Annotated in this window: 44 protein-coding genes, 1 tRNA gene, 3 rRNA genes and 4 pseudogenes (1 of these 52 running past the window's edge); 31 read left to right on the plus strand and 21 right to left on the minus strand. The window is 54.4% G+C overall.

The annotated features are described in order from the left end of the window. Both ACP4QI_RS21985 and ACP4QI_RS21990 read left to right on the plus strand, forming a co-directional pair. Positions 1–451, plus strand: partial view of an AzlC family ABC transporter permease gene (locus ACP4QI_RS21985; protein ID WP_426495949.1) — the 3' portion only. 209 nt of this gene lie to the left of the window's left edge; the window shows 451 of its 660 coding nt (coding positions 210–660); the start codon falls outside the window, past its left edge; it ends in the stop codon at positions 449–451. Further along, complete coding sequence (locus tag ACP4QI_RS21990; protein ID WP_103825275.1) at positions 451–774, plus strand: AzlD domain-containing protein; 324 nt, start codon at positions 451–453, stop codon at positions 772–774. Before ACP4QI_RS21985 ends, ACP4QI_RS21990 begins: the two co-directional genes overlap by 1 nt. Before the next feature lie 41 nt (positions 775–815). On the opposite strand, the gene ACP4QI_RS21995 is transcribed toward ACP4QI_RS21990, so the two are convergent. Together ACP4QI_RS21995 and fdhD are read right to left on the minus strand one after the other, a co-directional pair. After that, positions 816–1,028, minus strand: coding sequence for a YdgH/BhsA/McbA family protein (locus tag ACP4QI_RS21995; protein WP_103177552.1), 213 nt, complete (start codon positions 1,026–1,028; stop codon positions 816–818). Positions 1,029–1,142: 114 nt separating this feature from the next. Beyond that, entirely contained in the window at positions 1,143–1,973 is an 831-nt protein-coding gene (fdhD, locus tag ACP4QI_RS22000; protein ID WP_156264959.1) for a formate dehydrogenase accessory sulfurtransferase FdhD, read from the minus strand. Between the two features lie 438 nt (positions 1,974–2,411). Here fdhD and fdnG point away from each other — a divergent pair, with 438 nt between their 5' ends. The 19 genes and pseudogenes from fdnG (at position 2,412) to ACP4QI_RS22095 (ending at position 27,484) form a co-directional block, all read left to right on the plus strand. Then, complete coding sequence (gene fdnG / locus ACP4QI_RS22005) at positions 2,412–5,462, plus strand: formate dehydrogenase-N subunit alpha (RefSeq protein ID WP_142490036.1); 3,051 nt, start codon at positions 2,412–2,414, stop codon at positions 5,460–5,462. A gap of 12 nt (positions 5,463–5,474) precedes the next feature. Then, on the plus strand, positions 5,475–6,377 hold the full coding sequence (gene fdxH / locus ACP4QI_RS22010) for a formate dehydrogenase subunit beta (protein ID WP_156264961.1): 903 nt from the start codon (positions 5,475–5,477) through the stop codon (positions 6,375–6,377). Beyond that, positions 6,374–7,009 (plus strand): formate dehydrogenase cytochrome b556 subunit, encoded by a 636-nt coding sequence (gene fdoI, locus ACP4QI_RS22015; RefSeq protein WP_015569914.1) that lies wholly within the window; start codon positions 6,374–6,376, stop codon positions 7,007–7,009. The genes fdxH and fdoI overlap by 4 nt, the downstream gene beginning before the upstream one ends. Next, a complete protein-coding gene (gene fdhE / locus ACP4QI_RS22020) occupies positions 7,006–7,935 on the plus strand; it encodes a formate dehydrogenase accessory protein FdhE (RefSeq protein WP_142487602.1) in 930 nt (309 codons plus the stop codon). The genes fdoI and fdhE overlap by 4 nt, the downstream gene beginning before the upstream one ends. Positions 7,936–8,136: 201 nt before the next feature. Continuing rightward, positions 8,137–9,822, plus strand: a complete 1,686-nt coding sequence (locus ACP4QI_RS22025; protein ID WP_426495948.1) for a ShlB/FhaC/HecB family hemolysin secretion/activation protein — start codon at positions 8,137–8,139, stop codon at positions 9,820–9,822. Between the two features lie 2 nt (positions 9,823–9,824). Continuing rightward, positions 9,825–10,337, plus strand: a complete 513-nt coding sequence (locus tag ACP4QI_RS22030; protein ID WP_285129261.1) for a toxin-activating lysine-acyltransferase — start codon at positions 9,825–9,827, stop codon at positions 10,335–10,337. 19 nt (positions 10,338–10,356) lie between these two features. Next, entirely contained in the window at positions 10,357–18,483 is an 8,127-nt protein-coding gene (locus ACP4QI_RS22035; protein ID WP_426495947.1) for a hemagglutinin repeat-containing protein, read from the plus strand. Next, positions 18,480–18,923 carry a hypothetical protein gene (locus tag ACP4QI_RS22040; RefSeq protein WP_285129390.1) on the plus strand — a complete coding sequence of 148 codons (444 nt, stop codon included), beginning with the start codon at positions 18,480–18,482 and terminating at the stop codon, positions 18,921–18,923. Before ACP4QI_RS22035 ends, ACP4QI_RS22040 begins: the two co-directional genes overlap by 4 nt. Before the next feature lie 29 nt (positions 18,924–18,952). Beyond that, positions 18,953–19,612: pseudogene (locus ACP4QI_RS22045) on the plus strand (VENN motif pre-toxin domain-containing protein); the annotation flags it as partial. 443 nt (positions 19,613–20,055) lie between these two features. Further along, a pseudogene (locus tag ACP4QI_RS22050) lies at positions 20,056–20,643 on the plus strand (polymorphic toxin type 25 domain-containing protein); the annotation flags it as partial. Next, the gene (locus tag ACP4QI_RS22055) at positions 20,630–21,094 is read left to right on the plus strand and encodes a hypothetical protein (protein WP_426495946.1); all 465 of its coding nucleotides are present in this window, start codon (positions 20,630–20,632) and stop codon (positions 21,092–21,094) included. The pseudogene ACP4QI_RS22050 and the gene ACP4QI_RS22055, both read left to right, overlap by 14 nt. A 185-nt stretch (positions 21,095–21,279) precedes the next feature. Continuing rightward, positions 21,280–22,293: pseudogene (locus tag ACP4QI_RS22060) on the plus strand (VENN motif pre-toxin domain-containing protein); the annotation flags it as partial. Next, positions 22,290–22,523: a hypothetical protein gene (locus tag ACP4QI_RS22065; protein WP_285124797.1), complete on the plus strand. Its 234-nt coding sequence runs from the start codon at positions 22,290–22,292 to the stop codon at positions 22,521–22,523. The pseudogene ACP4QI_RS22060 and the gene ACP4QI_RS22065, both read left to right, overlap by 4 nt. A gap of 60 nt (positions 22,524–22,583) precedes the next feature. Continuing rightward, positions 22,584–23,042: a hypothetical protein gene (locus ACP4QI_RS22070; RefSeq protein ID WP_426495944.1), complete on the plus strand. Its 459-nt coding sequence runs from the start codon at positions 22,584–22,586 to the stop codon at positions 23,040–23,042. A gap of 40 nt (positions 23,043–23,082) precedes the next feature. Then, complete coding sequence (locus tag ACP4QI_RS22075) at positions 23,083–24,555, plus strand: VENN motif pre-toxin domain-containing protein (RefSeq protein ID WP_426495943.1); 1,473 nt, start codon at positions 23,083–23,085, stop codon at positions 24,553–24,555. Then, a complete protein-coding gene (locus ACP4QI_RS22080; protein ID WP_285112466.1) occupies positions 24,552–24,809 on the plus strand; it encodes a hypothetical protein in 258 nt (85 codons plus the stop codon). The genes ACP4QI_RS22075 and ACP4QI_RS22080 overlap by 4 nt, the downstream gene beginning before the upstream one ends. Positions 24,810–24,934: 125 nt before the next feature. Beyond that, positions 24,935–25,381, plus strand: coding sequence for a DUF2569 domain-containing protein (locus tag ACP4QI_RS22085; protein WP_426495942.1), 447 nt, complete (start codon positions 24,935–24,937; stop codon positions 25,379–25,381). 448 nt (positions 25,382–25,829) lie between these two features. Continuing rightward, positions 25,830–26,756, plus strand: a complete 927-nt coding sequence (locus ACP4QI_RS22090) for an alpha/beta hydrolase (RefSeq protein WP_426495941.1) — start codon at positions 25,830–25,832, stop codon at positions 26,754–26,756. Between the two features lie 167 nt (positions 26,757–26,923). Beyond that, positions 26,924–27,484, plus strand: coding sequence for an Ail/Lom family outer membrane beta-barrel protein (locus ACP4QI_RS22095; protein WP_156264969.1), 561 nt, complete (start codon positions 26,924–26,926; stop codon positions 27,482–27,484). 66 nt (positions 27,485–27,550) lie between these two features. Here the strand turns inward: ACP4QI_RS22095 and fabY are convergent, their stop codons facing one another. The 5 genes from fabY to typA all read right to left on the minus strand — a co-directional run bounded on the left by fabY (position 27,551) and on the right by typA (position 32,398). Further along, positions 27,551–28,492, minus strand: a complete 942-nt coding sequence (gene fabY / locus ACP4QI_RS22100) for a fatty acid biosynthesis protein FabY (RefSeq protein WP_185902396.1) — start codon at positions 28,490–28,492, stop codon at positions 27,551–27,553. A 44-nt stretch (positions 28,493–28,536) separates the two neighbouring features. Then, positions 28,537–28,974 carry a D-aminoacyl-tRNA deacylase gene (dtd, locus tag ACP4QI_RS22105; protein WP_142487608.1) on the minus strand — a complete coding sequence of 146 codons (438 nt, stop codon included), beginning with the start codon at positions 28,972–28,974 and terminating at the stop codon, positions 28,537–28,539. After that, positions 28,971–29,852 (minus strand): virulence factor BrkB family protein, encoded by an 882-nt coding sequence (locus ACP4QI_RS22110; RefSeq protein WP_231313401.1) that lies wholly within the window; start codon positions 29,850–29,852, stop codon positions 28,971–28,973. The genes dtd and ACP4QI_RS22110 overlap by 4 nt, the downstream gene beginning before the upstream one ends. Next, positions 29,846–30,445, minus strand: coding sequence for a glucose-1-phosphatase (gene yihX / locus ACP4QI_RS22115; RefSeq protein WP_142487610.1), 600 nt, complete (start codon positions 30,443–30,445; stop codon positions 29,846–29,848). The genes ACP4QI_RS22110 and yihX overlap by 7 nt, the downstream gene beginning before the upstream one ends. Positions 30,446–30,574: 129 nt before the next feature. Further along, positions 30,575–32,398, minus strand: coding sequence for a ribosome-dependent GTPase TypA (gene typA / locus ACP4QI_RS22120; RefSeq protein WP_142487611.1), 1,824 nt, complete (start codon positions 32,396–32,398; stop codon positions 30,575–30,577). A 389-nt stretch (positions 32,399–32,787) separates the two neighbouring features. On the opposite strand from typA, the gene glnA reads away from it, so the two are divergent. From glnA to ACP4QI_RS22140, 4 genes are all read left to right on the plus strand, one after another. Then, positions 32,788–34,197 (plus strand): glutamate--ammonia ligase, encoded by a 1,410-nt coding sequence (glnA, locus tag ACP4QI_RS22125; protein ID WP_142487612.1) that lies wholly within the window; start codon positions 32,788–32,790, stop codon positions 34,195–34,197. A 187-nt stretch (positions 34,198–34,384) separates the two neighbouring features. Further along, positions 34,385–35,434 carry a nitrogen regulation protein NR(II) gene (gene glnL / locus ACP4QI_RS22130; RefSeq protein ID WP_142487613.1) on the plus strand — a complete coding sequence of 350 codons (1,050 nt, stop codon included), beginning with the start codon at positions 34,385–34,387 and terminating at the stop codon, positions 35,432–35,434. A gap of 11 nt (positions 35,435–35,445) precedes the next feature. After that, the gene (glnG, locus tag ACP4QI_RS22135; RefSeq protein ID WP_142487614.1) at positions 35,446–36,858 is read left to right on the plus strand and encodes a nitrogen regulation protein NR(I); all 1,413 of its coding nucleotides are present in this window, start codon (positions 35,446–35,448) and stop codon (positions 36,856–36,858) included. A gap of 112 nt (positions 36,859–36,970) precedes the next feature. After that, positions 36,971–37,093, plus strand: a complete 123-nt coding sequence (locus tag ACP4QI_RS22140) for a YshB family small membrane protein (RefSeq protein ID WP_285112470.1) — start codon at positions 36,971–36,973, stop codon at positions 37,091–37,093. 54 nt (positions 37,094–37,147) lie between these two features. Here ACP4QI_RS22140 and hemN read toward each other — a convergent pair whose 3' ends face one another. From hemN to ACP4QI_RS22155, 3 genes and pseudogenes are all read right to left on the minus strand, one after another. Further along, positions 37,148–38,521, minus strand: coding sequence for an oxygen-independent coproporphyrinogen III oxidase (gene hemN / locus ACP4QI_RS22145; RefSeq protein WP_142487616.1), 1,374 nt, complete (start codon positions 38,519–38,521; stop codon positions 37,148–37,150). Positions 38,522–38,709: 188 nt separating this feature from the next. Continuing rightward, the gene (gene yihI / locus ACP4QI_RS22150) at positions 38,710–39,225 is read right to left on the minus strand and encodes a Der GTPase-activating protein YihI (RefSeq protein ID WP_142487617.1); all 516 of its coding nucleotides are present in this window, start codon (positions 39,223–39,225) and stop codon (positions 38,710–38,712) included. A 192-nt stretch (positions 39,226–39,417) separates the two neighbouring features. Next, positions 39,418–39,525, minus strand: a pseudogene (locus ACP4QI_RS22155) (hypothetical protein); the annotation flags it as partial. 281 nt (positions 39,526–39,806) lie between these two features. Here ACP4QI_RS22155 and yihA point away from each other — a divergent pair. Beyond that, the gene (gene yihA / locus ACP4QI_RS22160; protein WP_142487618.1) at positions 39,807–40,433 is read left to right on the plus strand and encodes a ribosome biogenesis GTP-binding protein YihA/YsxC; all 627 of its coding nucleotides are present in this window, start codon (positions 39,807–39,809) and stop codon (positions 40,431–40,433) included. Positions 40,434–40,530: 97 nt separating this feature from the next. Here the strand turns inward: yihA and ACP4QI_RS22165 are convergent, their stop codons facing one another. Beyond that, the gene (locus tag ACP4QI_RS22165; RefSeq protein WP_071892919.1) at positions 40,531–40,578 is read right to left on the minus strand and encodes a spot 42 RNA, inhibition of DNA synthesis; all 48 of its coding nucleotides are present in this window, start codon (positions 40,576–40,578) and stop codon (positions 40,531–40,533) included. A 165-nt stretch (positions 40,579–40,743) separates the two neighbouring features. Continuing rightward, complete coding sequence (polA, locus tag ACP4QI_RS22170) at positions 40,744–43,536, minus strand: DNA polymerase I (protein WP_426495940.1); 2,793 nt, start codon at positions 43,534–43,536, stop codon at positions 40,744–40,746. Between the two features lie 436 nt (positions 43,537–43,972). On the opposite strand from polA, the gene ACP4QI_RS22175 reads away from it, so the two are divergent. After that, positions 43,973–44,881, plus strand: a complete 909-nt coding sequence (locus tag ACP4QI_RS22175; RefSeq protein WP_142487620.1) for an acyltransferase — start codon at positions 43,973–43,975, stop codon at positions 44,879–44,881. A 15-nt stretch (positions 44,882–44,896) separates the two neighbouring features. Here the strand turns inward: ACP4QI_RS22175 and dsbA are convergent, their stop codons facing one another. From dsbA to ACP4QI_RS22190, 3 genes are all read right to left on the minus strand, one after another. Then, positions 44,897–45,520, minus strand: coding sequence for a thiol:disulfide interchange protein DsbA (dsbA, locus tag ACP4QI_RS22180; RefSeq protein ID WP_142487621.1), 624 nt, complete (start codon positions 45,518–45,520; stop codon positions 44,897–44,899). Positions 45,521–45,547: 27 nt separating this feature from the next. Beyond that, the gene (locus tag ACP4QI_RS22185; protein ID WP_142487622.1) at positions 45,548–46,534 is read right to left on the minus strand and encodes a serine/threonine protein kinase; all 987 of its coding nucleotides are present in this window, start codon (positions 46,532–46,534) and stop codon (positions 45,548–45,550) included. A 75-nt stretch (positions 46,535–46,609) separates the two neighbouring features. Next, positions 46,610–46,879, minus strand: coding sequence for a YihD family protein (locus ACP4QI_RS22190; protein ID WP_142487623.1), 270 nt, complete (start codon positions 46,877–46,879; stop codon positions 46,610–46,612). A 125-nt stretch (positions 46,880–47,004) separates the two neighbouring features. Between ACP4QI_RS22190 and mobA the strand changes: the two genes are divergently transcribed. Both mobA and mobB read left to right on the plus strand, forming a co-directional pair. Next, positions 47,005–47,532, plus strand: coding sequence for a molybdenum cofactor guanylyltransferase MobA (mobA, locus tag ACP4QI_RS22195; RefSeq protein WP_445730300.1), 528 nt, complete (start codon positions 47,005–47,007; stop codon positions 47,530–47,532). Beyond that, complete coding sequence (gene mobB / locus ACP4QI_RS22200) at positions 47,529–48,035, plus strand: molybdopterin-guanine dinucleotide biosynthesis protein MobB (RefSeq protein ID WP_426495938.1); 507 nt, start codon at positions 47,529–47,531, stop codon at positions 48,033–48,035. Before mobA ends, mobB begins: the two co-directional genes overlap by 4 nt. An 86-nt stretch (positions 48,036–48,121) precedes the next feature. Here the strand turns inward: mobB and rrf are convergent. The 4 genes from rrf to ACP4QI_RS22220 form a co-directional block, all read right to left on the minus strand. Beyond that, positions 48,122–48,237, minus strand: a 5S ribosomal RNA gene (rrf, locus tag ACP4QI_RS22205). Between the two features lie 92 nt (positions 48,238–48,329). Next, positions 48,330–51,236, minus strand: a 23S ribosomal RNA gene (locus ACP4QI_RS22210). A gap of 211 nt (positions 51,237–51,447) precedes the next feature. Next, positions 51,448–51,522, minus strand: a tRNA-Glu gene (locus tag ACP4QI_RS22215). An 87-nt stretch (positions 51,523–51,609) separates the two neighbouring features. Then, positions 51,610–53,151 (minus strand): 16S ribosomal RNA (locus ACP4QI_RS22220). The 16S, 23S and 5S rRNA genes sit together here with 1 tRNA gene alongside, the layout of an rRNA operon. A 458-nt stretch (positions 53,152–53,609) precedes the next feature. Between ACP4QI_RS22220 and ACP4QI_RS22225 the strand changes: the two genes are divergently transcribed. After that, entirely contained in the window at positions 53,610–54,302 is a 693-nt protein-coding gene (locus ACP4QI_RS22225; protein ID WP_142487626.1) for a FadR/GntR family transcriptional regulator, read from the plus strand. 21 nt (positions 54,303–54,323) lie between these two features. Next, complete coding sequence (mdtD, locus tag ACP4QI_RS22230; RefSeq protein WP_426495986.1) at positions 54,324–55,751, plus strand: multidrug transporter subunit MdtD; 1,428 nt, start codon at positions 54,324–54,326, stop codon at positions 55,749–55,751. Here mdtD and rbsR read toward each other — a convergent pair. Both rbsR and rbsK read right to left on the minus strand, forming a co-directional pair. Beyond that, entirely contained in the window at positions 55,717–56,709 is a 993-nt protein-coding gene (rbsR, locus tag ACP4QI_RS22235) for a ribose operon transcriptional repressor RbsR (protein WP_142487628.1), read from the minus strand. The genes mdtD and rbsR overlap by 35 nt on opposite strands. Before the next feature lie 3 nt (positions 56,710–56,712). Continuing rightward, positions 56,713–57,642, minus strand: coding sequence for a ribokinase (gene rbsK, locus ACP4QI_RS22240; protein ID WP_426495988.1), 930 nt, complete (start codon positions 57,640–57,642; stop codon positions 56,713–56,715). Positions 57,643–57,671: the final 29 nt, after the last annotated feature.

Consider the following 57,671-nt stretch of genomic DNA (forward strand, 5'->3'; position numbering starts at 1 on the left):
CCTTGCCGCCGCGGCGGCCGGACTGCTGGTCAATGCCCGCCATGTCCCTTTTGGCGTAACGGTGCGTGAGCTGGTGGGCAAACGCGGCGCCAGCTTCCTGGGCTGCCACATTATGAATGACGAAAGCGTGGTGTTTGGCCTGTCGCAAAAAACGCCGGAGCAGCGCAAAGCCGCCTACTGGCTCTGCGGCCTGGGGGTGGCCATTATCTGGCCGCTGGGCACCCTGCTGGGGGCGATGGTCGGCAAACTGCTGCCCGACCCGGAAACCATCGGGCTGGATGCGGTATTCCCGGCCATTTTACTGGCGTTAGTCGTGCCCGCCTTTAAGAACCGCACCACGCTTATCCGCGCCTGTAGCGGTGCCGCCCTGTCGCTGGCCGCGGTGCCCTTTGCGCCGGTGGGGCTGCCGGTATTGCTCTCTCTGCTGGGCCTCGCGGCGAGGAAGAAATAATGGAAAACATGACCGTCTTTATTCTCGGCATCGCCCTGCTGTCGGCGGGCACCTACCTGATGCGTCTCGGCGGGGCGAAGCTGGGCAGCCGGTTAGCGCTGTCTGAACGCTCCCAGGCGCTGCTGTCGGATGCGGCAACGGTGCTGCTGTTTTCAGTGGCGCTGGCGACCACCTTCTATGAAGGGGAGCATTTTGCCGGGATGGCGCGGGTGTTGGGCGTGGCCTTTGCGGTATTCCTTGCCTGGCGCAAGGTGCCGTTGATTTTCGTGATTGTCGCGGCGGCAGTGGTGACGGCGTTATTACGCCTGGCGGGCATAAACTAAAAAAGCGCCCCGGGGGCGCTCTTTCGACAGATACTTCGCTTTTATTTGTTCAGCTCAGCGGTCATGTGCACACGGTTACCGGAGAACGCCTGAGTAATGGTGTAAGAGGACGCGCCAGCCTGCTCGGCCTGAGCCGCGATTTTAGCTTCTGCGCCATCAATGGTGCTGGCGGATGCGGTAACGGACTGCGCAGCGAAAGAACCGAAAGAAGTAGCCAGAGCGATTACTGCGACAAAAGTTTTGATGCTTTTCATGATAGTGACCCTTGCGATAAGTTGTTGGTGTAAGGCGTTGTGCCTTGATGTGATAAATAATAAGCCTCATCACCGACAACTGATAGCGGAAGGATTTGCTAAAACAATTCAAATTTATTGAACAATATTCAAACGCTGCGGATGAGTATAAACCGTGGCCCTTCCCGGCTTGCAGAACCCCACCAGCGTCAGGTTGCAGCGCTCGGCCACCTCAACCGCCAGCGTGGTGGCCGCGGAGACCGCAAACAGGATCTCAACCCCGCACATCGCCGCCTTTTGCACCATCTCGTAGCTGGCCCGGCTGGAGACCAGCGCGGCACCCTGCTGCCAGGCGGCACTCTCTCCCGCCCGTCGGCCCAGCAGTTTATCCAGCGCCACATGGCGTCCGACATCTTCATGCCCACCGGCTATTTCGCCCGACGGCAGTACCCAGGCGGCGGCGTGCGTGCAGCCACTCAGATTACCTACCGGCTGTACCGAGTGAAGGTTGTTCAAGGCGATATCGAGGTTCGCCAGCGTAAAGGTCTGGCTAAAGGGCAGCGGGGCGATAGGTTTGCCGATGTCGTTCAGCTGCTCCACGCCACAGACGCCGCAGCCGGTACGCCCGGCCAGGGCGCGACGGCGCTCCTTCAGGGCCATAAAACGCCGGCTGGAGAGTTCAATCTGCACCTCCATTCCGTTGCAGGCCTGAACCACATCCATCCCGTAGATCTCCTGCGGGTGGTCGATTATCCCCTCAGAGAGCGAAAAGCCGATGGCAAAGAGCGTCAGATCTTTTGGCGAAGCCATCATCACCACGTGCGAGATACCGTTGTAGACCAGCGCCACGGGCACCTCTTGCGCAATCCAGTCCGGGATGGGTTGGTTGAGCTGAGGGGGTCTGCGCACCTCGCACGCCACTACGCCGACGGGCTGGGAGGAGGTATCTCGGTTTTGTTTTGACACGACATCGTTCCTGGCAACTTCGAAAATAAGTATGCTATTGCAGCATAAATGGCGGCGATGCGCCCCAGAGATGGATCAATTTTTCATTAGGACGCCTTTTCTCCTGTCTTACTCCCACGGGAGGAGGAGTCTCGCCAGGTTGATACAGCCTTGTAACACATAAAGTTAATAACGTGATCTAATTCACATTTTTAAATTAGCACGCTTAGATTTTATTCACGATGTTTTAACTCCATTCAAACAAGCCTACCGACAATGTGGTATTCTGCGCCCTATCCCTCAAGGAATTGTGGGAATACAAAATTCCAACCCTTTGCGGTTGTTTTGTAACCGTAAAGTAAAACTCTAAATACCCGAATAATGCGCGTTGCAGGCAAGCAGCAAAACGCTCCTGCGGCTCGACCTATAAAGGTAGCAATGTCGAAACAAGGAGTGACCATGCAGGTCAGCAGAAGGCAGTTCTTTAAGATCTGCGCTGGCGGTATGGCAGGCACCACGGCGGCGGCACTGGGCTTTGCGCCCGGCGTAGCGCTGGCGGAAACACGGCAGTACAAACTGCTGCGCACCCGCGAAACCCGTAACACCTGTACGTACTGCTCTGTCGGTTGTGGGCTGTTGATGTATAGCCTCGGTGACGGTGCAAAAAACGCCAAAGCATCTATTTTCCATATCGAAGGGGACCCGGATCATCCGGTCAACCGTGGCGCGCTCTGCCCGAAAGGGGCTGGTCTGGTGGACTTTATCCACTCAGAAAGCCGTCTGAAATTCCCCGAGTATCGCGCGCCTGGCTCCGACAAGTGGCAGCAAATTGGCTGGGATGAAGCGTTCGATCGCATCGCTAAGCTGATGAAAGAAGACCGCGATGCTAACTTCATGGCGCAGAACGCCGAAGGTACCACCGTTAACCGCTGGCTCTCCACCGGGATGCTGTGTGCCTCTGCCTCCAGTAACGAAACCGGCTATTTAACCCAGAAATTCACGCGCGCACTCGGCATGCTCGCGGTCGACAACCAGGCGCGTGTCTGACACGGACCAACGGTAGCAAGTCTTGCTCCAACATTTGGTCGCGGTGCGATGACCAACCACTGGGTCGACATCAAGAACGCCAACCTTATCGTGGTGATGGGCGGTAACGCCGCTGAAGCGCACCCTGTCGGGTTCCGCTGGGCGATGGAAGCCAAAATCCACAACGGTGCGAAACTGATTGTGATCGATCCCCGCTTTACGCGTACGGCGTCAGTGGCGGATTTCTACACCCCTATTCGTTCAGGTACTGACATCACTTTCCTGTCAGGCGTACTGCTGTACCTGATGACTAACGAAAAATATAACCGCGAATACACCGAAGCCTACACCAACGCCAGCCTGATCGTGCGTGAGGATTACCACTTCGAAGATGGCCTGTTCAGCGGTTACGACGCCGAAAAACGCAAGTACGACAAAACCAGCTGGAACTACGAGCTGGATGAGAAAGGCTTCGCGAAACGCGATATCACGCTGCAACACCCGCGCTGCGTCTGGAACCTGCTGAAAGAGCACGTTTCCCGCTATACGCCGGACGTGGTTGAAAACATCTGTGGGACGCCGAAAGCGGACTTCCTGAAGGTGTGCGAGATGATCGCTGAAACCAGCGTTCATGATAAAACCGCCTCGTTCCTGTATGCCCTCGGCTGGACCCAGCACTCCATCGGCGCGCAGAACATCCGTACCATGGCGATGGTGCAGCTGCTGCTCGGCAACATGGGGATGGCTGGCGGCGGCGTCAACGCCCTGCGCGGTCACTCCAATATCCAGGGTCTGACCGACCTCGGCCTGCTGTCGCAGAGCCTGACGGGTTATATGAACCTGCCAAGCGAAAAACAGACCGACCTGCAAACCTATCTGACGGCCAGCACGCCAAAACCGCTGCTCGAAGGCCAGGTGAACTACTGGGGCAACTATCCGAAGTTCTTCGTCTCAATGATGAAGGCCTTCTATGGTGATAAAGCGACGGCTGAAAACAGCTGGGGCTTTGACTGGCTGCCGAAGTGGGACAAAGGCTACGACGTTCTGCAGTACTTCGAGATGATGAACCAGGGTCAGGTCAACGGCTATCTGTGCCAGGGCTTTAACCCGGTGGCGTCGTTCCCGAACAAGAACAAGGTTGTGGCGTCTCTGTCGAAACTAAAGTTCCTGGTCACCATTGACCCCCTCAATACCGAGACGGCGACCTTCTGGCAGAACCACGGTGAATCGAACGACGTCGATCCGTCGAAGATTCAGACCGAAGTGTTCCGTCTGCCGTCCACCTGTTTCGCGGAAGAGAACGGCTCCATCGTCAACTCCGGCCGCTGGCTGCAGTGGCACTGGAAAGGCGCGGATGCCCCGGGCATCGCCATGAACGACGGCGAGATCCTGGCCGGTATCTTCTTACGCCTGCGTAAGATGTACGCGGCAGAAGGCGGCGCGAACCCGGAACCGGTGCTGAACATGACCTGGAACTACTCGACGCCGGAGAACCCTTCCCCGGAAGAGGTGGCGATGGAGAGCAACGGTAAAGCGCTGGCGGATGTTATCGACCCGGCTACCGGTGCGGTTCTGGCGAAGAAAGGCGATCAGCTCAGCACCTTTGCGCACCTGCGTGATGACGGCACCACCTCCAGCGGCTGCTGGATCTTTGCCGGGAGCTGGACGCCGAAAGGCAACCAGATGGCCAACCGCGATAACGCCGACCCGTCGGGCCTCGGCAATACGCTGGGCTGGGCATGGTCATGGCCGTTGAACCGCCGCATCCTCTATAACCGTGCCTCCGCAGACCCGCAGGGCAACCCGTGGGATCCGAAGCGTCAGCTGCTGAAATGGGACGGCGCGAAATGGGGCGGCGTGGATATTCCGGACTACAGCACCGCGCCTCCGGGCAGCGATGTCGGGCCATTTATCATGCAGCCTGAAGGGATGGGACGTCTGTTCGCGATCGATAAGATGGCGGAAGGTCCGTTCCCGGAACACTACGAGCCGTTTGAGACGCCGCTGGGCACCAACCCGCTGCACCCGAACGTGGTCTCTAACCCGGCAGCCCGTATCTTTAAGGGCGATTTCGACGCGCTGGGTAAAAAAGACAAGTTCCCGTATGTGGGTACCACTTACCGTCTGACCGAGCACTTCCACTACTGGACCAAGCACGCGCGGCTTAACGCCATCGCGCAGCCGGAACAGTTTGTGGAGATCGGCGAGAAGCTGGCGAACAAGCTCGGCATCGCCCAGGGCGATACCGTCAAGGTCTCCTCCAACCGCGGCTACATCAAAGCCAAGGCGGTGGTGACCAAGCGTATTCGCACCCTGAACGTGCACGGGCAAGAGGTGGATACCATCGGCATCCCGATTCACTGGGGCTACGAGGGCGTGGCGAAGAAAGGGTTTATTGCAAACACCCTGACGCCGTTCGTCGGTGATGCGAACACGCAGACGCCGGAGTTTAAGGCCTTCCTCGTGAACGTGGAAAAGGTGTAACGGAGACGACTTATGGCTTATCAATCGCAAGACATTATTCGTCGTTCCGCGACTAACAGTTTCACCCCCGCGCCTCAGGCGCGGGACCACCAGCAGGAAGTGGCGAAGCTTATTGACGTGACCACCTGTATCGGCTGTAAAGCCTGTCAGGTGGCCTGTTCAGAGTGGAACGACCTCCGTGACGAAGTGGGACATAACGTCGGGGTGTACGATAACCCTGCCGATCTGACCGCCAAGTCCTGGACGGTGATGCGTTTCTCTGAAGTGGAGCAGAACGACAAACTGGAGTGGCTGATCCGCAAAGACGGCTGTATGCACTGTGCGGATCCGGGCTGCCTGAAGGCCTGCCCGGCGGAAGGGGCGATCATTCAGTATGCCAACGGCATCGTCGACTTCCAGTCCGAGCAGTGCATTGGCTGCGGCTACTGCATCGCCGGCTGCCCGTTCGACGTGCCGCGCCTGAACCCGGAAGACAACCGCGTCTATAAATGTACGCTGTGCGTCGACCGTGTGAATGTCGGCCAGGAGCCGGCCTGCGTGAAGACCTGTCCAACCGGCGCTATCCACTTTGGCTCCAAAGAGGATATGAAAACGCTGGCGGGCGAGCGCGTATCCGAGCTGAAAACCCGCGGTTACGACAACGCAGGCCTGTACGATCCGGCCGGTGTTGGCGGTACCCACGTGATGTACGTCCTGCATCACGCCGACAAGCCGAACCTGTATCACGGCCTGCCGGAGAACCCGGAGATCAGCGCCACGGTGAAATTCTGGAAAGGCATCTGGAAACCGCTGGCAGCGGTCGGTTTTGCTGCCACCTTCGCAGCGAGCATCTTCCACTACGTCGGCGTTGGTCCGAACCGTGCGGAAGAGGAAGACGACAACCTGCATGAAGAGAAAGACGAGGTGCGCAAATGAGAAAACGTGACACCATCGTGCGCTACACGGCGCCGGAACGCATCAACCACTGGGTCACCGCCTTCTGCTTCATGCTGGCGGCGATAAGCGGGCTGGGGTTCTTCTTCCCCTCCTTCAACTGGCTGATGCAGATCCTCGGTACGCCGCAGCTGGCGCGCATCCTGCACCCGTTTGTGGGAGTGGTGATGTTCGCCTCGTTCATCATCATGTTTTTCCGCTACTGGCACCATAACCTAATCAATCGGGATGATATCTTTTGGGCGAAGAATATTCGTAAGATCGTCGTCAACGAGGAAGTGGGTGATACCGGACGCTATAACTTCGGCCAGAAATGCGTATTCTGGGCGGCGATTATCTTCCTGGTCCTGTTGCTGGTGAGCGGCGTGATCATCTGGCGTCCGTACTTTGCGCCTGCTTTCTCAATCCCGGTGATCCGATTTGCGTTAATGCTGCATTCATTTGCCGCAGTGGCGTTAATTGTGGTTATCATGGTGCATATCTACGCCGCCCTCTGGGTGAAAGGCACCATTACCGCGATGGTGGAAGGCTGGGTCACTAAGACGTGGGCGAAGAAACATCACCCGCGCTGGTACCGTGAAGTCCGCCAGAAACAGGAAAAGTCATCTGAATGAGTATTCGCATAATCCCGCAAGATGAGCTGGGTTCGAGCGAGAAACGCACGGCGGAAGTGATTCCGCCGCTACTGTTCCCCAGACTGAAAAACCTCTACAACCGCCGCGCTGAACGCCTGCGTGAACTGGCAGAGAACAACCCGCTTGGCGATTATTTGCGCTTTGCCGGGTTGATCGCCCATGCCCAGGAAGTGGTGCTGTACGACCATCCGCTGCAAATGGACCTGACCGCGCGCATCAAAGAGGCCAACGTTCAGGGCAAGCCGCCGCTGGATATCCACGTGCTGCCGCGCGATAAGCACTGGCATAAACTGCTGCACTCGCTGATTGCCGAGCTGAAGCCCGAGATGAGCGGCCCTGCGCTGGCGGTGATCGAGAATCTCGAGAAAGCCTCTGAGCAGGAACTGGAGCAGATGGCGAGCGCGCTCTTTGCCTCTGATTTTGCCTCAGTCAGCAGCGATAAAGCGCCGTTTATCTGGGCCGCCCTGTCGCTCTACTGGGCACAAATGGCCAGCCTGATCCCAGGTAAAGCCCGTGCCGAATACGGTGAAGCACGTCAGTTCTGCCCGGTATGCGGTTCGATGCCGGTCTCCAGCATGGTGCAAATCGGTACCACTCAGGGGCTGCGCTACCTGCACTGCAACCTGTGTGAAACCGAGTGGCACGTGGTGCGCATCAAGTGCAGCAACTGCGAGCAGACCCGCGATCTGCACTACTGGTCGCTGGAGAACGAGCAGTCCGCGGTGAAAGCCGAAAGCTGCGGCGACTGTGGCACCTACCTGAAGATTTTGTACCAGGAAAAAGACCCGAAAGTGGAGGCCGTCGCTGACGATCTTGCTACCCTGATTCTGGACGCCAAAATGGAGCAGGAGGGCTTTGCCCGCAGCTCTATTAACCCGTTCCTGTTCCCGGGTGAAGGGGAGTAATCTCCTGTGATAGTGCCGGGCGGCGCACGCTTGCCCGGCCTACAATAAACGCCTGCGCGAGCAAGCTTCCAGCGTTTCCATTATTCCCCCCTTATCCCTGCATTTTAGGATTCTGTTTACCCCCTCCGGGTAGATAATCCCCCTTTCCTTCGTCACTATTGCCCACCTAAAACATTACTATTTGTAAGGTATAGTATCGAAATGGAACTTCGACGCCTGGCGACGAGCATACCGATTTTCCTCACCAGCGCTTTATTCTGCCTTACAACGGTCGCTGGCGCTGCCCCAGGCGATGGGCAATTTATCCTTCACCAGCAGCGTCAGCAGGCGCTGGAAGCGCAACTGAACCCACCGACGCCGGATGTCCGGCTCTCCTCTCCCAATAAGGACAACGCAAGCGCAGCGTTTCCTGACGAATCTCCCTGCTTCGTTATTCATGACGTCACACTGACCGGCCAGGAAGCCTTGCCATCCTGGTTGCCGTTGCAGCGCCTCGCCGATCGTGCGGTCGACAGATGTCTGGGCGCACAGGGCATTAATCAGCTCATGAGTTCGCTTCAGAACCGGTTGATTTCTCACGGATGGACGACCGCTCGCGTGCTGGCCCCTGGACAGGATATTAAAAGTGGCCATTTGAAGCTGGCCGTTATACCGGGAACAATTCGCCACGTCACTTTTACCGATGACAGTAGTCGCTGGCTCTGGCTCTATAGCGCTTTCCCGGCACATGACGGCAATTTGCTGGATCTGCGGGACATTGAGCAAGGGCTGGAAAATCTCCAGCGCCTGCCCACCGTGCAGGTGGAGATGGACATTGTTCCCGCCGGGCAACCCGGCGAGAGCGATATAGTTATTTCCCGCCAGCAGAGCAAATTCTGGCGGCTTGGACTGTCGTTGGATGATGCAGGTTCGACGTCAACCGGGCGCTATCAGGGAGGGTTCACCCTCTCACTGGATAACCCACTGGCGTTGAGCGATCTGTTCTGGTTTTCCGTTAACCACGATCTACAAACCGGGCCGGAAAAAGGCAACCAGAACCTTAGCGCCCACTGGTCTGTTCCGGTGGGCTGGTGGGCCTTTTCTCTTACCGGCAGCGATTACCACTATCACCAGACGGTGGCCGGGCTGAGCGATGATTACCGTTATAGCGGTAAGAGCCAGAGCCTGGTGGCGCAACTCAGCCGGGTTCTGCACCGCAACAGCGCGCAAAAAACCTCATTCACCTGGGACGTCGAAAGTCGCACGACGCGTAACTACATCAGTGACACCGAAATTGAAGTTCAGCGCCGACACGTCTCCTCGTGGAAAGCCGGACTTGAGCATCGTCACTATATTGGCCCGGCGACGCTGGATGCCGGAATAAGCTATCAACGCGGCACTCGCTGGTTTGGCGCCCAGCCAGCGCCAGAAGAGACGTTCGATGAAGCCACCGCGCTAAGCCGCATTCTGCGTACCGATGCACACCTGAGCCTGCCGTTTGAGCTGGTCAATCAGCGTTTCCGCTACGACATTGCATGGCAGCGGCAGACCAGTAATACGCCGCTCACCACGCAGGATCAGTTCTCCATCGGCGGTCGCTGGACAGTGCGCGGTTTTGATGGGGAACGCACGCTAAACGCCGATCGCGGCTGGCTGGTGCGTAACGATCTCTCCTGGCAGATCCCTCTTCCGGGCACCGAGTTCTATCTGGCCGCCGATTACGGCGAAGTGGCAGGCAAAGGAACGGAATACCTGACCGGAAACCATCTGGCAGGGGGTGCCGCCGGGCTGCGCGGCACGCTGTGGAAAGTAAGCTTCGACATGTTTGCCGGCGTGCCGCTCTCTCGTCCCGAAGGTTTTAAAACCAGCCCCGCCACCTTCGGCTTTAACCTGAATATGGCGCTGTGACGATGCGCTATGGCGATTTTACGGTCCACTGCCCGCTGGTGCTGGGCAATACCCTTAATGAAGCGGAAGCCTTTGGCGCATCGGTCTGGCTTTGGATGCACTCTTTTAACCACCGGGAGGCTCCGCTGCACGTACTACCCGTTGTTCTTCTGCCCGTCATCAAACGCCAGCAGTACGTGCTGGTGGAAAAGGAAGGTCGCCCGATCTTTTTTCTGAGCTGGGCATGGATGAACGAAGAGGCTGAACGTCGCTACCTCAACGACGCGACGGTTGTCCTGCCGGAAGCCGACTGGTGCAACGGCGATCGGTTGTGGTTTCGCGACTTTATCGCCCCCTTTGGCCACACGGAAGCCCTGTTCCGCCTGTTACGTGAGGAAATTTTCCCCCATCAGATTGGCCGCTCGCTCTGGCATCGCGGCGGTGAAAAGGGGCGTCGTATCAGAACCTTTTATGGCAAACGGGTGACGCGCGACACGCTGCTGGACTGGAAAAAGACGCATCCGCTGCATGGATAAAACATAAAAGGATTTTCACATGAACAAACTTCTGTACCGTATCGTCTTTAACAAAGCGCGCGGCATGCTGATGGTGGTATCGGAGCTTGCCCGTGGCTGTTCCGGCAGCGCGCCCTCTTCCGGGATTTCGCATAATCACCAGCGCCTTATCTGTCGCATCGGGGCGATCAGCCTCAGTCTGTGGCTGGCAAGCGGTGCGATAACGGTACAGGCGGCCGGGATTGTGGCGGATCAATCAGCGCCGAATAAACAGCAGGCGACCATCATCAGCACCGCCAACGGTACACCGCAGGTGAATATCCAGACGCCATCCGCAGGGGGTGTTTCCCGCAATACTTATAGTCGGTTTGACGTCGGCCAGAACGGGGTCATCCTTAACAACTCTCATAAAAATACCGCCACCCAGCTTGGCGGAATGGTCGCCGCCAACCCGTGGCTGGCCAAAGGCGAGGCGAAAATTATCCTCAACGAGGTTAACGCTCGCGATCCAAGCCAGCTTAACGGCTTTATCGAAGTGGCCGGTCAAAAAGCGGACGTGGTCATCGCCAGCCCGTCGGGCATTACCTGCAATGGCTGCGGGTTTATCAATGCCGGACGCGCCACGCTCACCACCGGTACCGCGCACATGCAAAACGGAAAGATAACCGGCTATCAGGTTGAGCAAGGTGAAATTCACATTAACGGTAACGGGCTGGATTCAACCGGCCAGAACCACACCGATATTATTGGTCGTGCGGTGAAGGTAAACGCCGCCATTCATGCTCAGGATTTACGCGTGACAACCGGGCGTAACCGCGTCGATGTCGCTCATGAACAGATCGCCGCGCTCGTGGATAACGGCGCGGCAAAACCCAGCCTGGCGCTGGATGTCTCTCAAGTGGGCGGTATGTACGCGGGGAAAATTCGCCTTCGCGGGACGGAAAAAGGCGTCGGCGTGCGTAATGCGGGCAACATCGGCGCAGAAGCCGGAATGGTTACTCTCTCCGCCGATGGACAAATCCAGAACAGCGGCGCCGTCTGGTCTTCAGCAGACGTTGCCATTGCTGGCACCGCCGAGGTGCAGAACAGCGGATCTATCGCGGCACAGCATAATGTCAGCCTGACAGGCAAAACCATTACCAGTACCGGTACGCTGGCCGCAGGCGTTCAGCCAGACGGCAAACTGGGCAACCGCGGGGAGCTGACGCTCAGCGCCAGCGGCAAGCTAGAACTGCATGGACAGAATCTGGCCGGCGGTAACCTGAACGCCTCCGGCCAGGGGCTGGAGGCTTCCGGCAGCCTGACGCAGGCGAAAAACATAACCCTCAACGCCGGGCAAGGCGACCTAAGTACCGCCAGCGCACAGATTGTGGCGGATGACACGCTTAGCGCCATAACATCCGGCACCCTCGACAACCGCAGCGGCGTGCTGGCGGCCGGGAAACTCACGCTTACGGCGAAAACGATAAAGAACCAGAAAGGTCAGATCAGCCAGAGCGGGACAGAGGCGCTGGCACTCAACCAACAGGGCGAAATCGATAACCGCGACGGCATGATTGCCGCCAATGCTGCGATAACCGTGAATACCGCCTCGCTGGATAACCGTAAAGGCCGCATTCTGGCGGCTGAGACGGGCAGTCTTTCAGTGCAGACAACAGGCGGGGTGGATAACCACGAGGGTGTGCTGGCTGCCGCGCAAAACGTCAGCGTAACGACAGACACGTTGCGCAATGATAACGGGCTTATCAGTGCCGAAAACGGCCACATTGTACTGACCAGTAAAAAGCAGGTAACGAACGTCGGCGGACAAATCGCTGCCCGCAGCACGCTGGCCCTCGCCAGCGGCGCACTGGATAACGACAGTGGCGGGCTGGTGCAGAGCGGCGGCGATCTCACGCTGAACAGTGAACATATCAGCAACCGTGACAGCGGGGACGCGGGCGGGATCGTCAGTCAGGGAAATATGTCGATCACCACAAACGACCTGCAAAACAATACCGGTGTCGTGCTGGCAGGAAAACGGGCGACGGTGGACGCCGCCCGCTTCAGCAATATCGCTGGCACGCTGGTCGCGCTGGAGGCGCTGAAGCTCGCAACACAAAGCGATACGGATAATCGCCAGGGGATTATTCAGGGCAAAGGCATATCTCTTAATACGCACGGGCATCTGCTGGATAACCAGCAGGGCACGCTCTACAGCCTGGCGGCGATGCAGCTGGCAACGGGTGAGCTGAACAACCAGAACGGCACACTCGGCGCGAAGGGCGATATTACGTTGAAGGCAACTTCGCTGGACAACCGTACCGGCGGGCGCGTGGTAAGCGATCAGGCGATTGCGTTGGAGCTCGAGCGTGTGGATAACCAGCAGGGTGAGATACAGTCGCTCGGCAACCTGATGGTCAACGCCGTATCCGGGTTTATTGACAACACCCTGGGGCTGATGCGCAGCGGTGCTACGGTGACGCTTCACGCCGCTTCCCTGGTTAACCGCAACACCCAGGCAGCGGAGAAAGGTATTGAGGGGCTGGAGATAAACATCGTCAGCCAGCAGTTGGATAACACCCAGGGAACGTTGCTTTCTGCCGATACGCTGGATATTGCTAATGCCGGAACCCTGGATAATACCCAGGGCGAACTGTCTGCCGCAGGGGAACTGTCGCTGAGCGGTGCGGCTCTGCGCCTCATCAACACGCGTGGCGTGACGTTAGCCGGTGAGAAGGCCACCATTGACGCTGAGGGGCTGACGGGAGACGGGCGATTGCTTTCGCTCGGAGAGATGACCATCAACACGCGTCAGGCCTTTGACAACCTGGGGGATGTCATCGCCAATGGTAATCTCACCTTTACCACGTCAGGCAGCGTGACCAACAGCGGCAACCTGCTGGCGGGTGAGAAGCTTAACTTCAGTGCCGCCAGCCTGCTGAATACCACGGCCGGTGAGATTGCCGCTGGCGCGACCTGGCTTGCGGTCACCGCTGCTCTCAACAATTACGGCCTTATCGACGGTAGCCAGACGTGGCTTAAAGCAGACACGCTGACCAACGCCGGAACGGGCCACATCTATGGCGACCATCTTTCACTTCAGGCGACCACGCTAAACAACCTCGCGCAAGGTGAAAAAGCAGCAACCATCGCCGGTCGTCAGCGCGTGGACATCGGCGCGGACACGATCAACAACCGCGACCACGCGCTTATCTACAGCGATGGCGCGCTGGCTATTGGCGGTCAGGTGAATGAAAACGGCTTTGCCACTGGGCAGGCGCACACGTTGAACAACCACAGCGCGACCATTGAATCTGCTGGCGATATGATCCTGTCTGTCAGCCAGCTCAATAACATCAACGATCGTTTCAGCACCGAGGTGCAGTGGGTCTCCACCGAGCAGATGCTTGAGTACCAGCATAAGGGATCGCCTGACCGCTGGGACGCCAGTACTGAAGGCGTGTTTGTCGACCGCAACTCTGCCGACAAGCTGTTGAACCTCAACACGCCGGATGATACCGGGGCAAACAATGACAACTTTTACGAGTACAGCTATACCCGCACCATTGAAGAGGAAGTGATTGCAGAGAGCGACCCAGGCAAAATCCTCTCGGGCGGGCAGATGGTTATCAGCGCGAACCACGTCCTGAACGACAAAAGCCAGATTGTTGCGGGGGGAACGCTCGGTATCTTCGCCGATACGGTAGATAACGTGATGCCAGAAGGCAGCCGGTGGATCACCGATGCAGGTTCCGTGACCCACTACAGCCGTAAGTCCAAAAAAGGCGGCGACTCGCAGGGCAAAAGCACCTCAGACTATGTGCCACCCACGGTGATCCAGTCGATTACCCTCTCACCCGGCAGAATGGACGGCAACAGCCAGACCAAAGGCAGCGGCATGACCCTCTCCCCCGCCACCGCACGCGGAACAGATGCCACGCTCAATGAAACTGGCGGCCTGTCCGTCGGTGTGGACGCGGCCTCGCCGGAATCACCTGCCAGCGACAGGTCAGGAAAATGGAGTGAAATCTCTGCCAGCGGCGCAGGGAATGGCGTGATCCGCGCGATCGTTCCCGATACACGTCTGCCGGACAGCAGCCTGTTCAACACGCTACCGGCACCGGATGCCCATTATCTGATCGAAACCGATCCGCGATTCACAAACAATAAAAAGTGGCTGGGTAGCGACTACATGCAGGACGCATTCGCGCTGAATCATGACAACATGCACAAGCGTCTGGGTGACGGCTACTATGAGCAGCGACTGGTTCGTGAGCAGATCATTGCCCTGACCGGTGGCCGTTACCTGGGCGATCATCGTGATGACGAAGCGCAATTCAGGGCGCTGATGGAGGCAGGCATTGCCTTCGGCAAAGCGCATCAGCTTATCCCTGGCGTGGCGCTCACCGCCGAACAGATGAGCCTGCTGACGGAAGATATGGTGTGGCTGGTGAATACCCGCGTGCAGCTTGCAGATGGAAGCTGGCAGACGGTGATGGTGCCGCAGGTGTATGTTCGCGTACAGCCGGGCGACGTTGACGGTTCTGGCGCGCTGATGGGCGGCCAGAACATGGTGATGAATCTGAACCGCGATCTGGTGAACAGCGGTACGCTTCATGGCCGGGAGGTGGTGCAGCTTAGCGCAGACATGCTCACCAACCGCGCCGGCACGATTCAGGGAGCGGACGTCAGCCTGCTGGCCCGTACGGATATCAACAATATCGGCGGTACGATTTCTGGCCACAATTCAGTGCTGGCGACTGCCGGACGTGATATCAACCTCACCACCACAACCCGCAGCGCAGAAAGCACGGCTGGTAAAAACAGCTTTGAGCGCACCACCCTTGAGCGCGTGGCGGGTATCTACGTGCAGGGCGATGACGGCAAGCTGGTGCTAAACGCGGGGCAGGATCTCAACCTGACCGCCGCGCAGGTCGTTAACAGCGGCAGCGACGGCCAGACGATACTTTACGCCGGACGCGATCTGAACCTTGCTTCCGTGACCACCTCAGCCAGCGATAACCTGACGTGGGATAAAGATAACTGGCTGAAGCAGGCCACCCTGCAGCAGGCGGGCAGCGAGGTGGCGGGCGAAGGCTCGCTCCTGATGATGGCCGGACGCGACGTTAACGCCGAAGCCGCCTCCGTCGAGGCGGGCAAAAGCCTCGGCGTCAGCGCAGGCCGCGACATTTCTATTGTGGCTGCCACCGATCGCAGCGAATTCGAGTCGCACCATAAATCCACCAGCAGTAGCAGCGCATTCTCTAAAAAAACCGTTACCACCCACGATGTGGTGAACAGCGAGACAGCGCAGGGCTCCCTGTTCAGCGGCGACAGCGTAACCATACAGGCAGGCCGTGACCTGCTCGTTCAGGGCAGCGATGTTGTCGGGGATAACGATCTACGCCTCTCGGCGCAGAACAACCTGACCATCACCACGGCGGAAGAGCGCAGCCAGGAGAGCCATCAGCGGCAGGAGAAAAGGTCCGGCTTCTCCGGCACGGGTGGCATCGGCTTTAGCTACGGCAGCAACACCCTGAAGGTAACCGATCGGGCGCAGGAGGTGTTTCACCGGGGCAGTACAGTCGGCTCGGTTAATGGCGACGTCACGCTGACTGCCGGTAATGCGCTTCAGGTGAACGGCTCCGATCTGGTGGCCGGACACGACATGACGCTGGCAGGTAAAGACGTGCGTATCGTCGCCGCCACACAGAGCAGCAGCCAGACCCATACGGTCGAGCAGAAATCCTCAGGCCTGACGCTGGCGCTGTCCGGCAGTGCGGGCAGCGCGCTCGACAGCGCCGTACGTACAACGACACGCGCCAGCGAAGCCGACAGCGGTCGTCTGGCGGCCCTCCAGGCGGTGAAAGCGGGGCTTTATGGCGTGCAGACGTCACAGGCGTTACGCCTGGACCAGGCCACCGGCGACCAGAAGGGCAACGATAACACCGTGGGCATCAGCCTTTCTTACGGCGCTCAGTCGTCAAAAACGACCCAGACCCGGGAGCAGACGCACGCCAGCGGAAGCAGCCTGACCGCCGGGAACAACCTCACCGTGGTAGCCTCCGACGGCGATGTGCTGGTACAGGGCAGCAGCCTTGCGGCAGAGAACGACATGCTGATTCAGGCCAGCCGCGACCTGAACCTTATCTCCGCACAAAATACCTCCCGGCTCGACGGTAAAAATGAGAGCCACGGCAGCAGTGCGGGGGTCGGTATTGGCTATGGCTCCGGCGGTGCGGGCATTAATTTCTCCGCCGGCCTCAATGCGGGTAAAGGTAAAGAGAAAGGCAACACCACCACTTACACCGAAACCACGCTGAACGCCGGGAATAACCTCGTGATTGCAAGCGGGCGCGACACCACTCTGAGCGGTGCGCAGGCCAGCGGGGAACACATTGTGGCGGATGTTGGCCGCAACCTCACGCTGCAAAGCCAGCAGGACACCGACAGCTATAACAGCACTCAGAAGGACATCAGCGCAGGCGGCAACTTCAGTCTCGGGACGATGACCGGCTCGGGTGGCATCAGTGCCAGCCGCGATAAAATGGACAGCGATTACCAGTCAGTCCAGGAGCAGACCGGCCTGTTCGCCGGTGACGGCGGCTTTGATATCCGCGCTGGCGGTCACACCCAGCTGGATGGCGCGGTGATTGCCTCCACCGCGGCCGCAGAATACAACCGCCTCGACACCGGGACCCTGGGCTGGCGGGATATCCGCAACCACGCGGAGTATTCGGTTGAGCATCAGAGTGCGGGCTTCAGTTCGGGCGGGGCCAGCATCGACGGCCAGTTCACCGGCAATATGGCCAGCAACCTGCTGGCCGGCATGAACAGCCATGACAGCGCCGAAGGCACCACCCGCTCCGCCATCGCGCAGGGCGATATCATCATCCGCGACCCGGCCAGCCAGACGCAGGACACCGCCCGCCTCTCCCGCGACACGGCCAATGCCAGTGATACCGTCGACGTTATCTTCGACAAGGAGCGCGAGCAGCGCAGGCTCGACGAGGCGCAGCTTATCAGCGATATCGGCGGTCAGATGTCGGACATAGCCCGCACCGAAGGCCAGATTGCGCAGCAGAACGCCATGAAGGACCCCGCCGCCCTGCGGGCCGCCGAAGAGCAGCTCAGGGCCGGAGGCAACGCCAGCCCCACCGCGCAGGAGATTGCGGACCAGGCGGGCCGGACGGCGATGGCGCAGTACGGCACCGGCAGCGATATCCAGCGGGCCATTCAGGCCGCCACCGCTGCCGTGAAGGGCGCGGCCGGGGGCGACCTCAGCGCCGCGCTGGCCGGGGCGGCTGCGCCGTACGTGGCGGAGGTAATAGGGCACCGTTCCGGGCTGGAAGACGGCATGGAAAAAGCCGCCGCCCACGCGGTGGCGAATGCCGCCCTCGCCGCCCTGCAGGGGCAGAATGCCCTGGCGGGTGCAACGGGTGCCGTGGCCGGGGAGCTGGCGGGCTCGATTGCGAAGGAGATGTACGGGAAGGAGGTGGCTGAGCTGAGTGAAAGCCAGAAGCAGACCATCAGCAGCCTGGCGACCATCGCGGCGGGGATTGCCGCGGGCCTGGCGGGTGACGGTACGGCTGCGGCGCTGGCCGGGGCGCAGAGCGGGAAGACGGTGGTTGAGAATAATTCGCTAAGCCTGCCAACTGGAATGATGAATTACGGACAGGCAGTTACCTCCTGGAATCAGTATGCGGTGGACAATAATCTGACACAGGAACAAACTCAAGAAGGGTTAAATAGAATTGCTACTGGTGAAGGGGCTTCCTGGGGAACAGAGTATAAAGTTAAGCCATATGTAAAAGGTGAAGTGGCCGGAGGCGCAGGGGCTGGTTATTACTTTGATACGAGTATAGACCCATATCAGATCTCAGCTAATCATGGAGAAACATTAGCTGTCGGTGGACGCATCTCTGGGCAGATAGGGGTTCAGTTTGGACCATATTTCCCTGGGACTATTGGTTCCGAAAGAAATAGTTCCATAGGCTTAGGACTTGGGGTCATTTCTAGCGAAGTCTCTTATGGAAAAGATGGTTTTGGTTTTAGTCTCGGAGTGGGACCTGCGTGGGGGTGGAGTGGCATCTCAACCAATGTTGCCGGTGAAAAAGTGGACATCAATGGTTCTTCTGGAACTGAATTCTATCATCATGACTTCGGCAAGGATAAAGCAAAATGAACCCCGACATCATCACGATCACGCTATCAATGGCAATCTTTTTTATGTCATTCTATCACTATGCTAGAAGCACCAAGATACCCCTTAACTCTCCGGTAGGTATGAACGAGTATTTTAGTGGAATATTTTTCCTTAGAAAAAGTTCCTTTAGTTTGTTTTTGGGTCGAGTAGCATTACTTATTGGATTCCCGCTGTCCTATGCTCTTAAGTTTATCCGTGATGGTGAAGGAGTCGTTTACTTTCCATTAATTGTGACAACTTGGTTTATCGCGTTATATTTTTATAAATATGCTGGCTGTTTTAAGGGGGTAGCTAAGGGGCAAAAAGGATTTTTTAGCATACTCCTAAAAGGAAAAACCGGTGGGCTGGCTGGCACTTTATTATGGTTGCTCCGCACTTTATATATTGCATCAGTGATATATGTATTCTTGAATAGATAAGATTATCATTATTTAGAAATATTGTTGCTGAGAATAACCTGATGTGCGGAAGTGAAGATGTGCAGGCGGCATGGATACGTCAGCATGGGATAGATATGGCGAACTGTGCGGGTAACCCTGGCGGAGTCCCATGTCAGAAAGCGATGAATGAGCGTGATGCGGTGGGACTGGCTCTGGCTACAGGCAGTGTTGCTCTCCTGCCCGGTGGCGCTCAGGCTATGTGGGGGCTTGGTGCTGGCGCTAATGCGGGGATTAACTACTGGGCGGATGGAGCAATTGATCCAGCTAATGCGGCTATTGCAGGTTGGGTAAATGTTCTCAGTATGGGCAATGGTCTGGTGGGTACTGTTGGCTGGAATGCTGCAGGTGGGGCGCTGGGTAACTGGATTGACAATAAAGATCCTCTGTCTGGTGCGCTAATTAATGGCGCGGGTTCTTTAGCGGGTTACGGTATTGGTCAGGGCCTTAAATGGGGCGTTAACACAGGCGCGAACTGGTGGAAGGGTGGCTGGGATCCGAAATTTAATCCTAATCTAAGACAGTTTACTGAAGTGAGAGGGGACTATGGTCTTTCAAAAGAAATGGTACCAAGCAAACTACCTAGCAGTTTTGGTGATATTAGCTCTTCTTTCTCATCCGAGTATGGCGGAAAAAAACTTGATCCATTCATTGAGGATAGGTTGAAATGAAACTCCTCAATAAAAAAATCCCCGGTCTACTCATTATCTTTATTATCTGCATGCTAGGGATTGTTATTAGTTTCCTGTCCATTGCCCTGGCTATAGATGTTTTAATATGGTTACTGACAGGATCGTTCGATCTAACAAAACCAGATATATTAAAAATCATTAAGATTGGTTTCATAATTGGCGGCTTCACTGGTTTTGTGTTTGTCATAGCAAGGATATTGAGATTGAAAGGATTTTAGATAGTTTTGAAATTTAGGCTTTGTGGCTGGGATTGTTGCAGAAAACAACCGCCTCCACACCGGGACCCTGGGCTGGCGGGATATCCGCAACCACGCGGAGTATTCGGTTCAGCATCAGAGCGCAGGCTTCAGTTCGGGCGGGGCCAGCATCGACGGCCAGTTCACCGGCAATATGGCCAGCAACCTGCTGGCCGGCATTTGGCCGGGGCGCAGAGCGGGAAGGGAATGGTTGAGAATAATGCCCTCAGTGATGGCTGGAACAATATACTGCCATCAGGAACACAAGATTACGGACAGGCCGTAGCCTCGTGGAATCATTATGCCCAGGACAATAATTTGACACCGGAACAGGTTCAAGAAGGAATGAATCGTATAGCTATTGGCGAAGGGCCCTCTTGGGGGACTGAATATAAAGTTAAACCTAATGGAAAGGTTGAAGTTTCAGGTGGCGTGGGGCTTGCTCTGAAAGGAGGCGCTGAGGTTAATAATGAATACTTCTCTATTTCTACAGGATACACCAAAGAGATTGGGGTTAAGGCTGGAGCTTCTGTCGGCATTGATTTTGGCCCATATTTTCCAGGGTTGTTTGGCGACATAAACCGTGATTATTCAACTAGTATCGGTTTTGGGCCCGGCTCTGTAGGAATGTCTGGCGGAAAAGATGGTATTGGTTTTTCCTTCTCTGTTGGACCAAGCATTGGTTTTACAGGCTCTACTACTGGTTCTCATGATGAAAAAATAGATCTGAACGGTGACTCAACTAAGGAAATATATCGCCATGATTTCAAATGATATTATTATTAATATATCATCCCTCATGTTGCTAATGTTTTTGTTATTGTGGGGGGGATGTTTTTTTATTTTTGTTTATAGATATCTTGGCGGTCCTAAGGTAGGGAAGGACTCCTTACTTTATTTTAATTACATGTTTTTTAAACGTGATATTTTATCAAGTTGTGCATTGACTTTTCTTGTTCTTGGATATGTGGCGGCGGCAATAGCTGAATATCGAAGGGGGTTTGATAGTTTATTATTGATAGCTAATTTGTCCGGAGGAATGTCATTTTTTCTCTTTGCTCTCTATGGGAAATATTTTTACCAAGGGGGAATTGATGATGAAAAACCATTTTTCTTTATTAGGATTTTTTTGACAAAATTAGACTTATCCTTTGGTTCGATTTTTCTTTGGCTATCAAGACTGGCATATGTAACATGGTTAATTATATTCATTAGCAATAAATAGCGGTTGAGAATAATTCGCTGGCGCATGTGCTGGCAGCTACAGAGGCCAGCAAGCCGGGAACAGTTGAGTCATGGACAAAAGAGCAGCAGGAGCAAATCAGGGAAGCGTGCAGTGGTGGGACGCCGGTGAACGGCTCCGATCTGTTGGCCGGTCATGACATGACGCTGGCAGGTAAAGACGTGCGTATCGTCGCCGCCACCGCTGCCGTGAGAGGCGCGGCCGGGGGCGACCTCAGCGCCGCGCTGGCCGGGGCGGCTGCGCCGTACGTGGCGGAGGTAATAGGGCACCGTTCCGGGCTGGAAGACGGCATGGAAAAAGCCGCGGCCCACGCGGTGGCGAATGCCGCCCTCGCCGCCATGCAGGGGCAGAATGCCCTGGCGGGCGCGGCGGGTGCCGTGGCCGGGGAGCTGGCAGGCTCCATTGCGAAGGAGATGTACGGGAAGGAGGTGGCGGACCTGAGTGAAAGCCAGAAGCAGACCATCAGCAGCCTGGCGACCATCGCTGCGGCGCTGGCCGGGGCGCAGAGCGGGAAGACGGTGGTTGAGAATAACTCGCTGGCACATGTACTGGCGGCTGCGGAGGCGAACAAACCGGGAACCATTGAAAAGTGGCAGGAAGAACAACAGGCAGCAATTAAAGGAGCCTGTAGCGGGGATACGCCGATTTCATGTCAGATGGCTGTGGCCGCAATAGGTACGCTTATGTCGGGAGGAGTGCTTCCTGAAGCTATGGTAATTTCTGGGGCTATCAGTGCTGGCGCAGTGAGTGGGGTCGACTTGGCAATGAAAGGTTCAATTGATCCGAAAAATGTTATCGCAGCGTATTGGATTGGTACGCTGACAAGAAATACTGGTTTAGAAACGACAATAGCCATAAATGCCGCAGGAGGAGCGACAACAAGTTATCTTGATGGCAAAAATCCATGGATAGGCGGGCTAGTTAGTGGTCTCACTGGCGGAGCAGCCTATGGAATAGGAAATAAAGTTGTTGAACCTGCAATGGATGAAGTTTTTAACCCTATTTGGAAAAATTTAGGATGGGATGATATTGGGAGGGGTATATCTAAGCCCGTTCAACCAAACCTTTGGCCTTCAGTTGCTGGAGCAACTAGTGGAACTTCAGGTGGTGAATATATTTCCAATAAGGTAAATGACAAGATAGATGAAGTAGAAAGTAATAGTAAAGGAAAAAATAAATGAAATTCATTTTTATTTTTGTATATTATTTTCTTGCTATGTTTGTGACTGTAGCCTTGACGTTAATGATCGTAGGTACAGCTATTGACGTTTTCTTTTGGCTGCTTTATAAATTACCTTTCAGTTTGTCTATGAAAGAAGTTATTAGTTATCTAAAAATAGCCTCCATTGCAGGTGGTGTGTGCGGAGTCGGTGGTACATATTACTACACAAGAACAATGAAACGGTATTGATTCGCAGGGAAATATAACGAAACCCAGTTTAGCAACTGAGTTGTTGTTGAGAATAACCTGATGGGAGGCAATGACCGGAATACGGCTGGTAAATGGATAACTGGTGGCTGGGATCCGAAATTTGATTCGGACTGGTTAAAGTACTCTGAAGTGAAAGGAGAATTTGGACTTTCTAAGGAAATGTTACCGAGTAAGATTCCGGGTGCAATGGGTAATACCAGTGGCAGTTTCACATCTGAATTTGGAAGCTCTATTATCCAGCAAAAAATGGATGGTATGGACGGTAAAAAAATTAAGAGTTTTCTTTTTTTAATTGTATTGATGGTTATATGCATATTTGGATTATTATTCGCTGGTACAATCTTCTATCTTTTATTAGAAATATTTTTATATTTCTATATTAATGTTCCAATATCTTTTGACCCTTTTCAGTTTAAGAAAATTTTAAGAATGAGTATATGGGGGGATTTAGGCTTAGGGTTCGGTTTATTACGTATTTTCAAGGTGAAAGGATTTTAGTTCACTCTCAACAGCTCTCGTCCAGTTGGTTAGGTCCGTTGTGAAGAATAATACGCTGAGCAAGGAAGATGAAAAACGTCTGGGTGACGGCTACGATGAGCAGCGGCTGGTTCGTGAGCAAATCATTACCCTGACCGGTGGCGATCATCGGGATGACGAAACGCAATTCAGGGCGCTGGTGGAGGCAGGCATTACCTTCGGAAAAACTCATCAGCTTGTCGGCGTTATCTTCGACAAAGCGCGCGAGCAGCGCAGGCTCGACGAGGCGCAGCTTATCAGCGATACCGGCAGCCAGATGTCGGACATTGCCCGCACCGAAGGCCAGATTGCGCAGCAGAACGCCATGAAGGACCCCGCCGCCCTGCGTGCCGCCGAAGAGCAGCTCAGGGCCGGAGGCAACGCCAGCCCGACGCCGCAGGAGATTGCGGACCAGGCGGGCCGGACGGCAATGGCGCAGTACGGCACCGGCAGCGACATCCAGCGGGCCATTCAGGCCGCCACCGCTGCCGTGAAGGGTGCGGCTGGCGGAGATATAGCGGGTGCGCTGGCCGGAGCGGCTGCGCCGTACGTGGCGGAGGTAATAGGGCACCGTTCCGGGCTGGAAGACGGCATGGAAAAAGCCGCCGCCCACGCGGTGGCGAATGCCGCCCTCGCCGCCCTGCAGGGGCAGAATGCCCTGGCGGGTGCAACGGGTGCCGTGGCCGGGGAGCTGGCGGGCTCGATTGCGAAGGAGATGTACGGGAAGGAGGTGGCTGAGCTGAGTGAAAGCCAGAAGCAGACCATCAGCAGCCTGGCGACCATCGCGGCGGGGATTGCCGGGGGCCTGGCGGGTGACGGTACGGCTGCGGCGCTGGCCGGGGCGCAGAGCGGGAAAGGGGTGGTTGAGAATAACTCGCTGGCGCATGTGCTGGCAGCGATAGAGGCCAAAAAGCCGGGAACGGTTGATTCCTGGACAAAAGAGCAGCAGGAGCAAATCAGGGAAGCATGCAGTGGTGGAACGCCGGTATCGTGTGAAACAGCGGTAGCTGCAATGGGAAGTGCAATGGCGTGGCCGCTATTGTCAGGAGCCGCAGCTACGACCAGCCTGATTGGCGCCAGTGCCAATGCAGGCGTGGGCATGCTGATTAATCATGAAATAAATCCGAATGACGTCATTCTGGGTTACTGGACTGGCGCATTGACAGCCGGAACAGGCTTGGGGGGCACTATGGCAGTAAATGCAGGCAGCGGAGCGACGTCCAGTTACCTGAAAGGAGATGATCCGTTAATTGGTGGAGCAATGAGCGGTATGGCTTCCGGGCTGGGTTATGGTGCTGGTAAGGTGCTTCAGGGGCAACTCGATAAGTTTATTAACCCAAACTGGAAAAACTGGGGATGGGTTGATGTTGGCATGGGCATATCGAAGCCAATGTCATTAGATCCTTTACCTGGTATTGCTGGTAATACTGCTAGCTCAATAACAACAGAATACACTAATGATCAGGCGGGAAAAAAATTAGGAGATGGGAAATGAACATCCCCACATCAAAATGGATTATGATTTTAATTTATTTAATCATTACTCTCCCTGCAAGTGTTTTTATGGCGGTTGCCGTAACGCAAATATTAGCATTAATATTTTCTTTTATTGTATACGGGTCCCCTATAGATATTACATCCATTGATTTTATCAAAATACTAAAAGGAAGTGTTGGTGGTGGAGTAATTGGAGCGGTAGGATGTTGGTGGATTTACTACCAACGTTACAGAAAAAGTAAAAACAGATGACATAGCAATCCCCATCCATGTGGTGGGGGTACAAAACCAAACATTATCGCCACACCATGAATGAACGAGGGAATAAAAATGGAATGTATAAAATGTAAAATCACAGAAGCAAAAAAACGTCTGGATTGCGTGATGCTTGTGAGAAAGAGGAATTAAGAAAAATTAATGGGCTACTGTATCTTCCTGCTCCGGGACTCATCTTGGGTGTTATTGGTAGTGCTATTGGACTTTACAGTTTCACCATGACTGCATTCAATCATTTTAATGAAACTGGTTTTTTATCTTATTACGCTATGGGAGCATTTTCGTTTCTGATATATGGATTCATTATTTCCCTTTGCGCAGCATGGTTGTTTTTTAGACACAAAAAAGGAACTCGAAAAATAATGATCATTTATTATGCAACAGGATTAATTATTGCTCTCTACTTTACTGTATTACCTGCTATTATTTTTAACGTGCAGCTGAATTCAGATGACATAAGATTATTAGTAAGTGGAATACTTGGTGTTGTTATATGGATGCTTTATTTTATTTTTTCCAAAAGAATTAATATAGTTTTTTGTCGATAACTATATCTAACTTAATGACTTTATTGTTGAGAATAACCTGATGGGAGGTAACGAGGAGACACAGGTCGCATGGATACGCCAGCATGATATTGATATGGCAACCGGCCGGGGGCGACCTCAGCGCCGCGCTGGCCGGGGCGGGTGCGCCGTACGTGGCGGAGGTTATCGGGCACCGTTCCGGGCTGGAAGACGGCATGAAAAAAGCCGCGGCCCACGCGGTGGCGAATGCCGCCCTCGCCGCCCTGCAGGGGCAGAGCGCCCTGGCGGGCTCGATTGCGAAGGAGATGTACGGGAAGCTTATTAATTTAAGGTTAAAGAGAATAGGCATAGTTGCGAATGCTTTTGCGAGCCACTTTCCAGATTCGTACCACCATCAAATTCCTCTGTTTTCATCCGCAGAAAACCAGGCTATAACGCTGTATATCCATACAGATTTAAGGATTAAACGATGGCACTGGAAAAGGGTATTGATAAGCTGGTTCAGGAATTCATCGCCGCAGGGCGACCCTCTTCGCTCGCCCAGAATATTGATGAACGGAGGGCTGGCTATGTTGCCGGTACGGTGCTTGCCGGGGAGAAGGAAACACGCGTCCAGGCAACAATGCAGACGCTGGACGGAATAACGTTTCAGACCTACTCACCGCTCAACGCGCCTGAAACGCTACCCGCCGTTATCTATTATCATGGCGGGTGTTTTGTCAGTGGCGGTTTTGATACCCACGAGCCCCAACTGCGTCAGCTGGCGTATTACAGCAACTGTCGGGTGATTGCGGTGCAGTACAGACTGGCTCCCGAACATACCTTCCCCGCTGCTCATGATGATGCTGAAAGAAGCGCAAATCTGGTCTGGAAGTACGCGGACAGATTTGGCGTGGATAAAACCCGCATCACCCTTTGCGGGGACAGTGCGGGAGGTCATCTGGCACTGGTGACGGCGCTACGGCTTAAGGCCGCAGGTTTGTGGCAGCCCGCTCAGCTGATCCTAATCTATCCTATGCTCGACGCAACGGCGCATTTTGAAAGCTACACCCGCAATGGGCTGGATTATGTTATTACCCGCGATACGCTCCTCAGCGGATACAACATGTATCTTCCCCATACCGAACGCCAGCATCCTGAAGCCAGCCCACTATGGCGGGATGATCTTTATGGCCTACCGAGAACCCATATCATCACCGCCGAGTACGACCCGTTATGTGACGAAGGCGAAGCTTTGTATCAACACATGACCGAACAAGGTGTGAACTGCACCTGCCAGTGCTGGTCGGGTGTGATTCACGGTTTCTTTCAGCTTGGTGGCGTAAGCCAGGCGGCGAGGGATATTATGAGGGATATCGCATGGCGTTTGGGCGCTGTGTCGGCGGAAAGAGAATGAATTAAGAAATCCCATATTGACGATAAAGCAATTAAGATTTGCTCCTGCAAATTTAGCAAAGCAAAATAAATCGCCCAAGGCAGTGTGATAAAGGAAAAATAATCATCACACTCCCCTCTTATCATCATTATTAAATATCTGGCTTCTTTGATTAATGGATTACATCAATGAATAAAAGCTCTCTGGCAATATTACTGGTAGCCTCTCTGACCAGCAGCCTGGCATTTGCAAATAATCACACCTTTTCTTTAGGCTTCGCGCACAGCGACGTTAAGGGCTTTGACAACCTGAATGGCGTCAACGTCCAGTATCGCTACGAATTCGATTCTCCGCTCAGCCTTCTTGGTTCCTTCTCGTGGATGAAAACGCATACTAAGCAGGATTATTTAGCGACCCGCGACGTTGTTCATAATGACATAGACGTAAATTATTACTCTCTGCTGGCAGGGCCGGCGTACCGTATTAATGACTACGTTTCACTTTATGCCCTCGGCGGTGCCGCATGGGTGAAAGCGACCGGAAATACCCGCTGGGTGAATTACGGTAATAATGAAGTGAACCATGACGGTATTTCCGAGAAATCAGCATCTTTCGCCTGGGGAGTGGGCATGGTGATGAACCCGCTCGACAATCTTTCCATTAATCTCGGCTATGAAGGCACGAAGGCCAGCCTGGGGCGTGACTATACGATCAAGGGTTTCAACGTGGGTATGGGCTATCGTTTTTAAGTAAACGGGCTGAGGCTTAACACCGAGAGTTACCCCATTCTCAACGGGTAACTCTCACTCCTGATGCTACTCTTCCTCGTTCCCGCCCTCTTCGTAGGCACCAAACGGCTTCGCGGGCAGCACGATATAGGTTCCTTCAAACACCGCACCAGACGTCTCGTCACCGAACAGCTCCACCAGCATCTGCACGCGGGCTTTGCGGCCGCGGGCCAGACGGTCGAGATCGCCGCTCAGCGAGCCTAAGTCCGCCACCGCGCTCGGCTTACCGCTGATCGGGCGGCTGTAACGAATATGGGCATCGGCGAGGATGATAGTACCGCCCAGGTGGCGCTCGCGCAGCATCAGCCAGATAAGTCCCCAGCCGGTGAGCGTCGCCAGCGAGAACAGGCTGCCGGCAAACAGAGTGTGGTGCGGGTTCTGATTGCCGATCTCCGGCATGGTGGTGATAAATTTTTGCCCGGTGTACTGCTGAATGCGTACCCCCATCTTTTCGCTCAGAGGGATATGCTGATACCAGGCCTGCTGCAGCTGACCGCACCAGTCGGCACGATGCAGAATATCATCCAGCGAGGCGATGGGTTTGATCATCAAAAAATGGCGAATCGGCGTGGTTTGCGGGGTGGTGATTTCGCCCTGGTTTATAAAACCCAGCTTGGCAAAGAACTCCACCGCATCTTCACGCGCGCTACAGGTGACGCGCTTCACGCCCTCCTGACGGGCAACGGACTCCAGCGTCATCGCCATCAGCGTGCCGAGACCTTTGTCCTGTACGCTGGGATGGACCGCCATAAAGCGGATGGAGGCTTCATTATCGGCATTGATATACAGCCGCCCGACGGCGACAAGGTTGCCCTCTTCATCCATCACCATCTGGTGATGTGCCATGGCGTCCCAGGCGTCGCGTTCCGACCCTTTCGGCTGATGTAATGGCTTACGCAGCATCTCCCAGCGGAACTGGTAGTAAAGCGCCAACTCTTCTTCCGTTTGCGGTACTCGAAGGTGATACATAGCTGTACTCTCTCTTGTTACCCGCGGCCATACCGTCAGCTCACTCATACCTGGAGCCAGAACGTGACGGGGCCATCATTTACCAGCGAGACCTGCATATCTGCAGCGAATCGTCCGGTCTGTGTATGCATCTCTTGCTGACGACAACGGTCAACAAAGTATTCATATAACGCTTCTGCCCGATCCGGCGCCGCCCCTTTTGAGAATCCCGGGCGCATGCCGCGCTCGGTATCGGCGGCCAGCGTAAACTGCGACACCACCAGCACGCTGCCACCCGCCTGCTGAACGTTGAGGTTCATTTTGCCTTCCGCATCGCCAAAGATACGGTAGCCCAACACGCGCTCGCATAAGCGGTTGGCTTTTTGCTCGTCGTCATCCCTTTCGACACCTAACAAGACTAAAAGTCCCGGGCCAATTTCACCCGTCACCTCTCCCTCCACGGTGACGCTGGCACGGGTTACGCGCTGGATTAATGCAATCATGGTTGGTCTGCTTCTCGTCGTTTTTCGGCTTCGGCCGCTTTTTTGAGCTCGCGGTATACCCCGAGAGTGACAGTAATTTCCGCGCCAAGCAAGACGATACACCACGTCCAGTAAACCCAGAGGAACAAAATGGGGATCACCGCCAGCACGCCATAAATCAGCTGATAGGAGGGGAACATGGTGATGTAGAGCGCGAATCCTTTCTTGCCCAGTTCGAAAAGCAGAGCGGCCACCAGCGCCCCCAGCATGGCATCCCGGTTAGGCACGCGCGTGGTCGGCACAATGCTGTAGAGTAACCAGAAAGCGAGCCAGGACAAGAGCAGCGGGAAGATGCGCAACACATCGTCAATCACGCTATCGAGTTCGCTGGCCCAGCGTAACGAGAGCAGATAAGAGCTGATCGCCAGGCTGGCCCCGGCCAGTAGCGGCCCCAGAGTCAGGATCATCCAGTACACCGCAAACGAGTAAACTTTAGGCCGTGCGCGGGTGCTGCGCCAGATCGTATTGAGCGCGCTATCAATGGCATACATCAGCAGCAGCGCGGTGACGATAAGCCCGCACGCCCCAACCGCCGTCATCTTGCTGGAGTTGGCGACAAACTGCTCGATGTAATTCTGAATGACATCCCCGGTAGCAGGCATGAAGTTAGCAAAGACAAAATGGCGGAGCTGCAGGCTGACATCCGAAAACATCGGAAAGGCGGCGAAAAGCGCAAAGATGACAGCCACCAGCGGAACCAGCGAGAGCAACGACACGTAGGCGAGGTTACCTGCCAGCGTGGTCATGTTGTCCTCATCGATGCGGTGCCAGAGGAGTTTTAGCCACGCACGCAGCGGTCGGGTGTGGTGGCTGGCTTTTTGATGAACGATTTTTAGCATAACTGCTTCGCAAAGTAGTCAGGTATCGTCTGTTTTCCGGTCACCAGAATTGACGTGATACCCAACTGGTTAGCTCCCTCTATATTATCGACGTTATCGTCAAAAAAGAGGGCGTCGGCGGCAGAGAATCCTTCGGCCTGCAGGACGGCCTGGTAGATCCGTGCTTCCGGCTTACGCATGCCCATCTCCTGGGAAAGATAGATTTTATCTGCGGCCGCTTTCACTTCCGGGTATTCATCCGGCCAGAAGGTAGTGTGCAGGCGGTTGGTATTGGACAGCACCACCACCCGATGCCCCTGCTCACGCAGCTTGTGCATAATGGCAATCACCTCGGGGCGAATCCCGACAAAGATCGCCTGCCAGCCGTGAGAAAATTGTTCGTAACTGAGGGGAAGATCCATCTCATGACAGAGCATTTCGGCGAATTGCTCATCCGAAATCTCACCGCGCTCATGCTGATGGAAGGCGTCGCCCATCGTAAAAGTCTGCTTAAGCGTTGCCAGCGGAACGCGGCTGAAATCACTCCATGTTCCCAGCACACGATTGAAGTCGATATCGACGATTACGTTTCCTAAATCAAAGATATAGAGCATGTGTTTCTCCTTTTCGCCGTGAAAATTAACTGTAGCGGGAAAGAAGATGTTTGGCTATGAGGCGTGCGGCATGGCGGAAAAGAAAAACCCCGCCAGAAGGCGGGGTTTTAGAGGACGGAGAGAAGAAAATTAATCTTCTTTCGGGCCGCGCATTGCGCGTTTACGATCGTTCTCAGTCAGGTGACGTTTACGGATACGGATAGAGGTTGGAGTCACTTCTACCAGTTCGTCGTCATCGATGAATTCCAGAGCCTGCTCCAGAGTCATCTTAACCGGTGGAACCAGAACCGTTGCTTCGTCAGTACCGGACGCACGCATGTTGGTCAGTTTCTTACCGGTCAGGCAGTTTACAGTCAGGTCGTTAGAACGGCTGTGAATACCGATGATCTGGCCTTCGTAAACTTCTGCACCGTGACCCAGGAACAGCTTACCGCGGTCCTGCAGGCTGAACAGGGCGAACGCAACCGCTTTACCCTGACCGTTAGAGATCAGAACGCCGTTGTTACGCTGGCCAACTTCGCCTGGACGTACGTCGTCGTAGTGGCTGAAGGTGGAGTACAGCAGACCCGTACCGGAAGTCATGGTCATGAACTCTGAACGGAAGCCGATCAGACCACGGCTTGGGATCACGTAGTCGAGACGTACGCGGCCTTTGCCATCTGGATTCATGTTTTTCAGGTCGCCTTTACGCTCACCCAGAGCCTGCATCACAGAACCCTGGTGCTGCTCTTCGACGTCCAGCGTTACGTTTTCGAATGGCTCTTGTTTACGGCCATCGATTTCGCGGAAGATTACTTTCGGACGGGAAACCGCCATCTCGAAACCTTCACGACGCATGTTTTCGATCAGAACAGACAGGTGCAGCTCACCACGACCGGAAACACGGAATGCGTCCGCATCAGGGGTCTCTTCAACGCGCAGTGCCACGTTGTGCACCAGCTCTTTGTTCAGGCGGTCAAGGATCTGACGAGAGGTAACAAACTTACCTTCTTTACCACAGAACGGAGAGGTGTTGACGTTGAAGAACATGGTTACGGTCGGTTCATCAACTGACAGGGCTGGCAGCGCTTCAACCGCTTGCGTGTCGCAAATGGTATCGGAGATGTTCAGCTCGCCCAGGCCGGTGATCGCGATGATGTCGCCTGCTTCAGCAATGTCGCTCTCGATACGCTCAAGGCCCAGGTGGGTCAGTACTTTACCGACTTTACCGTTACGGGTTTTGCCTTCGCTATCGATGATAGTGACCTGCTGGTTAGGCTTCACTTTACCGCGCTTGATACGGCCGATGCCGATAACGCCAACATAGTTGTTGTAGTCGAGCTGAGAGATCTGCATCTGCAGAGTGCCTTCAACATCAACGTTTGGCGCAGGAACGCGGTCAACAATCGTCTGATACAGCGGAGTCATGTCTTCAGCCATGTCTTCGTGATCCAGACCTGCGATACCGTTCAGCGCAGAAGCGTAAACGATAGGGAAGTCCAGCTGCTCGTCGGTTGCGTCGAGGTTAACGAACAGGTCGAAGACCTGATCAACAACCCAGTCAGGACGCGCGCCAGGGCGGTCAACTTTGTTGATAACCACGATTGGTTTCAGGCCATGGGCGAATGCTTTTTTGGTTACGAAGCGCGTCTGCGGCATTGGGCCGTCAAATGCGTCAACCACCAGCAGCACGGAATCCACCATGGACATCACGCGCTCAACTTCACCACCGAAGTCGGCGTGCCCCGGGGTATCAACGATGTTGATACGGTAGTCATTCCATTTGATCGCGGTGTTTTTAGCGAGGATGGTAATCCCACGCTCTTTCTCCAAATCGTTGGAGTCCATCACGCGTTCTTGAGTTTCGGCACGCGCATCGAACGTACCGGATTGCTGCAGCAGCTTATCAACCAGGGTAGTTTTACCATGGTCAACGTGCGCGATGATGGCGATATTACGCAGATTTTCGATCACAACTTTGCCTCAGGCATTTAGAAATAGCGCGTTATTGTACACGGATTAATCGCACTACAAAACAGGATCACAAACATCCCCCGCAAACAAGTATCGCAGAGATGCTTTGTGATCGCTTTCACGGAGCGGTAAAAGGGCACTTTAACGTAAATTGCACCAATATGGTGCTCAATGTTCACATTGAAGCACTATACTGGTGCAACAAAACCATCGTGGTGCAGCCCTTTTGCACTATGGTGCGCATGATAACGCCTTTTTGGGGTGTTTTAAAAGTTGGCACAGATTTCGCTTAATAAAAAATACGGCAACCAAAGGCAACATCGCCTGCCTTACACAGAATTTGAAGACCTCGTTACCACGACGACAATGACCAATCTGGAGAGTTAAGTATGTCCGCTGAACACGTTTTGACGATGCTGAACGAACATGAAGTGAAGTTTGTTGATCTGCGCTTCACCGATACCAAAGGCAAAGAACAGCACGTCACTATTCCTGCTCATCAGGTGAATGCCGAATTCTTTGAAGAAGGCAAAATGTTTGACGGCTCCTCGATTGGTGGCTGGAAAGGTATCAACGAATCTGACATGGTTCTGATGCCTGACGCATCCACTGCGCTCATTGACCCGTTCTTCGAAGAATCTACCCTGATCATCCGTTGCGATATCCTCGAGCCGGGCACCCTGCAGGGTTATGACCGCGACCCACGCTCTATCGCTAAACGCGCTGAAGAGTACCTGCGCTCCACCGGCATCGCAGACACCGTGCTGTTCGGGCCAGAGCCAGAGTTCTTCCTGTTCGACGACATCCGTTTTGGTGCGACCACTTCCGGTTCCCACGTTGCTATCGATGATATCGAAGGCGCATGGAACTCCTCCACCAAATACGAAGGTGGCAACAAAGGTCACCGTCCTGCTGTTAAAGGCGGTTACTTCCCGGTTCCTCCGGTCGACTCTTCACAGGACATCCGTTCTACCATGTGTCTGATCATGGAAGAGATGGGCCTGGTTGTTGAAGCACACCACCATGAAGTTGCAACTGCTGGCCAGAACGAAATCGCCACCCGTTTCAACACCATGACCAAGAAAGCGGACGAAATTCAGATCTACAAATACGTTGTGCACAACGTTGCGCACCGTTTCGGTAAAACCGCGACCTTCATGCCAAAACCAATGTTTGGTGACAACGGTTCCGGTATGCACTGCCACATGTCTCTGTCCAAGAACGGGACTAACCTGTTCGCTGGCGACAAATATGCAGGTCTGTCCGAGCAGGCACTGCACTACATTGGTGGCGTAATCAAACACGCTAAAGCGATCAACGCCCTGGCGAACCCAACCACTAACTCCTACAAGCGTCTGGTCCCAGGCTACGAAGCGCCGGTAATGCTGGCCTACTCTGCCCGTAACCGTTCTGCTTCTATCCGTATTCCGGTGGTTTCCTCTCCGAAAGCACGTCGTATCGAAGTTCGCTTCCCGGATCCAGCGGCTAACCCATACCTGTGCTTCGCAGCGCTGCTGATGGCGGGTCTTGACGGTATCAAGAACAAGATCCACCCGGGCGAAGCGATGGACAAAAACCTGTACGACCTGCCGCCAGAAGAAGCGAAAGAGATCCCACAGGTTGCAGGCTCTCTGGAAGAAGCCCTGAACGCGCTGGACGCAGACCGTGAGTTCCTGACGGCTGGCGGCGTGTTCACCGACGAAGCGATCGATGCTTACATCGCGCTGCGTATGGAAGAGAACGACCGTGTTCGCATGACGCCACACCCGGTTGAGTTCGAACTGTACTACAGCGTTTAATCTTCAATCCCTGTCGCGCGGCCTTTCCGCGCGAGATTGATAGCCGTTTTTTTTGTTGCCGTGGAAACTTTTCAGCCCATCTTCGGATGGGCTTTTTTCACCACCAACAAACTGATCTCACGCGCTTTTAACCGCAGAAACGCTATACTGCACTAAAATGGTGCAACCAACTCCAGGAGACTGCTGAATGGCAACTGGCACGCTGCCCGATGCTGGGCAGATCCTCAATTCACTGATCAACAGCATTTTATTGGTCGACGACGATCTGGCGGTGCATTACGCCAACCCTGCGGCCCAGCAGTTGCTTGCCCAGAGTTCACGCAAACTGTTTGGCGCGCCGTTACCCGAGCTGTTGAGTTATTTTTCCCTGAACATCGGCCTGATGCAGGAGAGCCTGCAGGCGGGACAAGGCTTTACCGATAACGAAGTCACGCTGGTGATCGACGGGCGCTCGCATATTCTCTCCCTGACCGCGCAACGGCTGCCGGAAGGCCTGATCCTGCTGGAGATGGCGCCAATGGATAATCAGCGTCGCCTGAGCCAGGAGCAGCTCCAGCATGCTCAGCAGATTGCAGCCCGCGACCTGGTGCGCGGCCTCGCCCATGAGATTAAAAATCCGCTTGGTGGCCTGCGCGGTGCGGCACAGCTGTTAACCAAAGCCCTGCCCGACCCGGCGCTGGCGGAGTACACCAACGTCATCATTGAACAGGCCGACCGCCTGCGTAATCTGGTGGATCGCCTGTTAGGTCCGCAGCAACCCGGGATGCACGTCACCGAGAGCATCCACAAAGTGGCCGAGCGCGTCGTCAAACTGGTGTCGATGGAGCTGCCGGATAACGTCAGGCTGATTCGGGATTACGATCCCAGCCTGCCGGAACTGCCGCACGATCCCGACCAGATTGAACAGGTATTACTGAATATCGTGCGCAATGCCCTGCAGGCATTAGGGGCGGACGGCGGAGAAATTATCCTGCGTACCCGCACCGCGTTTCAGCTCACCCTGCACGGTACACGCTACCGTCTGGCGGCCCGCATCGACGTGGAAGATAACGGCCCGGGGATCCCTTCTCATTTACAGGACACGCTGTTTTACCCGATGGTCAGCGGCCGTGAAGGCGGGACCGGGCTTGGCTTATCCATTGCCCGTAATTTGATAGATCAGCATTCCGGCAAAATTGAATTTACCAGTTGGCCGGGTCATACCGAGTTTTCGGTTTACCTGCCAATCAGGAAATAGAGGGTTAGGTTATGCAACGAGGGATAGTCTGGGTAGTTGATGACGATAGCTCCATCCGCTGGGTGCTTGAACGGGCGCTTACCGGAGCAGGATTAAGCTGCACCGCTTTTGAGAGCGGGGCCGACGTGCTTGATGCACTCACCACCAAAACCCCGGACGTGCTGCTGTCCGATATCCGTATGCCGGGGATGGACGGCCTGGCGCTGTTAAAACAGATTAAGCAGCGCCACCCGATGCTGCCGGTCATCATAATGACTGCACATTCCGATCTGGATGCAGCGGTCAGCGCCTACCAGCAGGGTGCGTTCGATTACCTGCCAAAACCGTTCGATATTGACGAGGCAGTGGCGCTGGTTGAACGCGCCATCAGCCACTATCAGGAACAGCAGCAGCCGCGTAACGCCCCGGTATTCGGCCCTACCACCGATATCATTGGCGAAGCGCCGGCGATGCAGGATGTGTTTCGCATCATCGGTCGCCTGTCGCGCTCCTCCATCAGCGTGCTGATTAACGGCGAGTCGGGTACCGGGAAAGAGCTGGTCGCGCATGCCCTGCATCGCCACAGCCCGCGCGCCAAAGCCCCGTTTATCGCCCTGAATATGGCGGCGATCCCCAAGGATTTGATTGAATCCGAGCTGTTTGGTCACGAAAAAGGGGCGTTCACCGGTGCGAATACCATTCGTCAGGGTCGTTTCGAACAGGCTGATGGCGGCACACTTTTCCTGGATGAGATCGGCGACATGCCGCTGGACGTTCAGACCCGACTGCTGCGCGTGCTGGCCGACGGACAATTTTATCGCGTAGGCGGTTATGCCCCGGTGAAGGTGGATGTGCGCATTATTGCCGCAACGCACCAGAACCTGGAGCAGCGTGTGCAGGAAGGGAAATTCCGTGAGGACTTATTCCATCGACTGAACGTTATTCGCGTACATCTGCCTCCTCTGCGGGAGCGCCGGGAAGATATCCCGCGCCTGGCGCGTCATTTCCTGCAGGATGCCGCCCGCGAGCTGGGGGTGGAAGCCAAACTGCTGCACCCGGAAACCGAGGCCGCGCTGACGCGCCTGGCCTGGCCCGGTAACGTGCGCCAGCTGGAAAATACCTGTCGCTGGTTAACGGTGATGGCCGCAGGCCAGGAGGTGCTGATCCAGGATCTTCCCCCTGAGCTTTTCGAAACCCATGTACCAGAAAGCAGCACCGGTCAGACCCTGCCTGACAGCTGGGCGACGCTGCTGGCGCAGTGGGCCGATCGCGCCCTGCGTTCCGGTCATCAAAACCTGCTCTCCGAGGCACAGCCCGAGATGGAACGCACGCTGCTCACTACCGCGCTGCGCCATACCCAGGGCCATAAACAGGAGGCTGCACGCCTGCTCGGCTGGGGTCGCAATACCCTGACGCGTAAGTTAAAAGAGCTGGGCATGGAGTGAAATTTTACCCGCTGTGTAAAGAGGATGAATTAAGCGCAAACTGGCGTTATTTTGCGCTTTACTGTTCCGATGAGTTAAGTATTATCTTGCCCGGGAAAACGGGGGGATCATCATGCTGGAATCAATCGTGAATATGTTGTCTGGCGGCCTTGAAGCCAGCGCAGCAGCGGGACATACACCACAAACGGCCATTGCAGCTGTGTTGTGTGCGGCGCTGGTTGGGTTGTTTAGTTAGAGGGTTTGCCGGGTGGCGGCTACGCCTTACCCGGCCTACTTACTTCGGTACGCCTTAAATCACCCGCGAGAACTGCTGCAGACGCGCTTTTTGACGCAAATAGGCGTCAAAGCACATGCAGATATTACGAATCAACAGACGCCCCTTCGGCGTGACCTCAATCGCACGCTCCGTGACATCCACCAGCCCATCTTTTGCCAGCGGCGCCAGCAGCTTCAGGTCTTCCGCAAAGTAATCGCTAAACTGCAGATCCCACTGCGCTTCAACCTCGCTGAAGTCGAGGCGGAAGTTGCAGATCAGCGCTTTTATCACGTCCCGGCGGATACAGTCGTCGCGGGTTAACGCGATGCCGCGCCACAGAGCGTTGCCGGTTTCATCCACCTGCTGATAATAGTGCTTCAACTCTTTCTGGTTCTGGGCATAGCAGTCGCCAATCATGCTGATGGCCGAAACGCCCATCCCCAGCAGATCCGTATCACCCTGGGTGGTGTAACCCTGGAAATTGCGGTGCAGTACCCCTTCACGCTGAGCAATAGCCAGCTCGTCATCCGGACGGGCGAAGTGATCCATGCCGATAAACTGGTAGCCGGTCTCGGTCAGAGAGGTGATGGTTTCCTGCAGAATATCCAGTTTTTGCTGGGCGGAAGGCAGGTCGGCATCCTTGATTTTGCGTTGGGCAGCAAACAGCGTCGGCAGATGCGCATAGTTGAAGACGCTCAGGCGATCCGGGTTAAGCTCTGCCACGCGCTTCAGCGTAAAGGCAAAGCTTTCTGGCGTCTGCTTTGGCAGGCCATAAATCAGATCGATATTGGTCGAGGTGAAGCCAATATCCCGCGCGTGATTTAACAGAGCAAAAATGAACTCTTCATCCTGCTCGCGGTTAACCAGGCGCTGAACCTCTTTGTTGAAGTCCTGCACGCCCATACTCAGGCGGTTGAACCCTTCCGTGCGTAAGTGATCCAGTACATCCAGCTCAATTTCACGCGGATCAACCTCGATCGAGATTTCGGCATCATGGTTGAAATTAAAGTTGCCACGCAGCAGCGCCATTAAACGGCTGATTTGCGCTTTATTCAGGTAGGTCGGCGTACCACCGCCCCAGTGGAGCTGGGTGACATGCCGACCGGCAAACTGCGGCGCGCGATGCAGGATCTCCTGCTCAAGCGCATCCAGATACTGATCCGCTTTGTGCTGCTGGCGGGTCACAATTTTATTGCAGCCGCAGAAGTAGCAGAGCTTGTGGCAGAACGGGATATGAACATACAGAGAGAGCGGGCGGTCAGGGTAACGCGCAACTGCCTGCTGAAAATGGCTATCACCGAAGGCGTCGGAAAACTCCAGCGCGGTTGGATAAGAGGTATAACGCGGCCCGGAATAGTTATATTTTTGGATCAGAGCCAGATCCCAGTCGATGGTTGGTACAGACATGTTCACTCCTTCCGTTGGTGTCGCGTTCGTATACGGCGGCCCGTTCTGGCCCCTGTGCGGGCCATGAATCGGGTGCGCAGCCACTTCTGTCGCCGCGACAACCGCCGTAGTTTAACGAATAACCACACCAGATAACATATAACCGGAAGGGTTATAAGCAGGACGATAAAGCCTGCCGGGTGCAAATGTTAGTTTCCACCTTTCAGCAGGCGCATCATGTCTTCCTGCTTCTCTTCTTCTTCCTCTTCCTCTTCGTCGTCGTAAGAGAGGCCAAGCTTCTGCATCAGCTCATCAATGCGGTCCAGTTTGGCATCCACCCATGACTGCTCTTCAGCATTCAGGGTTTCACCCTCTTCAAGACGTTCCAGCAGCGCGTCCAGGCGCTCATCATTCTCCAGCAAATCCAGCTCAGCCTGCGGTGAAAGCATAGGTTTCTCGCTCTTGGGTTTGTGCTGCCTGGTGACCGGGGCATCGGTCACGCCTAATGGAACAGGTGTTTTACTGCCGATACGCGGGTCTTTCTGCTGCTTGTTTTTCGCAGACGCGCCGGATGAGTCACCGCCACTCGCGCGGCTGCCGGCAGCATGACCACGATGCTTTTTATCGCGTTTGCGATCGCGCGCTTCCTGATTCAGTTCTTCGCGCGTTTTGCGGCGTGCTTTTGCTGGACGTTTAGCGCCTGCAGCGGAGGTCGGTTTTTTCATGTTGTTTTGTCTTTAACTCGTTTTCTTCAGTATAGAATTGCGGCGAAATCTAGCAGAAAGCAAGCAAAGAAAAAAGGCGACAGAGCAATCTGTCGCCTTTTTTCCTGACTCACAACCCGTTATGGGTCTGACAATCCCTGTTTGCTGACAACTAACCCTGTTTTTCCGTTAGCAGGTACCGTCCGTGATAGGTCCTTTTCCCTTTTCAACGCCTCCGAGGCGTGCGTCTTCCTGACAATCCTGTGTCTTCGCCTCCTGGCGCTCCTGACCCTTATCCTTAAGTCCGGTTCCTCTCGGCATCCTCGCCGTTGAACGTTACTTTACGCTGTCAGGCAAAACCTACAACCCACTCACGCGACTTACGCGCGACTTTCAGATTAAGACTAAGCGTTAATAGGCTGATTTTAATAGTTTTGAATTTTTAACACCCTGCGATTTTTCTTAAATCTCCCATAGTAAAAAGGGCAGATCTCTTACAAAGCTCATGGTTTTTACTTACAGCCGCATTGCCGATGGGAAAAGCCTTTTCTCTCTGTTCAGGTATAATCCCCCCAACGTTACGAATTTCTGGAGACAACCACGTGACCAACCTGAATTATCACCAGACGCATTTTGTCCTTAGTGCGCCTGATATTCGCCATTTACCCGCTGATACGGGTCTTGAAGTGGCATTTGCTGGCCGGTCCAACGCGGGGAAATCCAGCGCTCTGAATACCCTGACCAATCAGAAAAGCCTGGCCCGTATCTCTAAAACGCCTGGCCGTACCCAGCTGATTAACCTGTTCGAAGTTGCACCAGGCAAGCGCCTGGTTGACCTGCCAGGCTATGGCTACGCCGAAGTTCCGGAAGAGATGAAAATCAAGTGGCAGCGCGCCCTGGGTGAATACCTGGAAAAACGCCTGTGCCTGAAAGGTCTGGTCGTGCTGATGGATATTCGCCATCCGCTTAAAGATCTTGATCAGCAGATGATCCACTGGGCCGTAGAAAGCGGGATCCAGGTGCTGGTACTGCTGACCAAAGCCGACAAGCTGGCCAGCGGCGCGCGTAAAGCGCAGGTGAATATGGTGCGTGAAGCGGTTCTGGCATTCAACGGCGACATCCAGGTTGAAGCCTTCTCTTCGCTGAAGAAACTCGGCGTGGATAAACTGCGTGAGAAGCTGGATCACTGGTACAGCGAGCTGGAACCCGCGACAGAAGCGGAAGAGTGATAATAAGCGCGGCGATGTCCGCGCTTTTTTTGCGCTGAATTTACTTTGCCGCAATAAAAAACGCCCCAGTCATTACTGACTGGGGCGGCTAAAATATTCAGCCAAATCCGATTACGTGAAGTAAAAGGTCTGAAAGATAGAACATCTTACCTCTGTACCCTACGTGAATAACTCTACTCTGTTTTAGACTATAGACAAAGCACTTTTTGTAGTTTTTTTTCATTCTTTACATAGGGAATTCTAATGATCATCACAAAACGTTCATGGATATGTTGCTTACTTACAAAAACAGGTCATATCCCATAAAGAGTTAGTGAGCCTGATCCCAGTTTTCTCCGCTATCCACTTCCACCAGCAACGGTACATTCAGCTTCACGGTATTCTCCATCAGTTCATGGATCTTTTTCGAGACGGCTTCCAGATCGTCTTTGTGCACTTCGAACACCAGTTCATCGTGTACCTGCATGATCATACGAACCCGCGGCTGCTCCTTCTCCAGCCAGGCATCAACGGCGATCATTGCACGCTTAATGATATCTGCCGCCGTCCCCTGCATCGGGGCGTTGATTGCTGCACGCTCGGCACCGGCACGGCGGGCAGCATTGCTGGATTTGATATCCGGCAGATAGAGGCGGCGTCCTTCCAGCGTTTCGACATAGCCTTTTTCTTTCGCCTGGGCGCGGGTGGTCTCCATGTACTGCAGCACGCTCGGATAGCGTTCGAAATAGAGATCCATATACTTCTGCGACTCTTTACGCGGAATGTTGAGCTGACGGGAGAGACCAAATGCGCTCATACCGTAGATCAGACCAAAGTTGATCGCTTTTGCGCTCCGGCGCTGTTCCCCGGTGACACTCTCAAGTGACATGCCAAACACTTCGGCCGCCGTGGCCCGGTGGATATCCTGTCCTTCCGCAAAGGCGGTCAACAGTCCCTTATCCCGGGACAGGTGCGCCATAATACGCAGTTCAATCTGTGAGTAGTCAGCAGAGACAATGACGTAGTCCTGCGGCGCAATAAACGCCTGACGAATACGACGCCCCTCTTCATTACGCACCGGAATGTTTTGCAGGTTAGGATCGGTTGAGGACAGTCGCCCGGTAGCCGCCACTGCCTGATGATAGGAGGTATGCACGCGACCCGTTTTCGGGTTGATCATCAACGGCAGCTTATCGGTGTAGGTCGATTTCAGCTTGGCCAGCCCGCGGTATTGCAGGATCACTTTTGGCAGCGGATAGTCCAGTGCCAATTCCTCCAGCACCTCTTCGGAAGTGGACGGCGCCCCGCCCGGCGTCTTCTTCAGCGGCTTAATGCCCTGCTTTTCAAACAGGATGGTCTGCAGCTGCTTGGTGGATGAGAGATTAAACGGCTCGCCGGCGATCTCATGCGCTTTTTGCTCAAGTTCGTTCAGGCGCAACGCGATCTCTTCCGAGTGTTTATGCAGCACAGCCGGGTCGATCCTGACGCCGTTGCGCTCAATCCGGGACAGAACCGGCACCAGCGGCATCTCGATATTCTGGAACACGTTCAGCGGCCCGGCGTGTTTTTGCAGCTTTGGCCACATCTTTAAATGCAGTTGCAGCGTGACGTCGGCATCTTCAGCCGCATAGTGTCCCGCCTCTTCAAGAGCAATCTGGTTAAACGTCAGCTGATTCTTGCCCTTACCCGCAATCTCTTCAAAGGTTACGGTTTTGTGCTTCAGCCAGCGATCGGAGAGTGAATCCATATCGTGACGACCGGCCACGCTGTCGAGGATATAGGACTCCAGCATGGTATCGAAGGCAATGCCCCGCAGCTCAATGCCGTAGTTCTGCAGGATGCCGCGATCGAACTTCAGGTTTTGCCCCACCTTAAGTGCTTTTTCGTCTTCAAGGATCGGCTTGAGGAGCTCGAGTACGCGCTCGCGGGCGATCTGTTCAGGCGCATCCAGATAGTCGTGTGCGACCGGCACATAAGCGGCAACGCCAGGCTCAGTGGCGAAGGAGAGACCCACCATATTGGCGGAGACATTATCGAGACTGTCGGTTTCGGTATCAAAAGCGAACACCGGCGCCTGCTTTAATTTTTCAATCCAGACCTGCAGCTGTGCTTCATCAAGGATGGTTTCGTAATGTTCAGAAGAGAGGACGCTGGCTTCTTCTTCCGGCTCCTCTTCTGCATCGATCGCCCGCGTCTCTTTCGGCTTAGCCGCCGGTTTAGCCCCTTTCGCCTGCAGCCATTTCCCCGCTTCAAGATCGGTTATCCAGCGTTTGAATTCATACTGCTTAAACAGGCCCAACAGCTCTTCGGCAGCAGGCTGCTGCACTTCCAACTGCTCGCAGGTCAGATCCAGTTCAACGTCGGTTTTAATGGTCGCCAGCTGATAGGAGAGGTACGCCACCTCTTTGTTTTGCTCAAGCTTAGCGGCCATGGTTTTGGCACCGCGGAAGGTTAACCCGGCAATTTTATCCTGCTCGCTATACAGCGTATCCAGCCCACCCAACCCCTGCAGCAGAGCCTGGGCCGTCTTCTCGCCTACGCCCGGCACGCCCGGGATGTTATCGGAGGAGTCGCCCATCAGGGCGAGGAAGTCGATGATAAGCTCCGGCGGCACGCCATACTTTGTCACCACCTCTTCCGGGCCGAGGATAGTATTGGTCATGGTGTTAATCAGGGTGATCCCCGGCGTAACCAGCTGCGCCATATCTTTATCACCGGTACTGATCAACACAGGGCGACCCAGCTTTTCGGCTTCCCGCGCCAGCGTACCGATCACATCGTCCGCTTCTACGCCAGAGACAGCCATTAAAGGCAGCCCCATCGCTTTCACCATCTTATGCAGGGGTTCAATCTGCGCGCGCAGATCGTCCGGCATCGGCGGGCGATGGGATTTGTAATGTTCAAACAGCTCATCCCGGAAAGTTTTGCCTTTCGCATCGAAGACTACGGCGGCATGGCTCGGCTGATACTGCAGGATCAAGCTACGCAGCATGTTCAGCACGCCATACATTGCGCCCGTAGGCTCTCCCGCGCTGTTGGTCAGCGGAGGAAACGCATGATACGCCCGATAGAGGTAAGACGAACCGTCGACGAGAATAAGCGGATTTTCGGGGATCTGAACCATAATGTCCGTGCCTTTGAGTAATTTATGGATAAAGGATGCCACAGAAGGATGAAAACATCAGTTTTTCGCGGCCAATACAGCCAAAGATTTTGCGATCCTGAGGATCGCTCGCAAATAAAATCTGTGGATAAGTTTGTGAGTAGTTTCTGCGGCCTGAACTAAATGTGCTATCTGACGATCGTTTAAATAATATTAAATTTTAATAATCAATAATTTATAATTTGATCGCGATCTCATATTGCTGATTGATGACAATTTACTCCATGTGGATATAAGCCACACTGGATCCGCGCCACAGGATTTTTCTCCACCGGGTATGCAATTCAGAATTCCCACCAGGTAAAAGCGCCATCCTTAGAACGTTTTCTGGTAAAATCAGCGCCCGGTGTCTGTTTATCAGGCGCTAATTATAGCTAACTACCTGAAAACATTCATCATGTCTAGACTGCTGGCTGCGATCATACTCCTTTTAAGTATCGCATTAACTATTCTGGTCACCATCGCCTGTTCTGTGCCGATCATCATCGCCGGAATAATTAAACTGCTATTGCCGATCCCCGTCGTCTGGCGTGCTGTCTCTGCCTTCTGCAACTTTATGATGTACTGCTGGTGCGAAGGCCTGGCGGTACTACTGCGTCTTAACCCGCATCTGAAATGGGATGTTCAGGGTCTGGAAGGGCTTAACAAGAAAAACTGGTATTTGCTGATCTGCAACCACCATAGCTGGGCCGATATCGTGGTGTTGTGCGTGCTGTTTCGCAAACATATCCCCATGAATAAATATTTTCTTAAGCAGCAGCTTGCCTGGGTGCCCTTTATTGGCCTGGCCTGTTGGGCGCTGGATATGCCTTTCATGAAACGCTATTCGCGTAGCTATCTGATTCGTCATCCTGAGCGTCGTGGCAAAGATGTTGAAACGACCCGCCGCTCGTGCGAGAAGTTTCGCGCGCACCCTACCACGATCGTCAACTTTGTCGAAGGCTCTCGCTTTACCGAAGTGAAGCAGCAGCAAACCCGCTCTCCCTATGCCAACCTGCTGCCGCCCAAAGCGGCCGGGATCGCCATGGCGCTTAACGTGCTGGGTCAACAGTTCGATAAATTACTGGACGTGACGCTCTGCTATCCCGAAAACGATAAGACGCCGTTTTACGATATGCTCAGCGGCAAGTTAACCCGGATCGTGGTGCGTATTAATCTGGTGCCTGTGGCGGAGGAATTACACGGGGACTATGTCAGTGATAAGAACTTTAAACGACGTTTCCAGCTCTGGCTGAATACGCTCTGGAGTGAGAAAGACGCGCTGATAAACACGATTAAAGCGGAATACAAAAACGCCGGTCATTGACCGGCGTTTTCTTTATTACTTCTTCTCAACCAGATACTTCACTGTATCGGCATATTGCTGGACAAAGATGTCCATGCTGCTGGTATCCATACCCTGCATATTCAGCTGATATTTGCCGTTAACATACATGGCTGGCACGCCGCGCAGCTCCAGATCGGCAGCAGCTTTTTCCTGCTGAGCCACCAGGGATTTCACGACAAAGCTATTCCAGGCTGCATCGTATTCTTCGCCTTTAACGCCGGCATCAACAAATACTTTACGGATATCGGCAGTGGTCTGAACGGTCTGGGTTTTCTGAACCGCTTCAAACATCGGCGCAGTAATTTTGTCTTCCACACCAAGCGCCATCGCAACGGCCCATGCCTGAGTCAGGTCTTTGCCCAACGGGCCAAGGAACTCAACGTGATACTTGGTCATCTTGGTGCCTTCCGGCAGCTTTTTCTTCACGCTATCGGAAACGTGCAGAACCTGCTCGAACTCATAGCAGTGCGGGCAGTAAAATGAGAAGAACTCAAGGACCTGAGGTTCTCCGGCAACCGGTTTGTCGAGGGTAATATACTGCTTGCCATCGGTGAACTGTGCAGCCGATGCGCTAAAAGCCAGAATCATACCTGCCAGCGCCAGCCATATTTTTTTCATGATCAACTCTCTCCTGGGTGTGTTCGATTAATACATTGGCGTTAATTGCAAAGGGGGTTCCTGCAGAACCTTTACCTGTTCAATAAATGTGGATATCTGGTTACGCCAGTAATCTTCCCCGGTAAGCCACGGGAAGTTTCTGGGAAAAGCGGGGTCGTCCCAACGCCTGATTAACCATGCAAGATAATAAACAAAACGCATGGCGCGTAAAGGTTCGATTAATGCAATTTCGTCTGAATCAAAAGAACTGAACTCTTCATAGGCCTCGATAATCGTCTCCAGCTGCATCCGCTGTTCGGCTTTATCGCCATTCAGCAGCATCCAGAGATCCTGAATGGCTGGTCCCATTCGCGCATCATCGAGATCGACAAATAATGGCCCATCACGCCAGAGAATATTTCCGGCATGGCAATCGCCATGCAAACGCAGCGTTTGTACGTTGTTATCCCAGCGCGGTATGACGGCGTTAATTAAGCCATCCGTTGCGGCAAGGAATTGTGCCTTCAGCCCGGAAGGGATGAGCGTGGACGTTTCAAATACCTGTCGCGGTTCGAGCAAATATTCCTGAATGCCGATGCCAGGGCGCGCGGTAAATGCGCTTTTCTGCCCTGTTTGATGAATGCGCCCTAAATAGCGGGCAACCCACTCCATCTGATCGATATTATCGGCTTCAAATTGCCGGCCACCGAGGCTGGGGAAGACAGCAAAATAAAAACCCAAGTGTGTCAGCAGCGTCTGATTATTGAATTTAAGAGGAGCGGCGACGGGAACATCATCGGCCACCAGGTCGAGAGCGAACTGATGCTCTTCCTGAATTTGTTCAGCTGACCAGCGCTGCGGGCGGTAAAATTTCACCACAAAGCGCCGGCGATCCTCGTCCTGAAACTGGTAGACGCGGTTCTCATAGCTGTTTAATGGAGTCAGGCCTGAGTCCACCCGGATGCCCTGTTCAAACAGCGCATCCATAATGGTATCCGGGTGTAAGGTCTGGAAAGTAAAAGCCTGGTCGTTCATCCGATCATCCGGAAATTATACGAATGATTGAGGATATCATTTAACGGCGTTTACGGTGGTGCCTCTTACAAGCTTTTACTCTTTAATTACGCCACGCGCGCGCAGCAGTGCGGTTTTGAAATCTTCTTCGTAATCTTTCTGGATCCCCGGGATAACCGCATCTTTTCCGGAATCACGCATTTTCAGGTGATAGATCAGGATGTCATCAGAAAGGTCGGCCAGTTCACCGTCATAACCTGACTCCTGCGCCAGTTTCTGTAAAAATTGCACCAGGTTAAGTTCTGGCTCTTTCTGCCAGGCTGGCTGGAGGAGTTCAATAACTTCGTTCAGACGTTTACATTTCATGATAATGCTCCTTTCATTTAGAGTGACACGTTAGCAGGGTCAATCCCACAAGAAAAGAGGCGATATTGTTGAGCCAGATAAGCAGCATCACCGGGGTGATATTAGCCGGAGGCAAGGCGTCCCGTATGGGAGGAAAAGATAAGGGCTTGCAGGAGCTGAACGGCCTGCCGTTATGGCAGCATGTTGCGCGAACGCTGCATAAGCAGGTCAGTACACTCGTAGTGAGTGCCAACCGCAATATCGCCACTTATCAGGAAAGCGGGTATCCCGTTTACGCGGATCTGCTGGCTGATTACCCCGGACCACTGGCGGGCATGCTTTCGATTATGCAGCAGTGCGATGCGGAATGGTTCCTGTTTTGCCCTTGCGATACACCCTTTATCCCGGATTACCTGGCTGAGCGGCTGGTTAAATACAGGGAAACGGCACCTGTTGTCTGGGCGCATGACGGCGATCGCGATCATCCAACCATTGCGTTAATGCATCGCCAGCTGATGCCGGTATTAGAGAGCTATTTAGCCGCTGGCGAGCGCCGTGTGATGGTCTTTATGCGTCAGGCAGGTGGGCATTCCGTTGAATTTAGCGATATGAAACAGGCATTTATTAATATGAATACACTCGAAGAGATACAAACTATTCAGAGGCACAAATGATACCCGTTTTAGCGATTGCCGCCTGGAGCGGTACGGGGAAAACCACCCTGTTAAAGGCCATCATTCCGGCACTCTGTGCCAGAGGTATTCGTCCGGGGCTTATCAAACATACCCACCACAACATGGATGTCGATACTCCCGGGAAGGACAGCTACGAACTGCGTAAGGCCGGTGCGGCACAAACCCTCGTTGCCAGCAGTCAGCGATGGGCCTTAATGACGGAAACACCCGCCGAAGAGGAGATCGATCTGGCTTATCTCATCAGTCGGATGGATCATTCGAAGCTGGATCTGGTACTAGTGGAAGGTTTTAAGCATGAGGCGGTGGCAAAGATCCTGCTTTTCAGAAGCGATACCGGGCATGATATTAATGAGTTGACGCTTGATGATCACGTTATCGCGGTGGGGAGTGACGTTCCACTGTCGCTTCAGGTACCGGTATTAGATATCAATGATGCGGAGGGGATGGTTGATTTCATCCTGCACTGGATGAAGGTGTTGTAGGCCGGGTAAGGCGCAGCCGCCCGGCGGGTTTTTCCGCCGCAACGCAAAAAGCCCATCCGGGAGGATGGGCTTTCGCGTGATTTGATGCCTGGCAGTTCCCTACTCTCGCATGGGGAGGCCCCACACTACCATCGGCGCTACGGCGTTTCACTTCTGAGTTCGGCATGGGGTCAGGTGGGACCACCGCGCTACAGCCGCCAGGCAAATTCTGTTGTTCACCCCGCCCGCAGGCGCAGTGACTAATCTGTATCAGCTGAAAATCTCTCAAATCCGCCGAAACAGCTTCGGCGTTGTAAGGTTAAGCCTCACGGTTCATTAGTATCGGTTAGCTCAACGCATCGCTGCGCTTACACACCCGACCTATCAACGTCGTCGTCTTCAACGTTCCTTCAGGACTCTCAAGGAGTCAGGGAGAACTCATCTCGGGGCAAGTTTCGTGCTTAGATGCTTTCAGCACTTATCTCTTCCGCATTTAGCTACCGGGCAGTGCCATTGGCATGACAACCCGAACACCAGTGATGCGTCCACTCCGGTCCTCTCGTACTAGGAGCAGCCCCCCTCAATTCTCCAGCGCCCACGGCAGATAGGGACCGAACTGTCTCACGACGTTCTAAACCCAGCTCGCGTACCACTTTAAACGGCGAACAGCCGTACCCTTGGGACCTACTTCAGCCCCAGGATGTGATGAGCCGACATCGAGGTGCCAAACACCGCCGTCGATATGAACTCTTGGGCGGTATCAGCCTGTTATCCCCGGAGTACCTTTTATCCGTTGAGCGATGGCCCTTCCATACAGAACCACCGGATCACTATGACCTGCTTTCGCACCTGCTCGAGCCGTCACTCTCGCAGTCAAGCTAGCTTATGCCATTGCACTAACCTCCTGATGTCCGACCAGGATTAGCTAACCTTCGTGCTCCTCCGTTACTCTTTAGGAGGAGACCGCCCCAGTCAAACTACCCACCAGACACTGTCCGCAACCCGGATCACGGGTCTACGTTAGAACACCAGCCATTAAAGGGTGGTATTTCAAGGATGGCTCCACGCAGACTGGCGTCCACGCTTCAAAGCCTCCCACCTATCCTACACATCAAGGACCAGTGTTCAGTGTCAAGCTATAGTAAAGGTTCACGGGGTCTTTCCGTCTTGCCGCGGGTACACTGCATCTTCACAGCGATTTCAATTTCACTGAGTCTCGGGTGGAGACAGCCTGGCCATCATTACGCCATTCGTGCAGGTCGGAACTTACCCGACAAGGAATTTCGCTACCTTAGGACCGTTATAGTTACGGCCGCCGTTTACCGGGGCTTCGATCAAGAGCTTCGCGTTACCGCTAACCCCATCAATTAACCTTCCGGCACCGGGCAGGCGTCACACCGTATACGTCCACTTTCGTGTTTGCACAGTGCTGTGTTTTTAATAAACAGTTGCAGCCAGCTGGTATCTTCGACTGATTTCAGCTCCACCCGCAGGGGCTTCACCTACACATCAGCGTGCCTTCTCCCGAAGTTACGGCACCATTTTGCCTAGTTCCTTCACCCGAGTTCTCTCAAGCGCCTTGGTATTCTCTACCTGACCACCTGTGTCGGTTTGGGGTACGATTTGATGTTACCTGATGCTTAGAGGCTTTTCCTGGAAGCAGGGCATTTGTTGCTTCAGCACCGTAGTGCCTCGTCATCACACCTCAGCGTTAGTAAGGCTCCGGATTTACCTGGAACCTCCGCCTACATGCTTAAACCGGGACAACCGTCGCCCGGCCAACATAGCCTTCTCCGTCCCCCCTTCGCAGTAACACCGAGTACAGGAATATTAACCTGTTTCCCATCGACTACGCCTTTCGGCCTCGCCTTAGGGGTCGACTCACCCTGCCCCGATTAACGTTGGACAGGAACCCTTGGTCTTCCGGCGAGCGGGTTTTTCACCCGCTTTATCGTTACTTATGTCAGCATTCGCACTTCTGATACCTCCAGCATGCCTCACAGCACACCTTCAACGGCTTACAGAACGCTCCCCTACCCAACAACACATAGTGTCGCTGCCGCAGCTTCGGTGCATGGTTTAGCCCCGTTACATCTTCCGCGCAGGCCGACTCGACCAGTGAGCTATTACGCTTTCTTTAAATGATGGCTGCTTCTAAGCCAACATCCTGGCTGTCTGTGCCTTCCCACATCGTTTCCCACTTAACCATGACTTTGGGACCTTAGCTGGCGGTCTGGGTTGTTTCCCTCTTCACGACGGACGTTAGCACCCGCCGTGTGTCTCCCGTGATAACATTCTCCGGTATTCGCAGTTTGCATCGGGTTGGTAAGCCGGGATGGCCCCCTAGCCGAAACAGTGCTCTACCCCCGGAGATGAGTTCACGAGGCGCTACCTAAATAGCTTTCGGGGAGAACCAGCTATCTCCCGGTTTGATTGGCCTTTCACCCCCAGCCACAGGTCATCCGCTAATTTTTCAACATTAGTCGGTTCGGTCCTCCAGTTAGTGTTACCCAACCTTCAACCTGCCCATGGCTAGATCACCGGGTTTCGGGTCTATACCCTGCAACTTAACGCCCAGTTAAGACTCGGTTTCCCTTCGGCTCCCCTATACGGTTAACCTTGCTACAGAATATAAGTCGCTGACCCATTATACAAAAGGTACGCAGTCACACCCCAAAGGGTGCTCCCACTGCTTGTACGTACACGGTTTCAGGTTCTTTTTCACTCCCCTCGCCGGGGTTCTTTTCGCCTTTCCCTCACGGTACTGGTTCACTATCGGTCAGTCAGGAGTATTTAGCCTTGGAGGATGGTCCCCCCATATTCAGACAGGATACCACGTGTCCCGCCCTACTCTTCGAGTTCACAGCAAGTGTATCTTCGTGTACGGGAGTATCACCCTGTACCCTGCGACTTTCCAGACGCTTCCACTGACACACATGCTGATTCAGACTCCGGGCTGCTCCCCGTTCGCTCGCCGCTACTGGGGGAATCTCGGTTGATTTCTTTTCCTCAGGGTACTTAGATGTTTCAGTTCCCCTGGTTCGCTTCGTTAAGCTATGTATTCACTTAACGATAGTGTGACGAGTCACACTGGGTTTCCCCATTCGGAAATCGTCGGTTATAACGGTTCATATCACCTTACCGACGCTTATCGCAGATTAGCACGTCCTTCATCGCCTCTGACTGCCTAGGCATCCACCGTGTACGCTTGGTCGCTTAACCTCACAACCCGAAGATGTTTCACTTCATGATTGCGAAAATTTGAGAGACTCTGACACACCGCTTATCTGCTCTTATTACGGAGAACAGACACGGCGTGTCGTTTCAATTTTCAGCTTGATCCAGATTTTTAAAGAGCAAATATCTCAAACGTAACTCAGAGAGTTAGTTTTGAGATACTGATTGGTTGTGCCTTTCACTCACACCCAGCAAGTGGCGTCCCCTAGGGGATTCGAACCCCTGTTGCCGCCGTGAAAGGGCGGAGTCCTAACCGCTAGACGAAGGGGACACGATGTGTCGCGACTTCGCAGCCGTCTTGCTCGTTACTTTTCATCAGACAATCTGTGTGAGCACTGCAAAGGCAGGTTCTTTAAGGTAAGGAGGTGATCCAACCGCAGGTTCCCCTACGGTTACCTTGTTACGACTTCACCCCAGTCATGAATCACAAAGTGGTAAGCGCCCTCCCGAAGGTTAAGCTACCTACTTCTTTTGCAACCCACTCCCATGGTGTGACGGGCGGTGTGTACAAGGCCCGGGAACGTATTCACCGTAGCATTCTGATCTACGATTACTAGCGATTCCGACTTCATGGAGTCGAGTTGCAGACTCCAATCCGGACTACGACGCACTTTATGAGGTCCGCTTGCTCTCGCGAGGTCGCTTCTCTTTGTATGCGCCATTGTAGCACGTGTGTAGCCCTACTCGTAAGGGCCATGATGACTTGACGTCATCCCCACCTTCCTCCAGTTTATCACTGGCAGTCTCCTTTGAGTTCCCGGCCGAACCGCTGGCAACAAAGGATAAGGGTTGCGCTCGTTGCGGGACTTAACCCAACATTTCACAACACGAGCTGACGACAGCCATGCAGCACCTGTCTCAGAGTTCCCGAAGGCACCAAAGCATCTCTGCTAAGTTCTCTGGATGTCAAGAGTAGGTAAGGTTCTTCGCGTTGCATCGAATTAAACCACATGCTCCACCGCTTGTGCGGGCCCCCGTCAATTCATTTGAGTTTTAACCTTGCGGCCGTACTCCCCAGGCGGTCGACTTAACGCGTTAGCTCCGGAAGCCACTCCTCAAGGGAACAACCTCCAAGTCGACATCGTTTACGGCGTGGACTACCAGGGTATCTAATCCTGTTTGCTCCCCACGCTTTCGCACCTGAGCGTCAGTCTTTGTCCAGGGGGCCGCCTTCGCCACCGGTATTCCTCCAGATCTCTACGCATTTCACCGCTACACCTGGAATTCTACCCCCCTCTACAAGACTCTAGCCTGCCAGTTTCGAATGCAGTTCCCAGGTTGAGCCCGGGGATTTCACATCCGACTTGACAGACCGCCTGCGTGCGCTTTACGCCCAGTAATTCCGATTAACGCTTGCACCCTCCGTATTACCGCGGCTGCTGGCACGGAGTTAGCCGGTGCTTCTTCTGCGAGTAACGTCAATTGCTGCGGTTATTAACCGCAACACCTTCCTCCTCGCTGAAAGTACTTTACAACCCGAAGGCCTTCTTCATACACGCGGCATGGCTGCATCAGGCTTGCGCCCATTGTGCAATATTCCCCACTGCTGCCTCCCGTAGGAGTCTGGACCGTGTCTCAGTTCCAGTGTGGCTGGTCATCCTCTCAGACCAGCTAGGGATCGTCGCCTAGGTGAGCCATTACCCCACCTACTAGCTAATCCCATCTGGGCACATCTGATGGCAAGAGGCCCGAAGGTCCCCCTCTTTGGTCTTGCGACGTTATGCGGTATTAGCTACCGTTTCCAGTAGTTATCCCCCTCCATCAGGCAGTTTCCCAGACATTACTCACCCGTCCGCCGCTCGTCACCCGGGGAGCAAGCTCCCCCGTGCTACCGCTCGACTTGCATGTGTTAGGCCTGCCGCCAGCGTTCAATCTGAGCCATGATCAAACTCTTCAATTTAAGTTTGATGCTCGTGAATTAAACTTCGTAATGAATTACGTATGTTCACTCAGAGACTTTGGTATTCATTTATCGTCTTGCGACGTTAAGAATCCATGTCACTTTGAGTGCCCACACAGATTGTCTGATAAATTGTTAAAGAGCAGTGCAACGCGGCTTTCGCTCACCGTTGCGAGGTCCCGTATAATACGTTTTCCTCTTTCAGAGTCAAGCGATAATTTCACGCTTTTCTCTGCTGACCCGGCGGCTTGTTTGCCGTTGTTCCGTGTCAGTGGAGGCGCATTATAGGGAGTTCTTCGGCGGTGACAAGAGTAAATTTAAAAAAACTAATCAACCGTGCTTTTTTTCACCAAAAGACCCATCTTTTAGCCAGAAATTGCGCTAATTGTCGTTTTACCAACCACAACTATCCTGCAGATGGCATACTTACTAGCATTAAGAATCAAGGAATATGCGTTATGCCTTTGAGCGCGCAACAGCTGGCGGCACAAAAAAACCTCTCCTATGTGCTGGCAGAAAAGCTGGCACAGCGGATCCTGGCGGGTGAATATTTGCCAGGCAGTATCCTGCCGGGCGAACTGGAACTGGGTGAGCAGTTTGGCGTGAGCCGAACCGCCGTGCGTGAAGCTGTAAAAACCTTAACCGCGAAAGGGATGGTACTTCCCCGTCCGCGCATCGGTACGCGCGTTATGCCTCAGGGCAACTGGAACTTCCTCGATCAGGAGTTACTCTCCTGGTGGATGACGGAAGATAACTTCCATCAGGTCATCGACCATTTCCTGGTCATGCGCAGCAGCCTGGAGCCGCAGGCCTGCCTGCTGGCCGCCACGATCGGTACGGCAGAACAGAAAGCGCGGCTAAATACCCTGATGGATGAGATGGTGCATCTGAAGAAACACTTTAACCGCGAACGCTGGATAGAAGTGGATATGGCCTGGCACGAGCATATCTATGAGATGAGCGGTAATCCGTTCCTGACCTCTTTTGCCTCGCTCTTTCACTCTGTCTATCACACCTACTTTACGTCTATTACTCAGGACGAGGTGGTGAAGCTGGATTTACACCAGGCTATCGTTGATGCCATTCAGGATAGCGACGGACTGCGCGCCATGACGGCCAGCCAGGCACTGCTTGCCACACCGACACGGTAGCAACAAACAACAGGAAATCGAATGACAGTAAAAAAAGCACGCAACATGGCGGGTTTGCCATGGATCGCGGCAATGGCTTTCTTTATGCAGGCGCTGGACGCCACCATCCTCAATACCGCTCTCCCGGCGATTGCCGAAAGCCTTAACCGTTCTCCGCTGGCAATGCAGTCGGCCATCATCAGCTATACCCTGACCGTTGCGATGCTGATCCCGGTAAGCGGCTGGCTGGCCGATCGCTTTGGCACGCGGCGTGTTTTTATGTTGGCGGTCACCTTATTTACGCTGGGCTCACTGGCCTGCGCACTCTCCAGTTCGCTGGGAGAACTGGTTGTGTTCCGCGTAATTCAGGGAGTTGGCGGTGCGATGATGATGCCGGTTGCGCGCCTGGCGCTGTTACGGGCCTATCCGCGCAGCGAACTGTTGCCGGTGCTTAACTTCGTCACCATGCCCGGTCTGGTCGGGCCGATCCTCGGTCCGGTGCTGGGGGGCGTGCTGGTTACCTGGGCCAGCTGGCACTGGATATTCCTCATTAATATTCCTATTGGAATCGCCGGTATTTTCTATGCCCGCAAATTTATGCCGAACTTCACCACCCCGCGGCGCAAATTCGATATGGGCGGGTTCTTCCTGTTTGGTCTGAGCCTGGTACTGTTTTCCAGCGGCATGGAGCTGTTCGGTGAGAAAGTGGTGGCGACCTGGCTGGCCGTCTCCATCATCTTCAGCGGTATTGTTCTTTTTCTTCTTTATATATGTCATGCGCGCCGCCATCCTACGCCGCTGATTTCACTCTCGCTGTTTAACACGCGCACCTTCTCGGTAGGCATTGCCGGAAATATCGCTTCACGCCTGGGTACCGGCTGTGTTCCTTTCCTGATGCCGCTGATGTTGCAGGTCGGGTTTGGTTATCCGGCGCTGATTGCGGGCTGCATGATGGCGCCCACGGCGGTGGGGTCGATCCTGGCTAAATCCGGCGTGACCCAGCTGTTACGCCGGCTGGGATACCGCCGGACGCTGGTCGGGGTGACGGTGTTTATCGGCGTGATGATTGCGCAATTTTCACTGCAGTCGGCAGCGCTGCCGGTGTGGATGCTGATCCTGCCGCTGTTTGTACTGGGGATGGCAATGTCCATTCAGTTCACCTCAATGAACACCATTACCCTTGCCGACCTCAGCGACGAGAACGCCAGCGGCGGTAACAGTATGCTGGCAGTCACGCAGCAGCTGTCGATCAGTCTGGGGGTGGCGGTCAGTGCGGCGGTCTTGCGTTTTTACGAAGGGTTCGACAGTAACAACACTGTCGAACAGTTCCACTCCACCTTTATCACCATGGGCGTGCTGACGGTGGTTTCTGCCCTGGTCTTTATGCTGTTAAAACCGAAAGACGGTCGTAACCTCATTAAAGAACGGCACAAACCTAAACCGACCCGCGTTCCATCAGAACAGGAGTAAGCTGCAGCCGCTGTTGTTGCAGCCCGGGCTGGGCGATTCGATGGATTAACACGTCAATCGCCAGCTCGCCCAGTTCATCCTTTGGCTGATGAATGGTGGTGAGCGGCGGCGTCATATACTGCGCCAGTTCGATATCGTCATACCCCACCACGGCGATATCATCCGGGACACGGAGTCCCGCCTGATAGAGCGCCTGATAAGCTCCCACCGCCATCGCATCGTTACCGATAAAGACCGCCTGCGGGCGATCTTTCTGCGCCAGTAAGGACTGCATCGCCTCAAACCCGCCGCTGAATTCAAAGTCACCGGTAATTTGATAGCCGTCAGGCACAGGCAGACCGGCGCGTGCCATCGCGACCAGAAAGCCCTCCAGCCGCAGGCGGGCAGGGGTTTTATCCAGCGGACCGGTAATACAGGCGATGCGGGTATGGCCCTTATCAATCAGATGCTGTGTCGCCATGTCCCCGCCCAGTAGCGAGTTATCCTGAATCAGGTCGCTGGTACCGTCGAACGGTGCCCAGTCCATCATCACCGTGGGAACGGAAGGGTAACGCTGCATAATCTCGGGTGAGGGTTGATGCGTTTCGGTACACAGGAGTAATAACCCGTCGACGCGCTTTTGCATCAGCGTCTCCAGGTTACGGTTCATGCGCTGCTCGTCGCCTTCGGTATTGCAGAGCACCAGGCTGTAGCCGCGCTCAAAACAGCTGCGCTCCACGCCGCGCACCAGCTCAGAGTAAAAGGGGTTGGTACTGGCGGTGATGAGCATGCCAATGGTGCGGGTCTGGTTGAGCTTCAGACTGCGCGCCAGGGCGGAAGGTGCATAATTGAGGGATTTAACTGCGGCTTCAACCTTCTCCCGGATCGCCTCGCTGACGAAGCGATCGTTATTAATGACATGGGAGACCGTCGAAGTAGAGACGCCCGCCATGCGGGCGACATCTTTCATTGTGGCCAAACGCTACCTCTGCTGAGTGAAAAATTCATCGATCTCATTGCGCCATGGTACAGAAGGCTGTGCGCCAGGGCGCGTTACCGCAATGGCCGCCGCCGCATGGGCAAAACGGATCGCGGTGTCCAGCGGCTCACCTTCCAGCAGCGCCGTGACCAGCGCACCATTAAAGGTATCGCCCGCGGCGATGGTATCGACAGCTTTCACCTTAAAGCCGGGAACGCGACGACCTTCTCCCTCGACGCTGGCCCATACGCCACGGCTGCCAAGGGTAATGATGACCGTACCGATGCCTTTCTGGTGCAGGGCTTTCGCCGCGCGCGCCGCATCGTCATCGTTTTCAACGCGAATGCCCGTCAGCTTTTCGGCTTCGGTTTCGTTAGGGGTGATGATATCCACCAGCGCCAGCAGCTCGTCTGATAATACACGGGCAGGCGCGGGATTAAGTACGACAGTGGTATGATTTTCATGGGCAATTTTTGCCGCCGCCAGCACGCTTTCTACCGGCGATTCCAGCTGCATCAGCAGAGCGTCGGCATCGGCGATACGCGCCTGTTGCGCCACCACGCGTTCCGGCGTTAGCGCCGCATTGGCACCCGCATGAATACCGATGACATTCTCACCTTCCGCGTTGACGAAAATCAGCGCCACGCCGGTTGATTCGCCTTCCACCACACTGACCGGTGCAATATCGATGTTGTCGCTTGCCAGCTGTTTACGCACGCGCTCACCGGTATCGTCATCGCCGGTACAGGCGATAAAGGCGATGTTGGCACCGCTGCGTCCGGCTGCGACCGCCTGGTTTGCGCCCTTGCCGCCAAAGGCGACCTGATAGCGATGACCCGTTACGGTCTCGCCCGGCGTCGGGAAAGCGTCAAGGTTAAGAATGTGATCGGCATTAATACTGCCAAGGACGACGAGCTTACCTGCGGTTTTCATCATTGAAGTGTCCATCAGAGAGCGCCACC

Origin of the sequence: Leclercia sp. TB492 (genome assembly GCF_049974505.2) — a bacterium.
GTDB classification, from domain to species: Bacteria; Pseudomonadota; Gammaproteobacteria; order Enterobacterales; family Enterobacteriaceae; genus Enterobacter; species Enterobacter adecarboxylatus_C.

Excerpts from the sequence above, each read along its gene's own strand:
- ACP4QI_RS21990 (WP_103825275.1), top strand. The coding sequence starts at position 451 with ATGGAAAACATGACCGTCTTTATTCTCGGCATCGCCCTGCTGTCGGCG.
- ACP4QI_RS21995 (WP_103177552.1), bottom strand. The coding sequence starts at position 1,028 with ATGAAAAGCATCAAAACTTTTGTCGCAGTAATCGCTCTGGCTACTTCT.
- fdxH (WP_156264961.1), top strand. The coding sequence starts at position 5,475 with ATGGCTTATCAATCGCAAGACATTATTCGTCGTTCCGCGACTAACAGT.
- fdoI (WP_015569914.1), top strand. The coding sequence starts at position 6,374 with ATGAGAAAACGTGACACCATCGTGCGCTACACGGCGCCGGAACGCATC.
- fdhE (WP_142487602.1), top strand. The coding sequence starts at position 7,006 with ATGAGTATTCGCATAATCCCGCAAGATGAGCTGGGTTCGAGCGAGAAA.
- ACP4QI_RS22025 (WP_426495948.1), top strand. The coding sequence starts at position 8,137 with ATGGAACTTCGACGCCTGGCGACGAGCATACCGATTTTCCTCACCAGC.
- ACP4QI_RS22030 (WP_285129261.1), top strand. The coding sequence starts at position 9,825 with ATGCGCTATGGCGATTTTACGGTCCACTGCCCGCTGGTGCTGGGCAAT.
- ACP4QI_RS22035 (WP_426495947.1), top strand. The coding sequence starts at position 10,357 with ATGAACAAACTTCTGTACCGTATCGTCTTTAACAAAGCGCGCGGCATG.
- ACP4QI_RS22040 (WP_285129390.1), top strand. The coding sequence starts at position 18,480 with ATGAACCCCGACATCATCACGATCACGCTATCAATGGCAATCTTTTTT.
- ACP4QI_RS22055 (WP_426495946.1), top strand. The coding sequence starts at position 20,630 with ATGATTTCAAATGATATTATTATTAATATATCATCCCTCATGTTGCTA.
- ACP4QI_RS22065 (WP_285124797.1), top strand. The coding sequence starts at position 22,290 with ATGAAATTCATTTTTATTTTTGTATATTATTTTCTTGCTATGTTTGTG.
- ACP4QI_RS22070 (WP_426495944.1), top strand. The coding sequence starts at position 22,584 with ATGGGAGGCAATGACCGGAATACGGCTGGTAAATGGATAACTGGTGGC.
- ACP4QI_RS22080 (WP_285112466.1), top strand. The coding sequence starts at position 24,552 with ATGAACATCCCCACATCAAAATGGATTATGATTTTAATTTATTTAATC.
- ACP4QI_RS22090 (WP_426495941.1), top strand. The coding sequence starts at position 25,830 with ATGGCACTGGAAAAGGGTATTGATAAGCTGGTTCAGGAATTCATCGCC.
- ACP4QI_RS22095 (WP_156264969.1), top strand. The coding sequence starts at position 26,924 with ATGAATAAAAGCTCTCTGGCAATATTACTGGTAGCCTCTCTGACCAGC.
- fabY (WP_185902396.1), bottom strand. The coding sequence starts at position 28,492 with ATGTATCACCTTCGAGTACCGCAAACGGAAGAAGAGTTGGCGCTTTAC.
- dtd (WP_142487608.1), bottom strand. The coding sequence starts at position 28,974 with ATGATTGCATTAATCCAGCGCGTAACCCGTGCCAGCGTCACCGTGGAG.
- ACP4QI_RS22110 (WP_231313401.1), bottom strand. The coding sequence starts at position 29,852 with ATGCTAAAAATCGTTCATCAAAAAGCCAGCCACCACACCCGACCGCTG.
- yihX (WP_142487610.1), bottom strand. The coding sequence starts at position 30,445 with ATGCTCTATATCTTTGATTTAGGAAACGTAATCGTCGATATCGACTTC.
- glnA (WP_142487612.1), top strand. The coding sequence starts at position 32,788 with ATGTCCGCTGAACACGTTTTGACGATGCTGAACGAACATGAAGTGAAG.
- glnL (WP_142487613.1), top strand. The coding sequence starts at position 34,385 with ATGGCAACTGGCACGCTGCCCGATGCTGGGCAGATCCTCAATTCACTG.
- glnG (WP_142487614.1), top strand. The coding sequence starts at position 35,446 with ATGCAACGAGGGATAGTCTGGGTAGTTGATGACGATAGCTCCATCCGC.
- ACP4QI_RS22140 (WP_285112470.1), top strand. The coding sequence starts at position 36,971 with ATGCTGGAATCAATCGTGAATATGTTGTCTGGCGGCCTTGAAGCCAGC.
- hemN (WP_142487616.1), bottom strand. The coding sequence starts at position 38,521 with ATGTCTGTACCAACCATCGACTGGGATCTGGCTCTGATCCAAAAATAT.
- yihI (WP_142487617.1), bottom strand. The coding sequence starts at position 39,225 with ATGAAAAAACCGACCTCCGCTGCAGGCGCTAAACGTCCAGCAAAAGCA.
- polA (WP_426495940.1), bottom strand. The coding sequence starts at position 43,536 with ATGGTTCAGATCCCCGAAAATCCGCTTATTCTCGTCGACGGTTCGTCT.
- ACP4QI_RS22175 (WP_142487620.1), top strand. The coding sequence starts at position 43,973 with ATGTCTAGACTGCTGGCTGCGATCATACTCCTTTTAAGTATCGCATTA.
- dsbA (WP_142487621.1), bottom strand. The coding sequence starts at position 45,520 with ATGAAAAAAATATGGCTGGCGCTGGCAGGTATGATTCTGGCTTTTAGC.
- ACP4QI_RS22185 (WP_142487622.1), bottom strand. The coding sequence starts at position 46,534 with ATGAACGACCAGGCTTTTACTTTCCAGACCTTACACCCGGATACCATT.
- ACP4QI_RS22190 (WP_142487623.1), bottom strand. The coding sequence starts at position 46,879 with ATGAAATGTAAACGTCTGAACGAAGTTATTGAACTCCTCCAGCCAGCC.
- mobA (WP_445730300.1), top strand. The coding sequence starts at position 47,005 with ATGGGAGGAAAAGATAAGGGCTTGCAGGAGCTGAACGGCCTGCCGTTA.
- mobB (WP_426495938.1), top strand. The coding sequence starts at position 47,529 with ATGATACCCGTTTTAGCGATTGCCGCCTGGAGCGGTACGGGGAAAACC.
- ACP4QI_RS22225 (WP_142487626.1), top strand. The coding sequence starts at position 53,610 with ATGCCTTTGAGCGCGCAACAGCTGGCGGCACAAAAAAACCTCTCCTAT.
- mdtD (WP_426495986.1), top strand. The coding sequence starts at position 54,324 with ATGACAGTAAAAAAAGCACGCAACATGGCGGGTTTGCCATGGATCGCG.
- rbsK (WP_426495988.1), bottom strand. The coding sequence starts at position 57,642 with ATGAAAACCGCAGGTAAGCTCGTCGTCCTTGGCAGTATTAATGCCGAT.